Raw genomic sequence first — 53,357 nt, forward strand, 5'->3', positions numbered from 1 at the left:
GATGACACGGTGCTCCGCCCGCGGACCATTCACGCTCCACCAGATCAATCTGGCAAGAGGCGCTCGGATAGACAGGGATGACGGCGGAGAGGTCGAGGTCTACGATCAATCGCAACGCCGCGTCCGAAAGGGCGCGGCGCTTTTGTTTGAGGTCAGCCAAATCGAATGCGGTCGCGGCCGGCTTCCTTGGCTGCATAGAGCGCCTGGTCGGCCCGGCGGACAATGGTTTCCCAGTCGGCGTCCGCGCCGCCGGCAATGCCGAAGCTGGCGGTCAGGCGGATTGCATAGCCATCCGGGGATTCCAGCTCGAGGGCCTTGATCGCCTTGCGCAGCTTGCGGGCAACACAGGCGGCTTGCGCCTTGGTCTGGCCGACAAGAAGCACGGCGAACTCCTCGCCGCCATAGCGGGCGACATGATCCTGGCTGCGCAAGGTGCGGCGCAGGACGGTGCCGATCTCCCGCAGCACATCATCGCCGACCGGGTGCCCGAAACAGTCGTTGATCGCCTTGAAGTGATCGATGTCGGCCAGGATCAGGTGCGGCACATCGGAACTGCGCGTGCCTTCGGCCAAACGATGGCCGATGTCGTCGATGGTCCGGCGATTGAGAAGGCCGGTCAGGCCATCGGTGGTGGCCAGAAGATGCAACTCCTCGGTCATGCGCCGGCGCTCGGTCAGCTTGTCGGCAACGATCGCCAGGGCGGAATGGACAAGGCGGATCTCGGCGACGTGGCGCCGCGGCCGCGTCGGCAGTGGCGGCTGATCAAACGCAAGGGCGATAATCGCCCGAGACGCATCCAGCAGCGGATTGAAGATGTAGTGCTGCATCGCCAGCACCAGGCCGGCAACCAGCAGGACAATCGTCAGCATCAGGGCCATCGATTGCACCATACCGCTCCAGGCTGCCTGCTCCTTGCGAAGATAGGTGAGACGGATGTCCTCCATCAGTCCCGCCCGCAGCTGCTGCAGCGGCCGCATCGAGGCGACATAGGCCCGGGTGAAGGTGATCGCGTCGATCACCGGACGCGTCTGTGTCGCGTCGAGCCCGAGTTGCTGATCACGCAAGGCAAGGCCATTGATGAAAAAGTCCTGTCGCGTCCGGTCGAGGAGCTGGCCGAGTTCCGAATCAGGGTCAAGAGACGCGGCAAGAGGCTCCATCAGCATCCATGTTGCCAAGAGCCGCCCGCGCACCTGCTGGCTTTCGATGACATGGCGACTGCGAATCGGCTCGCCGGTGACGAGCGGGGGAATGACAAAAGACCCAAGCCGGCCAGCCTGCTCGCGCAGGTCCGCCAGAATCATCCCCTTGAACAGCACATCGATGAGATCCGGCTCTGTCTCGAGCGCCACGGCCATCCGCCAGCGCAGGACCGCTTCGAAGTGATCATGCACCTTGAACATCGCATCAATCGCCGCCTGGATATCTTCATAGCGGCGGCTGAGACGGGGACGCTCGCCCGCCATGGCGACGAGCTGCCTGGCAATGGCGAGCTGATCGTAAACCTTTTCAATGAGATCCGGGGGCACATCCGGGCGGATATAGTCCAGCAGCGCGTCCGTTTCGGCTACAGCCGCTTCCCAATCGGTGCGATAGTCCGCCCGGGCACCGTCGGGCGCGGCCATGTAGGAATTCGCCGGGCCACGTTCCGCAGAGATGCGGGTCCCCGTCTCCAGATAGCGGGCAAAGTCTGCGATCACATCGGCATGGATCCGGGATTGCTTCAGCTCCACATACCAGGACCGTGTGGAGAGCCCGGCCAGGATCACCGTGCAGCTGATCGTCAGGACCGCAAGGCCCCACAAATAGACCTTCAATCCACTGGACGCAGGATGCGTGGGGAGGCGGTTGATCATGTGAAGCATACTGCCGCCGCGTGAGAAGAACGTGAAGCCGCAGTCTTACGTTTCCCCGCAGGAATTAACCATTGCGATTCCGGAGGGGGAGATGTGATGGGAGAACTTGACTGAAAGTGCAGAACTTGAAGAAAAATAGAAGAAAAAAATTGACATGCCACGCCAGATGAGGGGTGGCGAAAGCACGCTTTGCGCTTCTTGTCAGGGCATCATGGAGAACAGGCTTGCTCCGACCGGGTCTGTCTCCAGGGCCAGCGCAAGCTGACGTCCCTCGCGCCACAGCACGCGGGCTTCGGCGATGGTGACATCCAGATCATCATGCAGCAGCAGACGTGCCGGCAGGTTGGCATTGGTTGCCACGATCACGCCAATCCCGTTGTCGAGCGTATCATAGATGGTGCAGTCGGCCAGCGGCTTGCAAGCCAGATCGGTGAGCCGCCCGCCGCGCATGCGCGAGCGCAGGGCAGGGCGAAGCTGACGGGCGCGAAACGGCTGGGAAGCTGGGGGCGGTGGCATGGCGGGATCCCGGATGAGGTGTCGCCGGGAGCAAAGCTGAAGGGCACCGGCCGGAGGACTTGCGCCCGGAATTAAGCCGCCAAGCTTGCGCGAGGCTGGCGACCGAGCCAAAGCACCGGCGTCAGCCTTGAGCGTCCTCATGCTTGTAGATGAGGATATCGCCAGGCTGACATTCGAGAACTTCGCAAATCTTCTCAAGGGTCTCGAAACGCACGCCCTTGACCTTGCCAGACTTCAGCAGGGACACATTCTGCTCGGTAATGCCGATCTTCTCGGCAAGCTCCTTCGAACGCATTTTCCGGCGCGCGAGCATCACATCCAGCTCGATGATGATGGGCATGTCAGTTCCTTCAAACGAACTGCTGGTTTTCTTCGTACGCAAGCGCAGCCTCCCGCATGACCCAGCCAAACAACAAGGTGAGTGGTCCAAAGACAAGGAACAGGATCTGCCCGGCTTCGATAGCGAAAGATATCTGCTGCTGCCCGGCAGGAAGATCATAGGTCAGGATGAATGATCCTATCGGGTCGGCAATGAAATCAAGAACACCGAGCGCGAGAAGCCACCAGCCAGTCTCGACGATGAAGGAGAGGGTGCGGCTGGAAAAGAAATCCAGCCGGCCAAACTGGGCGAAAAGCTGGCGGAGCTTCCAGAGCAACATCACAACTGCTGCAATGCTGATAATCAGAAAGGTTGCCATCAACATGCGCTGTCCAAGGCTAATTGTCATAAGGCCTCTCGAGACCTCGCCAATGTCGATCGTATCTTCCGGATCGAGTTGCACGAAACTTGGCAGGATCAGCACGAAAATCACCAGGAGGCCGAACAGGATGCAGATCGCCGCCATGCCGGTCAAAAACCACTTCAGCCACACGGCCATGGTGCTGATGCGCTTCAGACGGCGGGCGCGCTCATCGTTCGACTCGGGAAACGTGGCGGTACTTGCGGGCTTCATCATTCGCTCTCTGACAGTCTTTTGCAGTCTCGTCACTACAGGTCAAGCCGGCCTTTCGCAAGCGCAAAATATCGTGCTTGACAAAAAAATAAAAACAAGGCTTTTTCGAATTATCGTTTCGCAATAATAAATTGATGCGGACGACTTTATCGAGATCCACGGAGACGACCCTCCCATGCATTCCCTTATCCGTTCCCGGGCAACATTCGCCGGCATCCTTGCCTCCCCGCTGGTGCTGCTCCTTGGTGTCTGGGGCAGCAGCGCCCTAGCCGCCGACCTCGCTCAGCCGCTGCCGGATTACGACAACTCCAGCGTCATCGAGACCCAGCGCAAGCGTAACCCGTTCGAGGGCGCCTATTTTGGTGTCGAGGCGGGCGTATCCGGCTCGGCCACCAAGACCGAGTTTGGTTCGACCAAAAAGACCAACTCGCGTGTTGACGCAGCTTTCGGCGCCTTTGCCGGCTACAACTGGCAAGTCTCGCGCGTAATTCTCGGCGTGGAAGGTTCCGCCACCTACCTCGGTGGCCAGCTCAAGTCGCAGGTCACCGGCCTCGGCCAGGTGAAATCGTCCTCGCCCTACAGCTTCGGCGTCAAGGGTCGCATCGGTCTGCCGATCGACAATTTCATGCCGTATCTGTCGGTTGGCCTTGCTGCCACCCAGCACAGCTATCAGGTGCAGGGCTTCAAGGCCAAGAAGAGCATGCATCTGGGCACTTCTGTCGGTGCCGGTCTTGAAGTGGCCCTGACCGACAACCTGCGCGCCCGTGCCGACTATACCCTCACCGCGATCGCGGCGGACAAGCACAAGTTCGGCACCAAGACGGTGAAGGACTTTTCCGCCAATCATCGCCTGATGTTGGGTGTGGCCTACGCCTTCTGACCCACCCCGAAAGGTCAGTGGCCACTCCCCGCAGGGCCGTCAGTGCCGTGACGGCCCGACCTGTCCCGTGTCCGGTTCACCCGCTATGCCCCATGCCCGAGCCGGACGCGGGACAGACCTTCTCGACGATTGGCCCTGCGTTAAAAGACGCGGGATGAGGATGGTGACATACCTTGACCTCACCGAAGCCATCCCGGCCAAGCGCAGCGCCGAGCCGGGACCGGAGAGACGAGGCGTCAATATTTCAATCCGTTAACCCCGGAAAGACCTTGGCTCTCCGGTCCCGGATCTCCGCTTCGCTGCGTCCGGGATGACCATAGAGGGCTTGTCAGCAATCTGGCCCCGCGTTGAAAGACGCGGGGCTTTTCGTTGTGCCAAATCTGGATCCGGCCTAGCCGAGCAGTGGCAGGCCGTTGAGATCGGAGAGGACGGCGGCAGGGGCGAGATCCGGATATTCATCGGGCAGGCCCGCGCGGTTCATCCAGACGGTGCGGAAGCCATAGGCCTTGGCGCCGGCGATATCCCAGCGGTTCGACGACTGGAACGAGATCGCCTCCGGATAGACACGGAAGTGGTTGGTCACCATCTCGTAGACGCGCGGATCGGTCTTGTAGGTGCGCAAGATGTCGACGGAGAAGATCTCGTCGAGCAGCTCGGTGATCCCGGCCGCCTTGGCCGCAGCTTCCAGCATCGACGGCGTGCCGTTGGACAGGATGGCGAGCCTTGCGCCGGACTGTTTCAGGGTGGTCAGCACCTCCGGCACTTCCGGATAGCAGTCCAGCGCCCAGTAGGCGTTTAGCAGATCGGCCCTGAGGCCGCGATCAGCATCGGGAAACAGCGCGAAAGCCGTGTCCAGCGCCTGCTCGGTGAGCTGCCAGAAATCGGCATAACGCTGCATCAAGGCGCGGACCCAGGAATACTCCAGTTGCTTCTGGCGCCAGACGAAGGAGAACTGCTGCGCATCCGGGCCCAGTTTCTCGGCGTGTTTGCGCACGGCGGCATGAACATCGAACAAGGTGCCGTATGCATCAAAGACATAGGCCGAATGGGCCATCGGGTGCTCCGTCAGGAAAGAGGCATGTTGCCGAAACTTTAGGCGGCAACAGATGACAACCCTCTGCGGCATGCGTCAAGCATATTGTGCAATGCACAAACAATTTTATGCGGAATGGGTGGTGGTTTGGCGCAACAAAATTACCGGCATCTATTCGATGCCGGGCGTTTGCGCCGCGCCGAAGGCTTCGGCCTAGCCCGGCAGCTTCAGGCTACCGTCCGAAGCCAGGGTCCAGAAGGGATTGAAGGCGAGTTCCAGGAGGTGGCCGTCAGGCGTGCGCACATAGGACGAGTAGCCGCCCCAGAACACCTTTTCCGGTGGAACGACCGGTGTGGCCCCGGCCGCCAGCGCCCGGGTATAGGCGTCATCCACTTCGGTCTCGCTGGCCCCGTTCCAGCCGAGCGTGAAGCCGGAATGGGCACCGGCCGGAATCTCCGCTCCGATGTCGCGGGCAAGGGCCGCGCGCGGATAGAGCCCAAGGGCAAGACCGGGCAGCTGGTAGAAGGCAACGCCCTCCTGGCTTTCGCTGGAGGCGGTCCAGCCGAGCCCTTCCTCGAAGAAACGGCGGCTGATGGCGAGATCCTCGACGGCGAGGGTGATCAGGGACAGGCGTTGCTGCATCGGACGAGCTTTCAGCATGGATGTTGAAAATGTTCCCGAATGTAGCCTGTTTAGCCGAACAAAAACAGAACAAATATCCTGTGGCGCACGAATTTCGCGTTTTTTGCCAAGGAGCCGGCAAAAGGTTGACCTTGGCCTGCGAAGGCGGTTTGGTCTGCGGCAATCAATCTGATCGGGAGAAACGCCGTGAGCGCCTTTAGCGAAACCTGGAACTATGTCGATGGCCGCTGGATCGAGGGCAATCCGCCGCTGATGGGCCCGCGCAGCCATGCCAGCTGGCTGGGATCCACCGTCTTTGACGGGGCGCGCTTCTTCGAGGGCGTGTTTCCCGACCTCGACCTGCATTGCCAGCGGGTCAATGATTCGGCGCTGGCCCTCGGCCTGAAGCCGACCATGCAGGTGGGCGAGATGGCCGAGCTGTCGAAGGAAGGCGCGGCCAAGTTCAAGCCCGGCAGTGCGGTCTATATCAAGCCGATGTACTGGGCCGAGGGCGATGGCCCGGGCGTGATTGCCGCCGATCCGGACAGCGCCCGCTTCTGCCTGTGCCTGTTCGAGGCGCCGCTGGCCCCGGCCGGCAGCGCATTTTCCATCACCCTGTCGCCCTTCCGCCGGCCGACGATGGAGACGATGCCCGTCAACGCCAAGGCCGGCTGCCTTTACCCGAACAACGCCCGCGCCATGGTCGAGGCCAAGTCACGCGGCTTCGACAATGCCGTGGTTCTGGACATGCTGGGCAATGTGGCCGAGCTGACCAGCGCCAATGTGTTCATGGTCAAGGATGGCGTTGTTCATACGCCGGTGCCGAATGGCACGTTCCTGAATGGCATCACCCGCCAGCGCGTGATCAAGCTGCTGCGCGACGCCGGGTACCAGGTTGTCGAGCGGACCATCGGCTATGGCGAGTTCCTGACCGCTGACGAGATCTTCTCCACCGGCAACTACTCCAAGGTGGTGCCTGTGAACCGGATCGAGACGCGGCAGATCGCGCCGGGTCCGGTCGCGGCCCGGGCGCGGGAGCTGTATTGGACCTTTGCCCACGCCTGAACATCAGTCGATCCTGTCCGGGCGCGTGGGCCACAGCATCAGCGCGCCCGACAGGATCAGGCAGGTGGCGGCAGCCAGTGAGGGCAGCAGGAAGCTGCCCGTCAGGTCAGCGCCAAATCCGGCAAAGCTCGGGCCGAGCATCTGGCCGAGGCCGAAACTGGCGGTCATGGCGGCGATCAGGCGGCGCGGATCGCCTTCGGTCAGGCGGCGCGCCTCGATGAAGCCGAGCGCCGTGATGCCGACGAAAGTGCCGCCAAGCAGGGCGGCGGCCGCGAGAATGCCAAGCGGGGAACTGCTGATCACCGACAGCACCACGCCGACCGCCTCCAGTGCGGCGGCCAGGGCAAAGGCATAGGCCGCGCCGATCCGGCCTGCCACCCAGTTCCAGATCAGGATCGACGGGGCAGCGGTCAGGCCGACCGTCAGCCAGACGAGCGCCTCGGCCGAGGCGAGTGCGGGGTCAGACCGGGCAATGACGGAGACGAAGGTGGCCGTGACGACATAGCCGAGCCCATAGAGGCCATAGGCGATGATGAGCCGGATGACGCTGGCCGACAGGCGAGCGGGACCCGCGACGGCAGTCTGCGGACGGTTTTCCGCTGACGGCGTGCTGCGCAGGAGACGGGTGACGGCGACGGCCAGGATGAAGGTGACGCCGCCGGAGGCAAGCCACAGCCCGCGCCAGTCGCTGCCGGCTGCCGCCAGACCCGCCACAAGCAGGGCCGACAGGGCAATGCCGAGCCCGACGCCGGCAAAATGCAGCGCCGACAAGCCCGGGCGGCCGAGCCGGGCGAGACGGTCCAGCACAAGCGCGGCGGCAAAGACGAAGGCGAAGGCGCTGGCAAGCCCGCTGACGAAACGCAGCCCGGCGAAGCTTGCAAGGTTTCCGGCGACAGACATAGCCAGGCTCGTGACAACGCTGACGCCAAGCGCGCCGACCAGCCAGGTCCGCTGCTGTCCGGGCAGGCCGGGCAGGGACGCCAACAGAGCGCCGATCAGGTAGCCGAGAAAATTTGCCGACGCGATCAATCCGCCTTCTGCCGGCGACAAGGGCACGCCCTCGGTCATGAAGGGCAGGATCGGCGTATAGACAAAGCGGCCGATGCCCATGGCCCCGGCAAGGGCCAGAAGCCCGCCAAAGGCCGTGGCAAGGGGGGTGATCTGGGGCGTAATCCGGGGCGGCAGAGGGCTGGGCAAGGCGGACGTTCCGCTGGTGACTGACGCCTGCACCCTAACGCCCCCCACGCGCCTGCCAAGCCGGGAAAAGGGCTGAGCCGGAATTCTGCGGTTTCAATCAAGTAACCGGACTGGCAGGTCCCAGGACCAGCCGCCTTCTTACCTTGCCGCGCGCCAGCCGGCGGCGAGGGCTTCGGCTTCGGTGCAGAACCAGCGTTCGCCCTGGCGCGCATTGATGCGGGTGCGGGCGTAGGCGGGCGACCAGGGCATGTGGTAGATGCGGCCGGACTTGCTGATGTTGCCCTTGATGCGGCAGTCGCCGGGGGCCGGATCGCTGGTTGCGGCGGCCCATTTGCGGGCGCGGAAGTCCCAGGGTGCTTCGGCTGCGCCGGCGAAGAGGCCGGCCTTTTCGCTGCGCGCCTGGTCTTCCTCGCGAATGTAGCTCTGCGAGTAGCGGCGGAAGGCGAAGGCATGGCCCGAACGGACCATCTCGGCATTCACATTGACCCCGCCCGCATGGCAGGTGGCCAGAAGCCGGCCGTAGTCATCGCGGATCTCGCCGATGCAGGTGACCGGACCGGCGGCGAGCAGACGGGTGAGCGCCCGGGCGGCTTGCCGGCCACAGGGGTAGCTGTCGCCAGAGGGCAGAGCGCAGGTCTGGGCGAGTTCCGGTGCGTCGATGCCCTCAAGGCGCAGCTTCTCGCCGGCCAGTTCGATCGTGTCGCCGTCGATCACCCTGGCGGCGGATTTTCCGCCCCCTGTCGCTGCGGTCGCCGCCCCGCCAAGCGCCAGAGCAGTTGCGCCGGCAACAAGCAGAAGCGGGCGGCGGCTTTCCCGGAGCCTTTCCCCAAGCCTGTGACGAATCACCTTGAAAATCATGTTCATAGCTTGAGGGTGCCAGCCTTCCGTCGTCAGGAAAGCCCGGCCTTGCCTCACCTCGCCGTTTCATGTGGACAGTCGTCTGATTGGACGCATGAGGCCGGGAGCCGTGAAGGGCAGGCTTGACCGGGAGGTGTCCGGACTTGAGCGGCAGGTGGCAGACGCGCGCCTCAATAAACGAAGAAAAATATTTTTTTATTGCGCTGATGGCATTGCCCGGTGGCGGCAAGACGCCTATCTTGCGCAGCGACGCGGGAGGTAGATCTACGGATCCCCGCTGTGCTCTCCCCACAGGGGGCTCGGGCCAAGATCGGCCTGCGGTCTCCTGCTGATCATTCCTGAAGGAGAATTGCGATGTCTTTCGAACTTCCCGAGCTGCCCTATGCCTATGACGCCCTTGGCCCTTACATGTCCAAGGAGACGCTTGAGTATCACCACGACAAGCATCACCTGGCCTATGTCACCAACGGCAACAACCTGCTGAAGGACAGTGGTCTGGAAGGCAAGTCGCTGGAAGAGATCGTCAAGGAGAGCTTCGGCAAGAACGCCGGCCTCTTCAACAACGCCGGCCAGCACTACAACCACATCCACTTCTGGAAGTGGATGAAGCCGAATGGCGGCGGCACGTCGATCCCGGGCGCTCTGGCCAAGGCCATCGACAGCGACCTCGGCGGCTATGACAAGTTCCGCGCCGACTTCATCGCCGCCGGCACCACCCAGTTCGGCTCCGGCTGGGCCTGGGTTGCGGTCAAGGACGGCAAGCTGGTCATCATGAAGACCCCGAACGGCGAAAGCCCGCTGGTCCATGGCGCCGCCCCGATCCTCGGCGTCGACGTGTGGGAGCACTCCTACTACATCGACTACCGCAACGCCCGCCCGAAGTACCTGGAGGCCTTCGTCGACAGCCTGGTCAACTGGGACTATGTGCTGGAAATGTACGAAGCCGCAGCCAAGTAAGCGGGTTCAGACGTGTGATTTTGGAAGGCCCGGCGGCGACGCCGGGCTTTTTTGTTTTTTAGGTCGTCATTCCGGACGAGGGGAGCGGGACCGACAGCAATTGCGGTTTGCGCCGGATTGGTTGTGTCGCGCTGTCGCTCCCCTCGCCTTCCGCCCGTCATTCCGGACAAGGTGAGCGCAAGCGAACCGCAGATCCGGAATCCAGACATCAGCCGCGCGTAGCGCGACGAGACAGATCCGGCGGTCACATTCAGGCGGTGAAATGGTTTTGCGCGTCGCTTTCGCTCGCACAGATGTGCTGGATTCCGGATCTGCGGTTCGCTGTGCTCACCTTGTCCGGAATGACGGGGGGGTGATGGTTGTCTGACTAGAGCAACATATCGGCCGAAAGATCTTGCCACTCGGGATTGGACGCTTCGATAAGCTCGACCTTCCAAGCGCGGTTCCAAGTTTTCAGCTGCTTTTCGCGCGCAATGGCTTCGTCGATCCGCTCATGCGCTTCTGCATATACAAGTAGGTAAACGCGGTATCGAGAGGCAAAGCCGGGCGTATAACCCTGCCGATGCTGATGAATGCGTTGTGGCAGAGACGTCGTCACGCCGATGTAAAGCGTTCCGTTCCGACCCGATGCCAGAATGTAGACATACGCACTCATGATGCAATTTATGCATGCGTTTCTTATGAAATGCACGTGAATTCGAGCATTCATGGACATCGTCTCCCTCCGTCATTCCGGGCGAGGGGAGCGGGAGCGACCCGAAGATCCGGAATCCAGCGCCTCTGTGCGAGCGCAAGCGAGCGCCCAAGCGGCGGAACCTGCGGCTTGCGCCGGATCAGTTTTGTCGCGCTGTCGCGCGGCTGATGTCTGGATTCCGGATCTGCGGTTCGCTGTGCTCACCTTGTCCGGAATGACGGGGGAGGGCAACCGCTGACAGGCTGGCGAAAACAGGGTACGCAAGGGGATGACCATCCGGCTGCGACCGCATCATTTCCTGTGCATGCTCACCTTTGTCGGCGAGGGCTACAGCCGTCGCTTTGTGGTGAACTATGGCCGTATTATTGACCGGATCCGCGCCGGGGAACGGATCGTGCTGGTGGAGGGGCCGGATGACATCTGCGCGCCGCTGCTTAGCACCGAGGATCCGCATTGCCACAACGACAGCGTGAAGCTGAGGGATGCGCAGGCCCTGGCGGATGTGGCGGCGCTGATGGGGTTGAGGCTGGAGACCGGCGTGGAACTGGCGCTGGACGGAGCACTGATTGCCCGGCTGCAGGCGGGATTTGCGACAGGCGCGATCCGCAAGGCCTGCGGCGGGTGCCAGTGGTCCGGCCTGTGTGATCAGGTGGCAGGCAACGGATTTGCCGGAACGCGGGTCAGGGGCGGCTGAAATAGCCGGAAACGGAAAGCCAGAACATGGGGCGGTTCCAGCTTTCCGTTCCGGATCAAGGCGATGATGGAATTGCATCGCGCCTTGAAGCTGTTGGGCAGGTTCAGGCCGCCTTGCAGGTCTTGATGCCGAGAATTGTGTAGGCCGGGCACCAGCCGATGGCGGCGGTGAGCAGCGGCACGACACCGATGTAGCCGACCCACTTCCAGGCGATGTCCGCCGGGCCGAAGAAGGCGAAGGCCAGAAGGGCCAGACCAACGATAACCCGCAGCAGCCGGTCGATGCTTCCCATGTTGACGCTCATGTTTCGTCCCCTGTTGCAATCCTGACAGCGCAGATCGCGCTGAATGACCTCACTCTAGCGAGGGCAGGGAAAGGGGTCTGTGACTAGGTCACACTGAGGTGCACTGTCGGGGCGGTCGGGCGGATCAAAGCGTTATTCCGCCGCGAGGCGGGCAAGAGCTGCCCGGTCGAGGATGCGGATCTGGCCGCGATCCTTGGCAAGGATGCCGTCGTCGGCGAGGCGGCCAAGGTGGCGGGCGATGACCTCGCGGGCAGAGCCGAGGTCGCTGGCGATATCCGCCTGGGTGGCGTCGAGCTTGCCCTCTGCATCGGCCCGCGCCAGCAGCAGGCGGGCAAGGCGTGGCTCGATCCGGTGGAAGATGGCGTCTTCCATGGTCTTGAGAATGGTGCCGATGCGCTGGCCGAAGCCGGAGAAGACGAGGCGGCGGAACTCCGGCTCGCTCTCCACCAGATGGAATACGGTGGAGGCCGGCAGCACCAGGGCGGTCACATCGGTCTCGGTCAGGCCGGTGGCGGCATAGGGCTCCTCACCGAAGAGGCATGAGGTGGTGAGCAGGCAGCTTTCGCCAGGCTCCACCCGGTAGAGCAGGATCTCGCGACCGGTGTCGGCCGTCATCATGACGCGGACGGAGCCGGTTTCGACGAGGATCCAGCCGGGGCAGACCTGTCCGGGAGAGAACACGGTCGTACCGCGCGGCAGGGCGACCATGCGGGCGTTCCGCACCAGCAGATCCGCCGCAACTGGTGACAGTCGCGTCAGGCCGAGGCGGGTGGCAATGTCGGGGCCGGGGGGCGGGGTTTGGGTCTGGGCTGGATCGATCATGCGAAGCTTCCCTTAAGTCTGCCGCAAATGTGGCATGCCGGCGGGAGTGAAGCCAGACCGGGATAAGGTCGCGGCGCGAATGGCGGGTCCGGCCGGACGCAGGCTGGCACCTGAGGCTTGCGCCGCGGCTGCGTCTCATCCTTTTTGCGTGTCACAGAGGCGATGGCCCTTTGGAACAGGACCGCTTATCCTGACGCCCCGCCTTTGATATGTCTTTCCGGAGTGCCCCGTTGCCCCAGGCCGCCTTTACCGATGAACAGATGCGCCCCGATGGCGCCTATGCCTGGTTCCGGCTGTCGATTGCCATCCTGCTGTCGACGCTCGGCGGCGTCGGCATGTGGTCGGTGGTCGTGGTGCTGCCGGCAGTGCAGGCGGAATTCGGCGTCGACCGGGCCGAGGCGTCGCTGCCCTACACGCTGGCGATGGTCGGCTTCGCGCTGGGCAATTATCTCGTCGGCCGCTGGGTCGACCGTGTCGGCATTATCCTGCCGGTGATCGGTTCGGCGCTGGCGCTGTCTGCGGGCTATGCGCTGGCGGCGGTGGCTCCGACGCTGCTGCTTTTTGCCCTGGCGCAAGGGTTCCTGATCGGCTTCGGCACGGCGGCGACCTTCGGTCCGCTGCTGGCGGATGTGTCGCACTGGTTCCAGCGCCGGCGCGGCATTGCCATCGCCTGTGCCGCCAGCGGCAACTATCTCGCCGGCGCGCTGTGGCCGACGATCATCAAATGGGGGCTGGCCGTCGGCGACTGGCGCAGCACCTATCTGACGATCGCGCTGATCCTGATCGTCACCATGGTGCCACTGACGCTGTTGCTGCGCAGCCGGGTACGCGGCGGGCCCATCGGCACGCTGACCGATGGAGCCGGTGTCGTGAAGAGCCCCGGAACGCGAGATCTCGGCCTGTCGCCCGGCGCGTTACAGGGCCTGCTGGTTGTCGCGGGGCTGGCGTGCTGCATCGCCATGTCGATGCCGCAGGTGCATATCGTCGCCTATTGCGTCGACCTTGGCTATGGCATCGCGCCGGGCGCGGACATGCTGGCGCTGATGATGGTCGGCGGCGTTGTCAGCCGGCTGATTTCCGGAGTGATCGCCGACCGGCTCGGCGGCCTGATCGCGCTCCTGATCGGCTCGGTCGGGCAGGGGCTGGCGCTGGCGCTGTACATTCCCTTCGACGGGCTGACCTCGCTCTATCTGGTGTCGCTGATCTTCGGCCTGTCGCAGGGCGGCATCATTCCAAGCTATGCGGTGATCGTGCGCGAGTACCTGCCGGCCAGGGAAGCCGGCCAGCGCATCGGCTTCGTCATCATGGCAACGATCTTCGGCATGGCCATAGGCGGCTGGATGTCCGGCTGGATCTATGACCTGACCGGCTCCTACGCCGCTGCCTTCCTCAATGGTCTGGCCTGGAATCTCGTCAACGCAGCCGTCGTGGTCTTCCTGCTGCTGCGCGACAGAAGCACCCGGCGCGTTGCGATGGGCTGAGGGCGCTCGACTGAAACAGAATTGGCAGATGCTCAACCCGCCTTCAGCGCGGCGACTGCGAACAGGGCGAGGGAGAGCAGGAGGAAGACGCCGGAGAGGCGGGCAGACACGCGGGCCTTGTCGAACAGGGCGTCGCGCATGGCAACTGCGATCATCGCCCTCGCCACCGCCTTCTGCGGCCGCCGGTCCGGGGCAAGCAGGAGCCAGACTTCCGTGTCCTCGACCCGGGCGCGGTGGTGATAGGTGAGGCCGTACCAGGCCATGAACAGGCCGGTGACGCCAGCTCCCAGGGCCCCAAACAGGAAGCTGTAATGGGGATGCGACAGCGTGCCCATCATCACCATGAGCACCGCAAGCCCGCAAAAGCCCCAGGCCCGGGTCACGCATTCCTCGGCAAGTCGGGTGATCTCGTCCACGGCGCGTCTCCCGCCCTGAGCTGTCTCCGGACTACAGTCGCAGAAACGCTGCGGCAGTCAATTTCCCTCTGGGGGACCTGGCTGCAGATCACGCAGGCGTGTTGGCCAATCGGCGGTGAGCTGTGTTGCTTTTGCGCCCCTTGCCAAGCCTCTCGAAACAACCTACCTCGGCTGAATGACACACACCGTCCTTCCTCCGCGCGCGGAAGCGCGCACCGTCACCCTGACCACCCACGGCATCACCCGCCAGGACGATTACGCCTGGCTGCGGGCTGACAACTGGCAGGAGGTCATGCGGGATCCATCCGTCCTGGCGGACGACATCCGGGCCTATCTGGAGGCCGAGAACGCCTATCTCGAGGCGGAAATGGCGCCGACCAAGGCGCTGCAGGACACGCTGTTTGCCGAGATGAAGGGGCGCATCAAGGAAGACGACAGCTCCGTGCCGATGCCGGACGGAGCGTTTGAATACGGCTTGCGCTATGTCACCGGCGGCCAGCATCCGATCCTTACCCGCAGCCCGCGCGGTGGTGGCGAGGAGCAGATCCTCGTCGACGGCGACAAGGAAGCGGCAGGCAAGGCCTATTTCAAGCTGGCCGGGGCGACCCATTCCGACGATCACAGCCGTCTGGCCTGGGCCTATGACGACAAGGGCTCGGAATTCTACACCCTCAAGCTGCGCGACATGGCGACCGGCGTGGACATGGCCACGGTGATCGAGGACACCGCCGGCGGCGGCGAGTTCTCGGCTTGCGGGCGCTATCTGTTCTACATCCGGGTTGATGCCAATCACCGTCCGTCGAAGCTGTTCCGCCACGAGATCGGTACCGATCCGGCGACGGACGTGCTGGTCTATGAGGAGGCCGATGCCGGCTTTTTCATGGGCGTTGGCAAGACCCAGTCGGGCAGCCACATCGTCATCGACATCCATGACCATGAGACCTCCGAAGTCCATGTCATCCCCGCCGACGCACCGACCAGTGCCCCGCAATTGATCGCGGCGCGTGAGACGGCGATTGAGTATTCCGTCGATGAAAGCGGCGGCCAGTTCTATATCCTGAACAATGCGGATGATGCCGAAGACTTCAAGATCGTCACCGCGCCAGTGAGCGATCCCGGCCGGGCGAACTGGCGCGATCTGGTGCCGCACAAGGGCGGCCGGCTGATCCTGTCGGTCACCGCCTACAAGGAGTTCATCGTTCGCCTGGAGCGGGAGGATGGCCTGCCGCGTATCGTCGTGCGCCGGCTGGTGGATTCTGTCGAACATGCGATTGCCTTCGACGAGGAGGCCTATTCGCTCGGCCTGTCGGACGGCTACGAGTTCGACACGAGCGTGATCCGCTTCACCTATTCCTCGATGACGACGCCGTCGCGCACCTATGACTATGATGTCGAGACGCGCCAGCGCACGCTGCGCAAGGAACAGGTGGTGCCGTCGGGCCATAACCCGGCCGACTATGTTACCCGCCGCCTGCAGGCCCGCGCGGCCGATGGCGAGCTGGTGCCCGTGTCGGTGCTCTACCGCAAGGATACGCCGCTGGACGGCTCCGCGCCCTGCCTGCTTTATGGCTACGGCTCCTATGGCATCTCGATCCCGGCGAGCTTCAACACCAACTGCCTCAGCCTCGTCGACCGGGGCTTCGTCTATGCGATCGCGCATATCCGTGGCGGCAAGGAAAAGGGCTATGCCTGGTATGCGAAGGGGCGGCGCGAGTTCAAGCGCAACACCTTCACCGATTTCCTCGCCGCAGCCGACCATCTCGTCGGCGAAGGCTTTACCGCGCATGCGCGCATCGTTGCGCAAGGTGGTTCGGCCGGCGGCATGCTGATGGGTGCGGTGGCCAACCTGGGCGGTGAGAAGTTCGGCGGTATCATCGCCGAGGTGCCCTTCGTCGACGTGCTGAACACCATGCTCGACGACACGCTGCCGCTGACGCCGCCGGAATGGCCGGAATGGGGCAACCCGATCGCCAGCCGCGAGGCCTATGACTATATCGCCAGCTACTCGCCCTATGACAATGTCACGGCGAAGGCCTATCCGGCGATCCTGGCCGTTGGCGGCCTCACCGATCCGCGCGTGACCTACTGGGAACCGGCCAAGTGGGTGGCGCGACTGAGGGCTGTGAAGAGCGGCGACAGCCTCCTGATGCTGAAGACCAACATGGAAGCCGGACATGGCGGCGCCTCCGGCCGGTTTGACCGGCTGAAGGAAGTGGCGCTGGTGCAAGCCTTTGCGCTCAAGGTGGTGGGGCAGGTGTGACGGCGTGATCAGGAGCGCATGCTCGCGCCTTGATCACTCGTCTGTGACTTCCGCTTTATCGGCAAATCCTCCTTCAATGGCGACGCGGATGGTGACGCGCCGTTTTGCCTTGAGGGAGAGATTGATGAAGAAATTTGTTCTGGCCGCCGCTGCGGTCCTGTTTGTTTTGCCTGCGGTGCAGGCGGCGGATGATCCGGTTGCCGCGCGCAAGGCGATCATGCAGTCGGTGGCCGCCAGTGCCGGCCTGTCGGGCGGTTTGATGAAGGGCGACATTGCCTATAGCCCGGCCGCCGGCAAGGCGGCGATTGCCTCGCTGAATGCAGCAGCCTTGTCCTATGGCTCGTTCTTCCCAGAGGGAAGCGACATGGCGGCGAACACCACCGCAAGCCCGAAGATCTGGGAAGATGCGGCCGGCTTTGCTGAGGCACTTGCCAAATTCTCGGCCGTGACCGGAGCCGCTGCCCAGGCCTCCGGAAAGGATGGCCCTGCGGATGTCGATGCCTTCAAGGCGGCGATGGGGCCGGTCCTGGCGAGCTGCAAGAGCTGTCACGAGGCCTATCGGGTCCAGAGGTAACCCTATCGGAGAGCGCGGGGATGCGACGCAAGATCCTGACAGGTGTCCTGGTGGCTGGCGCAGCCGTGGCTGCCGCTGGCTGGGTGCTGACTGCCCCGCGCTCTGTTCCTGCTGCCATGCTGGCTGCCTTGCCGGATGGCGACCCTGAGCGCGGTGCCATGGTGTTTCACGCCGGAGGTTGCGCCTCCTGCCATGCGGCGCCGGGGGCGAAAGGCGAGGACAAGCTGAAGCTGGCGGGCGGGCTGAAATTGGCGACGCCCTTTGGCACCTTCGTCGCGCCGAACATATCGAGTGATGCGAACGACGGCATCGGCGGCTGGACCAAGGCCGACTTCGCCAATGCCATGCTGGCCGGCGTGTCGCCGGACGGCGGGCATTACTACCCGGCCTTTCCCTATACATCCTATGTCCGGATGACGCCGGGCGACGTGATGGATCTGCAAGCCTACATGCAGCAGCTGCCGGCAGTGGCCGGAAAGGCTCCGGCGCATGACCTGGGCTTTCCGTTCAACATCCGGCGCGGATTGGGGCTGTGGAAGCTGGCCAATCTGGATCCTGCACCGGTGGTGCCGGCTGCTGCGGGGGATGCGCAGCTCGAGCGCGGACGCTATCTGGTCGAGGGGCCGGGCCATTGCGGCGAATGCCACACCCCGCGCGATGCCCTCGGCGGCCTGGACCGCAGCCGCTGGATGGCGGGCGCGCCAGCACCGACCGGCGAGGGCCGCATTCCGAATATCACGGGCGGGGACGGCGGCATCGGCAGCTGGAGCGCGGCCGACATTGCCTATTACCTTGAGACCGGCTTCACGCCTGAGTTCGATTCTGTTGGCGGTGAGATGGTCGCCGTCCAGGAAAACATGGCGCAGCTGCCGGCCAGCGACCGGGAGGCGATTGCGGCCTATCTGAAGGCAGTGCCAGCGCTGGCGGACGGGCGCTGAGGGCCTCCCGGATTTTACTCCGGGAGGATCGGAGCGTCAGGCCTTGAGGGTCGCGGCGACGGCCTCGGCGAGCGTGACGGTCGGGCGGCCAATGATGCGGGAGAGGGTCTTGCCGTCATCGAAGAGTTCACCGCGCGCGGTGGCGGTGTCGGCATCGGCGAGAGCACCGGCAAAGCCGTCCGGCAGACCGACCTGGACCAGCAGCCCCTTGAAGGCCTCTTCGGTCATGTTCGTATAGGCGACCGGCTTGCCAGACTGGCGGGCGATCTCGGCGGCAAGGTCTGCCTTGGTGAAGGACGTGTCGCCGGCAAGCTCGAGGATGGTACCGGAGGCGGCACCCTTGCGCAGGATTTCGGCGGCAGCTGCGGCGTAGTCGGCACGGGCGGCGGCGGAAATGCGGCCCTCGCCCGAGGCACCGAAGACGGCGCCATGCTCGATGGCGGCCGGGACCGAGCCCATGAAATTCTCCAGATACCAGCCATTGCGCAGGAGAACATAGGGAACGCCGGAGGCGGCGAGGTCCTGTTCGGTGATCTTGTGCTCGGCGGCGAGGATCATGCCGGACTGCGGCGTGCGCAGGATCGAGGTGTAGACCAGCAGTTCGACGCCGGCGGACTTGGCGGCATCGATGACGGCCTTGTGCTGGGGCGCGCGGCTGCCGACTTCAGACGATGAGACCAGCAGCAACTTGCTGACGCCCTTGAGGGCAGGGGCCAGTGTCTCGGGACGGCTGTAGTCGAACACGGCAACCTCAGCACCGCGGGCGGCAAGGTCGGCGACCTTGTCCGGGCTGCGCACCAGAAGGCGCAGCGAGGCGGCCGGTTCGGTCGCGAGCAGGTCTTCGGCAACGAGGCGGCCAAGCTGGCCACTGGCTCCGGTGAAGGCAATCATGTTCAGGTCTCCTATCGGGTTGGATCGGATTCGGGGATGCGATGGACCTGATATGCGCCTCAAACTTTCTTTTGGAAAGTACGCACTAATTTGTTAGTATGAGTTTTGTTGAAACGAGGATGCTGGCAATGGACGGCACGGACCTAGTTGACCGCAAAAGCGGTGAGACGGATGGAGAAACCAGCCCGCAGCCGGAAGCCTTGTCCGATGTGCTGCGGCGCGGTCTGGTGTTCAGCGAAGCCTGCCCGTCGCGCGAGATCCTGAAGCATCTGACCAGCCGCTGGGGCGTCCTGGTCCTGCTGGCGCTTCTGGAAGGCATGCACCGCTACAGCAGCCTGCGCCGCAAGATCGGCGGGGTCAGCGAAAAGATGCTGGCGCAAACCCTGCAGCAACTGGAGGCGGACGGGTTCCTCACCCGGACGTCCCTGCCTGTGGTGCCGCCGCATGTGGAGTACCAGCTGACGGAGCTGGGCCGGGAGGCGGCTGAACGGGTGCGCGTGCTGGCAGACTGGATCGAGATCAACATGCCACGGATCCTTGAGGGACAGCAGAAAAAGAGCGACTGATGGGTCTCGCGCGAACTGATTCCCTGCGTCCAACTCCCAATCTAACCGACCGGCGGTGGCGGCTGATGCTTGGGTCGCGGCCAAAAACACCAGCCGAACCGCGGCTCCGCTGCCGATAGACCTGGCTATACGTAAAAATACGCTCCAATTTGACGCAGGCACCTTGCGATTGCGGGCGGGAAGAACCAATTCAAACGAAAATTTTAACTTCCTCCTCATAGCCTTCGGGTCGGAGCCGTCCGGTCCGGACGTCACGATCTGACAAGACCAGCCGAAGAGTGAGCATGACGCCCGCCGCACCCGACATGACCATCCTCGCCGTGCTTGCGCCCTTTGCGGCTGCGGCGATTGCGCCTTTCGCCGTCAGGATCCTGAAACACAACGCCGCCTGGCCGCTGGCGCTGGTGCCCTTCCTGATCTTCGCCCATTTCGCCGGCTTCGTGTCCGGTGTGTCGCAGGGCCAGACCTTCACGGTCGCCCGCGAATGGGTGCCGGCCTATGGCGTCACCCTGTCATTCTACATCGACGGCCTGTCGACCTTGTTCGCGCTGCTGATTTCCGGCATTGGCACGTTCATCATTCTCTACGCGGGCGGCTACCTGAAGGGGCATCCGCAGCAGGGGCGGTTCCTGTCGTTCCTGTTCCTGTTCATGGGCGCGATGCTGGGGCTCGTCACGGCTGACAACCTCATCACGCTGTTCATCTTCTGGGAACTCACCTCGATCACCTCGTTCCTGCTGATCGGCTTTGACCATCTGCGCGCGGCCTCGCGCCGGGCGGCGCTGCAGGCGCTGCTGGTGACGGGCGGCGGTGGCCTTGCGCTGCTGGCCGGCTTCCTGCTGATCATCCAGATCACCGGCGAGATCGAGATGTCGAAGGTGCTGGCGAGCGGCGATGTGCTGCGCGGCAGCGCGCTGTATCTGCCGGTGCTGCTGCTGGTCCTGGGCGGTGCCTTCACCAAGTCGGCCCAGTTCCCGTTCCATTTCTGGCTTCCCAATGCGATGGAAGCACCAACGCCGGTGTCCGCGTTCCTGCACTCGGCAACCATGGTCAAGGCGGGCGTCTACCTGCTGATGCGCGTGCATCCGGTTCTGGGAGGCACCGAACTCTGGATGACGATCCTGCCGGTGTTTGGCGCAATCACCCTACTGGTCGGAACCATCCTGGCCGTGCGCCAGACCGATCTGAAGTTGATGCTGGCCTATACGACCGTCGCCTCGCTCGGACTTCTGGTCATGCTGACCGGCACCAGCAACGAGAAGGCACTGGAAGGGGCGGTGCTCTATCTCTTCGCCCATTCGCTGTTCAAGGGCGCGTTGTTCATGGTCGCCGGCACCATCGACCATGAGGCAGGGACCCGTGACGTCACCAAGCTTGGCGGCTTGCGCAAGGCGATGCCGATCACCTTTGCTGCGGCAGCGCTCGCAGGCCTCTCGATGGCCGGCCTGCCGCCCTTTATCGGCTTCATCGCCAAGGAAGTGCTCTATTATGGCACCTGGGGCCTGCCGCAGGGGGCGATGCTGCTGACGGCGGTCGCCGTCATCGGCAATTCCCTGATGCTGGTGATTGCAGCTGCCGTCGCGATCAAGCCCTTCTTCGGGCCCGAGGTCCACACGCCCAAGCACGCCCACGAAGGGCCGGTCCTGTTGTGGGCCGGTCCGGTGGTGCTGTCGCTGACCGGCCTTGCTGCCGCCCTGATGGCGCATGCGACGGGTGACCTGTTCATCGGTCCGATGTTGTCCTCGCTGAAGGGCGCGCCGACAGCGGTCGAACTGCATCTCATCCCGGCCTACATCTCGGCGCCGCTGATCCTGTCGATCATCACCGTCGCGCTTGGCATCGTGCTGTTCCTGCAGCTCGACCGGCTGCGCGGGATCATTGCCTCGATCCTGGCGGCCATCGGCTGGGGTCCGGATCGCGGCTTTGACCAGGTGGTGGCTGCCATCGTGAGGGTGTCAACTGTCGTGACGCGGCTGCTGCAGGGCGGCCAGATGCAGACCTACATGGTGCTGACCTTTGCCGTTACCGGCGTGGCCCTGCTGCTGCCGCCGTATCTCACCGGCAGTTTCCCGGCGATGCCGGAGTGGCCTGAGTTCCGCTTCTACGAGTGGGCCGTTATTGCCATTGCCGTGCTGGGTCTGGGCGCGGTGCTGGTGGCCAAGACCCGGTTGACGGCGATTGTCTCGCTCGGCATCCAGGGCTTTGCCGTGGCAACGCTGTTCATGCTGTTCGGCGCGCCGGACCTCTCCTTCACCCAGTTCATGATCGAAACCCTGTCGGTGGTGGTGCTGGCGCTGGTGATGACCCGGCTCAACCTGTCGCCGCGCGACCATCGTCCGCTGGGCGCCAAGCTGGTCACGGGGCTGGTGGCCCTATCCGTTGGTGCCGGTCTTGCCCTGACCCTGATGGCGATCACGCAGACGCCGTTCGACGGACGGCTGTCCGAGTTCTTCACTGAATACAGCCGCGCCATCGCCCATGGCCGCAACATCGTCAACGTCATCATCGTCGACTTCCGCGGCTTTGATACGCTGGGCGAGATCGCCGTGGTGGTGCTGACGGGCCTGGCCGTGCTCGGCCTGGTGCGGATCCAGACGAAGCCGGACAGCGGCAACGCTGCCAACAAGGCCAACAAGATGGCGGCGAAAGCCGCTCGCAAACCGGTGGAGGCCCGCTGATGCGCTCGGTCATCTTCCGCACCTTTGCCCCGTTCATTACGGCGCTGATGGTGCTGTTCTCGATTTTCGTGCTGCTGCGCGGCCACAATGAGCCTGGCGGCGGCTTCATCGGCGGCCTCGTGGGCGCATCGGCGCTGGCGATCTACGGGATCTCGGCCGGTGTCGGGCCGGCCCGACGGGCGCTCAAAGCCCATCCGATGAGCATTGCCGCCTTTGGATTGCTGCTGGCGGCCCTATCCGGCGTCCTGTCGCTGTTCACGGGCCAGGCTTTCATGACCAGCCAGTGGGCGGCCATCGAGGTGTTCGGCGTAACCGTCGACCTGTCGACCCCGATGTTCTTCGATATCGGCGTCTATCTGGTGGTGGTCGGTGCCATCGGCTCGATTGCACTGGCGCTTGAGGAAAGGGAGAGCGACTGATGGAAGCTGGCTTCTCCGTCCTGATCGGATTGTTCTTTGCCGTCGGTGTCTATCTGATGCTGTCGCGCCACATCGTGCATATCCTCATCGGCATCACGATCCTCGGCAATGCGGTCAACATGCTGATTTTCACCGCAGGCCGCCTGATGCGCGAAGTGCCGCCGGTGATCCCGATGGACCTCTATGTGCCGGCCGGTCCAACCGCCAATCCGCTGCCGCAGGCGCTGGTGCTGACGGCAATCGTGATTTCCTTCTCCTTCTTCGCGTTCCTGCTGGTGCTGGCCTTCCGCACCTATCAGGAACTGGGCACCGATGACGTCAACGAAATGCGCGTCGCCGAGCCCAAGGGCGAAGCTCTGCCGCCGCAAGGGTACTGATCCATGGCCGGTCCTTCCATTTCCGTCGACCTTTCAGCTGCCATGCAGACAGCGCCGGTTCAGCTTGCCGACTGGCTGGTGGTCGCTCCGTCGATCCTGACCATCGTTGGCGGCATGCTGTGCCTGATGAGCCGCAAGAATACGGCGCTGGCGCCGAAGCTGGGGCTGTTTTTCCTCGGCCTGCTTGTCATCAACAACGTGCTGCTTCTGGCCGAGGTGCTGAAGCGGGGCGTCATCACCATGGTGATGGGCAACTGGCTGCCGCCCTTCGGCATTGCCTTCACTGTTGACGCTCTGGGCGCGACCCTGGCGCTGGTGGCGGCGATTGTTGCCTTTGCAGCCGGGCTCTATGCCTCGATCACGATCGACAGTTCCGGCAAGCGCTACGGCTTCTATCCGTTCCTGCTGCTGATGATGACCGGGGTGAACGGTGCATTCCTCACTGGCGACGTGTTCAACCTTTACGTCTGGTTCGAGGTGCTGCTTATCTCGTCCTATGGCCTGCTGGTGCTCGGCAACGACCGGATCCAGCTCGACGGCACGGTGAAATACGGCATTCTCAACCTGATCGGCACCAACCTGTTCCTGATCGCCACCGGGCTGCTCTATGGCCAGCTTGGCACGCTGAACATGGCCGATATCACCATGAAGGTGCAGGAAAGCGGCGTCAGCGGTCCGCTGATGACCATTGCGGTGCTGTATTTCCTGGCCTTTGCCATGAAGGCGGCAGCGTTCCCGGTGAATTTCTGGCTGCCCTCGTCCTATCACACGCCGCGCATCGTCGTGGCGGCGGTGTTTGCAGGATTGCTGACCAAGGTTGGCATCTATGCACTGCTGCGCACACTCGTCATGCTGATGCCGGCGGCGCGCACCGAACTGGCGGAAGTGATTGCCTGGGTCGCGGCGCTGACGATGCTGACCGGGGTGATCGGCGCGCTGGCGCAGTCCGATGTTCGCCGGTTGCTCGGGTATCTGGTCATTTCCGGTATCGGCTCGATGCTGGCCGGCATTGCGATGGGCTCGGTGCTGGCGCTGTCCGGTACGGTGTTCTACACCGTCCACTCGATCCTGGTGATGACGGCGCTCTACATGGCTGCCGGCCTGATGGCGGCAATGGCCGGAAGCTATGACCTGCGCCGGCTTGGCGGCCTCTATGGTGCAAGCCCGGTGCTGGCCGGGGTGTTCCTGGTGCTGGCGCTCGCCGTGGCGGGCCTGCCGCCATTCTCCGGCTTCTGGCCCAAGGTGATGCTGGTCGACGCTGCTCTGACGCTCGGCTGGAACTGGCTGGCCGCTTCGATCCTCGTGACCGGCTTTCTGACCTCGCTGGCCGTGGGCCGCGTCTGGATCTATGCCTTCTGGCGTGGTGGTCCTGAGGGCACCGTCGATGGCGGATCGGTGAGCTTGCCGGGTGGTGGGGTGCTGGTTGCCGGGGCTGGCGGAAGGTCGACCGCCGCTGTCTGGGTGCCGATTGGCATCCTGACCACGCTGATCGTGCTGTTCGGCCTGCAGCCGGAGTGGATGATGGAAGTGTCCTCGCGCGGTGCCTCCGGTCTGGTTGATCCGGTCGGATACCTGAGGTCGGTGTTCGGAGGCGGCGCATGACCGGTCTGTTCCTCGTCAATATCCTGCTGGCGCTGTCCTGGGCGGCTGTCAGCGGGTCCTTCTCGGTGGTAAACCTTGCCTTCGGCTTTGTCCTGGGGACAGGGGTGCTCTTCATGATCCGCGAGCAGGTTGGCGGTTCAAGTTACTTCCAGCGGACCGGTCGGGTCGTCGGACTGATCCTGTTGTTCCTGAAAGAACTGGCCTTGTCGGCCTGGCGCGTCGCCCTGCTGGTCAGCCGGCCGAAGATGGACGTCAGTCCGGGGCTCATCGCCTTTCCGCTGACCGTCGAGCGGGACTTCGAAATTGCCCTGCTGGCGAACCTTATCACGTTGACGCCGGGGACGCTGTCGGTGGACGTGTCCGAGGATCGCAAGACCCTTTATGTGCATTGTATCGATCTGCCGGATCCCGAGGCCACGATCGCCGATATCCGCAATGGCTTCGAGCGCAAGATCATGGAGGCATTCCGTTGAGCCCCTTCGAGACTTTTGCGTCCGGCTTCCTGGACGTGGCGATCCAGATATCGCTCGCCCTGTTGTGCCTGGCGTTCCTGCTGACGGTGGTGCGCACGGTCATCGGACCAACGCTGCCGGATCGGGTGCTGGCGCTCGACATGCTGGTGGGCACCGTGATCGGCTTTATCGCGGTGATCGGTGTTGCGACCAACTTCTATCTCTACATCGACATTGCCATCACGCTGGGTCTTGTTGGCTTCCTGGCGACGGTTGCCCTTGCCCGCTTCATCAAGAACCGCGGCACAGCTGGCGACCAGACGATTGCCGAAGAAGTAAAGGCCGCAGTCGCCCGCAACAGGAGAGTGAAATGACCGCCCTGGTTGATATCCTCGTCGGCCTGACGCTGATCATCGGTGCCCTGTTTGCGGTGCTGGCAGCTGTCGGCGTGCTGAGATTGCCGGATGTTTACTCGCGGATGCATGCGGCCTCGAAAGCCGGGACCGTCGGCTCGAGCCTGTTGCTGATCGCGCTGGCCCTTGATGCTGGCCAGCTCGACGTCACAACCCGCGCCATCGCCGGCGTTCTGTTCTTCCTTCTGACGGCGCCGATCTCTGCGCATCTGCTGGCAAAAGCGGCTTTTTCTGCAGGCTATCCAACCTGTGCCAGCTCGCGCCAGGACTGGGTGAGGGAACTGCAGGGCAAGAGCAGCAAGCGCAAGACCTGACTGTCGCCAGCCCGCAAAGACAGACGTTGCCATCCGGGGTGCGCTGCGCCCCGGATTTTTTGTGGCGCCCGTTCCCGGCATTGCCCCGTTGCATCGGCGGCTTGTGCGAGGGCAGGAGGGGCAGGCTGCGCCTTTTCACCCGGAAAGACCGCCTGTCTTCCCAGATCCGGGCTTGCATTCGAAGTCCGGATGGGCAATGAGGCAATTGATTACGTCTGGTCTATGTTTGAGTCGCCTGTGCTGATGGTCCTTTGATTGCGCTTCTGGGCAATTTACTCAATTGCATCTCCACAAATTCGACAAAATTAGAACAGACAGACAGTGATGACAGGCAATTCGCGATAACGAATTACTTTTTCGATGTTGTTCAGGGCTTGTCGACTGCGAAGCGCGCCTGTATAAACGCAAGAACGTTGTCCAAGCAGTAGAATCAAATTTTAGCAGTTGAGAGCTGCAAGCAAGACTTCAGCATCTTACCAGCGGTAAGCGAAGTCAGAAGCTTCGATCCGACTTGCGAAATCGCCACAAGATATATGGAACGGGTGAGACATGACTGACAATCCGGTAGACGCCAACCTGATCGACCTGACCGCGGAAATCGTTTCTGCATACGTGAGCAACAACACGGTGGCTGCGACGGATCTGCCGGTTCTGATCAATGATATCTATAATGCGCTGCAGCGCACCTCGGGCACCCAGGCCGAGCCGGAGCCGGAGCCGCTGAAGCCGGCCGTTCCGGTCAAGAAGTCGGTCATGCCGGACTACATCATCTGTCTCGAAGACGGGAAGAAGTTCAAGTCGCTGAAGCGTCACCTGCGCACGCACTACGACATGACCCCGGAAGAGTACCGCGAGAAGTGGGACCTGCCGACCGATTACCCGATGGTTGCCCCGAACTACGCCGCTGCCCGCTCGGAACTGGCGAAGAAGATGGGTCTTGGCCAGCAGCGCAAGCGCGTCAAGTAAGGTCTGTTGCCGGCGAGGCTCGCCGGTGCGGCTTTCCACTCCGAATGCTCCCGTGTCAGCACGGGTCAGGACCGCCCCCGAAAACGGGGCGGTCTTTTTTGTTTGCCGTGGCAGACCCGTCGCCTGAACCGAACCGGACTTGCGGCGCAATGCTTTTGCCAGCGGGGCTCCTGCCGGGGGCAGCCCGGCTCCGGAAGGCCGCCGGAAGGGTGGCTTCCAGGGCCAGGAGGCGAGGCAGGCTTGCGGTCCAGTGGCCGCAGCCGTGACGCGCCCGCTCCTGCCGCACCATTTGCAGAAGACGCCAGACCGCCGCGCGTGGCAGCGTGGCCCCCGGCCGCCAGTCCGAAGGCAGCAGCGCGTCCCGACCGAGCAGGCGGACAAGGCGATGCCGGGACAAGTCCAGTCCAGCGGCTTTGGTCAACCTGGTTCTGTGAATTTGCATCCCGTTGTTCCCACGGCTTCCGCCTGTTCCGACCGGCGCGATCGGCTCAGTGTGCCTGAGGTCTGACCCACGGGGATAACTTGCCAGTACACGCCTGACTCTCTCTCTGGTTGATAGGAAACTTATCCCCCACCCCAAATTGCTCTCTTAGAATGTAGGAAAATAAGCCTACAAATCGAAAGCAAAAGAGGGGAGATCTGATGGAACATCATGTCTACAGTGAAATTCTCGAAGTATTCGGGACGGGTAGGTGCCGAGTTTCAAGGATCAGGGCGAATGAGAAGATCTCAAGAGGCATGAGATCCGCTGAAAACCTGGTGTCGGAATTCTTTGACATTCGCGTGGAAGACTTGATGCGGGAATCAAGGGGGCGGAAAAACGTTGCCTGTGCGCGCCAGGTCATGATGTACCTGGCGCATGTCACGTTCGGGCTGACGCTCGGCGAGGTGGGGCGCCTCTACAACCGCGACCGATCCACGGTCGGATATGCCTGCCGTAAAATGGAGGATCTCAGGGACAACCCGTGTCACGACCGGATGCTGGAACAGTTCGAGCGCGCCATCCACGACATGGCGGCACAAGATCGGATTGCCGCCGAGGAGCCCGACAGCTGCGGGTTGATGTCTGAAGGCGATGTCCGATGACCGCCCGCGGACTGTTGCGCCGACTGGCCCGGGGCGCACTGACACGGGCGGAGACTGCCAGCCTTTGCGGCACGGAAAACGGCGATGGGCGCAAGCTGGTGGCGGAACTGCTGGCTGCCGGGCTGGTTCGGCAGGAGGCCGGAACTATTCACCTCAGCGAAGAGGGCCGGATGCACTTGCGACGAATGCTCTCTGGCGGCGATGACAGCTTCCGTGGACAGCATCAGGAGCGGGCATCACAACCGGTGCCGCATAAGGGGAGGCCGGCACATGAGGACAAGGCAGGCCACGTGCTTGTTGACCTTGGCGAGAGCCCGCTTGCCTGGCTTGCCAGCCGCAGGGACGCCAGGGGACAGGCCCTGTTGAACCCGGGTCAGGTCGAGGCTGGCGAGCGGCTGCGGCAGGATTTTACTTTCGCCGGCATGATGCCGCAGCTGGCCGGGGGCTGGCGAACGGAGCGGATCAGCGGCGGTGCCAGCGCCGGCGCAGGAATTGACCTCAATGATCAGGTGATCGCCGCGCGCCAGCGCGTGGAGACGGCGCTGGCAGCAGTCGGGCCAGGATTGTCTCCCGTGCTTGTCGATGTCTGTTGCCTACTGAAAGGGCTGGAGACGGTCGAGCGGGAGCGCGGCTGGCCCGCCCGTTCGGCGAAAGTGGTTCTGGGCCTTGGCTTGACCTGCCTCGACGAGCACTACCGGCTTGGCCGGGGCCGGATCAGGCCGCCAGGGCCGTCGCCGCGTCGGAGCGGATCCGTTCGACCATCGACTTGAGGCCATTTGACCGCTGCGGGGTCAAGTGGTCCTGCAGGCCGATGCGGGCAAAAAGGGCGTCGACATCCGTTGCCAGGATCTCCTGCGCCGTCTTTCCGGAGAAGATCGCCAGCACGATGGCCACCAGGCCCTGGACGATGAGGGCGTCGCTGTCGCCCTGGTAGGTCAGCACCGGCTCGCCGGCGGCTGTGCGGGACACGTCGGTCACCAGCCAGACCTGCGACACGCAGCCGCGCACCTTGTAGGCGTCCGTGCGGCATTCGGCCGGGAAGGGCGGCAGGGCGCGGCCAAGGTCGATGACGTATTTGTAGCGGTCTTCCCAGTCATCGAGGAATTCGAAGCCATCGAGAATGTCGGCAAGGGAAGTGGTCATGGAAAAGGCGCCCGGACGGAACTGAATGTCACGGAGATATAGCCCCATGCCCCGCAAGTGCAAGCCGTCGGAGGACCTGAGACCGGTCAAGAGAGACACCAGTGCGCAGCGGACAAAAAAAGACGCCGCAAGTGGAAAGGGCAGCTGCCCACTTGCGGCGTCGCGGAAAAGACCGCGGAGTGTTTCCGTCTCCCGAACCGGTCGCCAAGAGGGCGGGGCCAGTCCGGTCATGCGGGGCGCAAACCACCGCGTACGAGAAGCTTTAACGCAGTCGCACGCGGTCAGCAGTGGTCAGACACGAGAGCCTGACCGGGGATTGGGCCGTGGCACCGGCCCAAAGGAGACCTCCGGAGTGGAGGGTGCGGTGACGGGAGCAGCGCTTGCAGCTCCCGGAACTGTTTCCGGCGCCGGCAGATGCCAGGCCGGAGCGGGATCGGCGGCGACCATCGGACCGTTGCCGCCGACCGAACCGGTGAAGACGGGCATCTCGGCACTCACGCTTGTCTGCGGAGCCGCCGGGTCCGACCCTTCAACCGACTTGTCGAGAAATTCATAGACGATGCGCGCCCCATCGCGAGCCTGGGCCCCGATGGCCACCAAGGCCTGGCCACCTGTCTCACAGGCCTGGGGATTGCGATTGCAGAAGCCGGTGAGGTCGGACACCGTCGCCTGAGCCGCCAGCACGGCGGACAAAGGATCGACGTCGATCCCGGTGGTGGTCTTCTGGCCGGTGCCGAAGGGGATCAGCACAAGGACCAGTGTGAGCCAGAAGGCTGTCCTGATCAGAAAAAACATGACGCTACCCTGTCGAGTTCCTGAGATCCGCCGTGCTCCATGCCAGGGCCAGCGGTTTTCTTATGCCGTCACATTAGCAGCGACGTCCAAAGGGCAGGTTCAGATCCCCCCCGCGTTTTTCATCAAATACGCAGATGACTTGAGGAAAATGCAGAGCAAAATTGATTCAAATTTGAGCAAGTCCAGTGCAAGTCCCTGGGCCAGAACCGCTTTTTCGGGAAAGAGATTTGCACGATGTGAACCGGCTTTCAGCGTTCCTTAAGCGGTCTGCGCAAAACTGTCCGTGGAACAGAATCCGGCTTCCGTTGGATCCTAGCCAGTCAGAGTGAGTGTGTTGCGTAGCGTGTCCAGAGTTCTACAGGTGTTTGGCCATACAATCAGCCGCTTCATCGAGGGCCTGGTGCACCCGTCGGCCGCCTCGGATCGGCTGCGTGCGCCGCGCCATGCCACTTTCATCACTGCCAGTCTTGGAGCAGGATCAGCGGCACTGATCCTGCTGCCGCTGCACCTGGCGCTGGCCGGTCCGGCGTCACTGCCGCTGACCCTGGCTCTGGCCTGGGCGCTGGCGCAGTGGCCACTGGTGCTGTTCCTGTCGCGCACCGGATATCTGACCCTGGCGCAGGCTGCTTCCGCCGCGCTGTTCGCCCTTTTCATCGGCGCGATCTGCGCTCTGACCGGTGGTGTCGCCTCCTTTGCTCTGCTGTGGTTGCTGCTGGCCCCTGTCGAGGCCGCCCTGTCGGGCGACCGGCGTGCGGTACTCTGGGTGACGGCGCTGTGCGTGGTCGAGGCCGCGCTGCTGACGGCCATGGCCCCTGGCGCGCCCGTTCTTGCCCTGGCGATTGACCCGCGTGCGGCACTGGCCGTGTCCGCCGGCGGGGGACTTGCCTACGCGGCCATGCTCGCCTTGCGGTTTGCTCTTGACCAGCGGCGCAGCGATGCGCTGGCCGTGGACCGGGAACATGACCTGCGTCTCGTCTGCGATACACTGGGCGATCTCGTCCTGCGCCTGGGCGAAGGCGGGGATGTGGAAACGCTGACCGGCCCGGCCGACGTCGTTTCGGGCGTGCCGGCGCGCCAATTGCAGCGCAAGGGCTTGTTCCAGCGCCTGCATGTGGCTGATCGGCCGGCCTATCTGAAGACGGTCTCCGATGCTGAACGCGGGCTGGAACCGCCGCGCCTCGACGTGCGCCTGCGCACAGGCGCAACGCAGCCTGGCGAGGCTGGCCTTGCCGACTATCGCTGGATTGACCTGACGTGCCGCCGGCTGCCGGATGGTGCTGTGGTTGCCGTCCTGCGCGATGCAACACAGCGCAAGGCCGAGGACGAGCGGGCCCTGAACGCCCAAAATGCCGCAGAGGCGCAGAGCGTGGCCAAGACGCGGATGCTGGCGGCCGTCAGCCATGAAATGCGGACACCGCTCAATGCCATCATCGGGTTCTCAGACCTGCTGCGCGCCAGTCCGGCGATGCTGGCCGACGAGCAGCGCAAGCGGGAATATGTCGAGCTGATCCACGAATCAGGCACGCATCTGCTGGAGGTCGTGGAAGGGTTGCTGGACGTATCGCGGCTTGAGAGCGGCAGGATGGACCTCAGCATCGAGCCCTTTGACCTGCGCGCCTGCCTTGAAAGTTGCCGCCATATGCTGTCGGGCGAGGCCGCAGCAAGGCGCATCAGCATCCGCATGGACCTGTGCGACGGCATCCAGGCTTTTCCGGCTGACCGGCGCGCCTGCCGCCAGATCGTGCTCAACCTGCTGTCCAATGCCGTAAAGTACAGCGCCGAGGGCGGCGAGGTGGTGCTTGGCGCCAGGCTCAATGACGACGCGGTGGACCTGTATGTCTGTGACAGCGGCCTTGGCATGGATGACGAGGCGCTTGCCCGTATCGGCGAGCCGTATTTCCGCGCTGCACCGCTGGCAGCTGCGGGAACCGGGCTCGGATTGTCCATGGTGAAAGCCCTGACCGAACTGCATGGCGGCACGCTGCAGATCGAGAGCCGCAAGGGCTTCGGGACCCGGGTCTGCGTGCGCCTTCCACTGGCAGGCCACGGGAAGCCAGATCTTGCAGAGGTTGACGCCCCTCTGAAAACCGTCGCCTGACACGGGAGCAGACATGGCCCGCCGGAAAGACGACTTCGATGAGCTTGAGGAACGCGAAGGCCTGATTGCCCGGGCCGGACAGGCGGCGCTGGACAATCCGTTGGCAGCGGGCGGTTCCGTTGTCATGGCGCTGACCGGATGCCTGATCATCGCCAATGCGATCAGCCTGCAGCCGCAACGCCATCCAGCACCGCTGTTCGTGTCGCGGGACCAGAAGGTCGATGTACAGGCGGGCGAAGAGCGCAGTGTCATTGCCCAGCCCATCTCGACGCTTATCCTCGATATCCAGACCGAACTGCGCCGCCTCGGTCTTTATGAGGGTCTGCTGGACGGGTTGATCGGTCCGGCAACCGAGCGCTCGATCCGCCGTTACGAGATCCTGACGGGCCAGCCGGAGACCGGGCACCCGACCAGCGCGCTGCTGGCGCGCCTGCTCATGGAGACGGACGACATGGCCGCTGCCGCACAGGCCATGACCGGCGGCGGCGCTCCACAGTCTGTCTCTTCGGTGATTGTCCCGGTACCCCGACCCTCACCCTTTGCCCGACCGGCACGAGCACCTGACGTGCAAGCGCCGCAAGTGGTTCCCGCAGCGCCCCCCTTCACCCCAGCGCCGCAGGTGACGGCAGAGGCGACGCCCGTGCCGCCGGGCACGGTCGGCGACCTGTCCGGATCGCTCGACATGGAAGCGCGCCGGTTGGGCCGGGTGCAAGCTCTCCTAGCGGAACTTGGCTATGGGCCCTTGCGCGCCGATGGGGTGATGAGCCAGAACACGGTCAACGCGATTCAGCGGTTCGAACTGGACCGGGGGATGGCGATCACAGGGCAGGTGTCACCCGCCCTGATCCGTCAGCTCGAAGATTTCACCGGTATTCCTTTCGAAGGCTGAGGACGGCCGGCGAGAGGCTCGTTCATTCACCGGCGGCCTGACGGGTGCCCGCTTCGTTGCCTCGTGACGGGGTGATCCGTTTCCGGACGGTCAAGCATGTGCGATTGACCGTCAGTTGCTCCAGGGAGCCGGCCCTTGCCGAGACTGACCAGCCGATTTTACGTGAGCGCGCTCATCCGCCGGGTGACCGGGGAGGGGGCATTTGCCGCAATCTCCCGCAAAGGAGCGGAGGAAGCAGGCGCGATCTTCGTGCTGGTGGATCGTCTGGATGGAACTGTCGACCTCTTTGGCCCCGCGCCGCAGGCGATTTTCGAATCCACACCTGATGGCCGCCTGTTCGAGCCCCTGATCAAGGCAGGCAGCCGCGAGGAGGCAAATCAGCGGCTCGAGCGTGAAAAGCGGATGGATCCGGATTTCTGGGTGGTCGAGATCGACAGCCGCGATGGCACGGCGGCCTTGCCGCTGATCCCTGAAAGCTGAGGGAGACAGGCGAAGGGACGCCTGTCAGGACGAGGCCAGGCGCTTGTCCGAAAGGCCGTCCAGCGGCAGATGTGAGGCGTCGGATCCACGCAGGCCGGCAGCAAGCCCGGATTGTGCCCCCGGACGCAGACCGGCGACAGGAGCGGACGTGGATGCCGCCGCCCGCTGCTGGCCCGGTTCCGTTCCCGAATGCTGACGCCAGGTTGACACCAGCAACTGGGCAGCGGCCAGCGACAATGTTTCGTAAAGGCGAAGCGCAGCCCGCAAGCCCTCCAGTGACAGGTTGTTTCCCGTCAGGCGAACCAGGATCGAGGAGGCATCGGCTTCGGCCATGCCGAGGGCCTTCAGCGCAACCATCAGGCTTTCCCCGCTCATGTCACAGACGATTGCGAGGCAGAAGTCGCCGTCGAGGCCGAGCAACTGTGCCAACTCGGTTGCAAAGGCCTCGTGACCGGCGCCAAGGGCAACTTCAATGAGCCGCTTGAGCAATTGGGGCTTGAGTGTCGGTCGGGCCGGCCGGGCGAGCGGCTGGCGGGCCTTTTCGGCCAAGGCGCGAAGGCCGGCGGTGGCCAGGGCGCGCTGGCGGTTGACCGGATCCAGCGTCGGAAAGTTGGCCATCAGCAGGTCGCTGGGCAGGGCATTGCGCTCGGCCAGCAAGGGGCCAAGGCGATCCATCACCGCCGGGCGGCCGCACAGGATATCGAGGCAGGCATCCGGCAGGTTGCCATCCGGCAGGTCGGACAGGGCCAGCAACGTGTCGGGTTCGGCTTCGGCGGCCAGGATCACCAGCGTCGCCTCGTCCAGATCCTGGCGCCGCAGCAGGGCGCGTCGAAGGCTTTCCGGACCGCGCCGGGCAATCCGGGCAAGGACATCGGGCGCAATGGCAGCGCCATGCAGGATCACCGGATAGGCGACAAGGGCATCCTCGTCATCGGCAAAGCGCGTCAACACGTCCGCCGGCGCCTGGGGAGCGCGGGCAACCAGGCAGGCGACACGGCGGCGGTCGGCAAGCGAGGTGGCGTCGTAGAGATTGAGGGCAAGTTCGGCGAAAGCCCTGACTTCGGCCCGATCATGCCGTTCGCGCGCGCAAAAGAGCTCTGCCGCTGCCAGAAGCAGGCGGTCCTTGCGGATGATCTCAGGATCAAGCGCTGGCCTGTCCAGGCCTTTAACGAACGGGACTGGGGACATGGATACGCGTCAACACAGCCTGATGTACAAGACGGACCAACGGATCCGTCGCTTAAACTTAGACGTAAACCGTTAGCAGGCTGTTAACCCTGACGGGGCGTAACTCGAAGTTACCGACAGGCAAGACAGCTGTGGGGCGAACGGCCCGGGTGACATCGGGCCGCAGACATGGCGGAGACGAAGATGGGAACCTTGCTGGATTTCGCAGCGGCCCGCAGGCCGCTGAAACACCGAGCCGCTCCGGCGGGAGCAGACGAGACCCCGGTCACGGACCGTGTTGTCCTGTTTCCCGGTGTGCGCATCGAGCGCGTGGCGCTTGATCTCGACCCGAGAATCGGGACCATCGGAGCACCGGCCAAGAATGCGGCCCCCGAACACGACCAGGCGGCCCTGACTGACGCGTGAGCCGCCGCGCGAGAACCCGCGCGAGGATGGCTGCATGACGATGATTTCTGCCCGGCTGACGTGCCGACGGCTTTCTTCCCTTCTGCCTCCGCTGCTGGCGGTGGCCGCCGTGTTTTGTCTGGGGCCGCTCGGCTGTACCCGCCCGACCGGCGATTTCAACCGGGCCAAGCCCTCCGTCGTGCATGATGCCCTGATGCCGGAAGCGGGCAACATGGCCGCGCGTCTGCGCGAGGAGCCAGTCTCCGAATTCCTGCTGACCGACGACGAGAAACTGCTGCGTAATCTGGGCTGGGGGCTGATCCGTCCGCCGGCAACGCAAGACTGGATTGGCGGCACCAAGGTCGAGCTGGCACGCACGCGGCTGCTGCCCGAGAAGCAGGGATTGGTCCCCGTCACGCAGTATACGGTGTTTCTTGGATCGGAGCGGTTCCGGTCGAGCGAAGTACGCTTCGACCGGATCGCGGCGGATGCGCGCGGGGATGCGACCCTGGTGCCGCCATTTTGCGAGGTGGCGACACGGGTGGCGAAGGCGGATCTCGACCGGTTGCGGGCGCTGTCGAGCCGGGATCTGGTGACCGTCGACACCTATGCCGGTGCCAATGCACGGGTGTGGGAAAACCGGGCCTATACCGGGTGGGTGGCGCAGGCCCTGCGCTTCCGCATCCAGGCCTATCAGACCGCCGTCGATCATTTCGAGATCGAGACGCCGTCCGGCAGCCGGATCTGGGAAGTCAACCGGGCGATCAAGGAACTGGAGACGGTGGTGCGTTTGACCGAAAAAGGCTGTGAGCATTCGGACCGCTACCAGACGGCCATCGATGCGGAACGGTCCCGGATCTATTCCAGATGGGGTCTCGAACGGCCCGCCCCGCAGAAATAGGCCTCAACTCGACGTCGGCATGTCGGGCTTAAGAGTGTCGCAACGGGCAGCCTTGAGGCCCGAGCTGACAACATCGGTGCTGGGGCGATCCGAAACAAAGGCGCGCAAAAGGACGAAGCCGTCCGTCTGGTCTGTTTCGATGACAATAAGCTCATCGAGGTTTTCCGGCGGATTGGCGCGCAGGATCGAAAGTTGCGGCGTTGTCAGCACCAGCATGGCCAATTCGCCGCTGCCTGACGTGCGGTTGTTGAGGCTGTAGACGACCTCCCCCGAGCCATTGAACAGGGCCATGGACCAGAATGGCGAGTTGACCGCAGCGCTCAGGCTGACCGGTCCGTCGGCAAGCCGGAACCAGCACAGGGCATGGCCCATTTCCGGGTCCAGCATGGGCAGCGGCTCGGCACCGGGCGCGACTGCCGGCAGGACATGGAACTGCCGGTCCGAGCCGATCCGGGCCAACCGGGCGAATGCTTCGGCACGCACATGGCCGGGGACGGTCAGCACAACGAAGATGTGGACGATCCCGGCCAGAAGCAGGCTTGCTAGTCCGTAGAGCGCAAGGCGGACGAGAAGACGGCGACCGGTCATGGACAACTGACCTTCGTGATCTCGGGCATGGTAAGGCCGATGAGCGATGCTCCGGTGGTGATCGGCGCATCATAGAGGCGCAGGATGAAGCTGAGATCGTCACCCTGGCCAAGCGGCAGCCAATTGCCGGGGCGCGGAGCCCGGGAGGCGGAGACTTCAAAGCTGCCGTCGGAGGCCCGCAGGAGGCCTGAACTCGACAGGCTGACCCGGCCGGCAGCAGTGGGCATGAGGCGTCCGTCCCGATCTGCGGAGGTAAGGGTCCACAGGCGTGCCGTGGGGGTCTGGCCGGCGATCCGGTAGCTGCAAGCAGGGCTCAGCGGCTCGCCGGAGGAATCCGTCGAGGCGACAAAGGCGACGCCCTCGCCATTGGCCAGTGGAATGCGCCCGGTCCGGGCATAGATCGCCGCAGAATAGGGATCAGCCTCGGGCGTGCCGGCAAGGGGATGGGCGCCCCAGACACCGATGCGGATCGGCTTGAACAGGTCCTCGCTGGTCAACGCAAGATGGGCGGACCACAGTCCGAACACGACGGCGACGGCGATGGTGACGACAAGCGCGAGCGCCCGGGCAAGGCGCGAAACGGGCGTCGGCCTCAGGATATCCGGCGTCCTGGTCTTCTGCCAGTCGGTTTCTGGCCCGAGCGGAAAAGCCGACTTCATGGCTGGGCGACCTCCTCGCTGGCCGAAGCGGTCTGGCCCAGGGCATCAAGCGCCCGGCCAATCTGGCCGAGTACTTCGGCGGTGCGGGTGGACAGGATGCGTGGTTGGCTGGCGGCCGGCGCACCGTCGCTGCTGCGGGCAATCTGGGCCGGTTTCAGGCGCGTCGGATCGATGCCCGGCATCGGGACAAGCTCGATACCGGCATGGGCATAGGCCATCAGCTTCTGCCAGGCGAGGGCCGGCAAGGTGCCGCCAGTGACACGGTCGGTCGGGGAAAAATCATCATTGCCGAACCAGACGGCGCTGACGAAGTTGCCTGTGTAGCCGACAAACCAGGCATCGCGATAGGCCGAAGTTGTGCCGGTCTTGCCAGCGACGACGACGCCTTCGACGATGGCCCTCCGTCCTGTGCCGTTCTCGACCGCGTTGACCAGAATGTCGTTGATCTCACCGACCTTATCCGCTGGCAGGATACGCTCCGGTTCCGGCTCGTTGCGGTTGCGGTCATAGAGCTGGCGGCCAAAGGAGTTGCGAACCTCGAGGATGGCGTAGGGAGATGCCTTGAGGCCGCCATTGGCGAAGGCTGCATAGCTGGCGGTCATGTCGATCACGGACACATCCGAAGCCCCCAGGGGCAGGGACACCGTGTTCTGCAATTCGTGCGTGATGCCCATCCTGTAGGCCGTTTCAATGATCGCCGGCCGGCCGACGGCAATGGACAGGCGAACGGGAACCGTATTGATCGACCGGGTCAGGGCATCCTTGAGGGAAATCGGACCGGCATAGCCGCGTGAATAATTGCGAGGGCTCCAGTTGCCGATCGAAACGGGCGCGTCCGGCACAATACTGGCGAGCGAATAGCCGTTGAGGAAGGCCGTGATGTAGACGAAGGGCTTGAAGGACGAGCCGGGTTGGCGCAGGGCGGCGACGGCCCGATTGAACTGGCTCTTGCCATAGTCGCGGCCACCAACCATGGCCCGGACGGCGCCATCGGGAACCATGACGACCAGGGCAGCCTCGCGGGTGCGGCGCGCCTGACCGAATTCGGTCAGAACACTGTCCACGGATTGCTCCGCCTGACGCTGCAGGGCCGGGTCCAGCGTGGTGCGGACGGTGACGATGCGGTCGCGGGCAAGGGCGGGATTGCGGCGGGCGAGCTTCCTGACCTCATCGAAGGCCCAGTCGAGGAAGTAGTCGGGGGCCTGTTCCTGCGACCGGTCGACGGCCACGGCCGGATTGCGGCGGGCGCCGATCACCTGGCCCTCGGTCATGAAGCCGGACTGGACCATGTTGGTCAGGACTTCATTGGCCCGCGCTCGGGCGGCAGGCAGGTTGATGTGCGGGGCGTATTTGCTCGGAGCCTTGTAGAGGCCGGCGAGCATGGCTGCCTCGGCCAGGGACAACTCGCGCACGTTCTTGCGGAAATAGAACTCGGAGGCCGCCGTGACGCCGAACACGCCGCCGCCCATGTAGGCGCGGTCGAGATAAAGCTTCAGGATCTGGCGCTTGGTCAGATTTGCCTCCAGCCACAGCGCAAGAAAGGCCTCCTTGATCTTGCGCTCCAGGGTGCGCTCGTTGGACAGGAACAGGTTCTTGGCCAACTGCTGGGTCAGCGAGGAGCCGCCCTGCACCACGGTCCGGGCCCGCAGGTTCTCAACCATGGCTCGGGACGTACCGATAACATCGATGCCAAAGTGCTCGAAGAAACGGCGGTCTTCGGTGGCAAGTGTCGCCTTGACGAGCACGTCGGGGAGCTCTTCGAGCGGCACCGTGTCATTGAGCACGATGCCGCGCCGGCCGACTTCCTTGCCGAAGCGGTCGAGGAAGGTAACGGCGAAGTCCTCGGTCGTCATCCAGTCCGCATTGCGGGTGGCCTCGAAGGCCGGCTGGGCGAAAGTCAGAAGGACGAGCAGACCGAGAAGGCCGAAGGTAGCGCCGTCGGAGCCGACTTCGGCTGCCGCGCGGCCAAAGCCACGAACCTCGAACCGCCGCAGGAAGCGGTCGTAGGCGCGAAGGCCTTCGGCAAACGACCGCCCGGCCCGCCATAGGGCCGTATCGACCCAGGCATCAGCCGACAGGAGGCGGGACGTCAGCGAGCGATAGGTGTTGCGACGCGGACGGGCGCTGTCTTGCGCTGACGCAGCAACCCTGTCCGCCTGCTCCGGCGGGTGATCCGGGCCGCGATCATCCTGATGGTCGGAGCTCACAGCGCTATCCGTTGCCTGTAGATGCTGTTAAAGGATCGACGCCTATCCTTGTCGCCACTAGGGAACCCGAAACGGGCTACGAAATCAATGCCGGACACCAAGATTCCCCCGATGGCTGCCGATCTGCCGGTTCCCTACTGGCGCGAAAAGGCGCTTGAGGACATGACGACCACGGAGTGGGAAGCCCTGTGCGACGGCTGCGCCCGCTGCTGCCTCAACAAGCTTGAAGACTGGGACACAGGCCAGATCGTCTGGACCAACGTTGCCTGCCAGTTGCTCGATGATGCCAGCTGCCGCTGCAGCGACTATCCGAACCGCACGGTGAACGTGCCCGATTGCATCCAGCTGACGCCGGAAGAGGTGCGGACCTTGACCTGGCTGCCGGCGACCTGTGCCTATCGGCTGGTGCGCGAGGGCAAGGATCTCTACTGGTGGCATCCGCTTGTGTCAGGAGATCCGGACACGGTGCATCAGGCTGGCGTGTCGGTGCGCGGGCGGACAGTGTCGGAAGCCGGTATCGAGATCGAAGACTATGAGGATTACGTGGTCAACTGGCCAATGCAGATTCCGCGCAAGGCCAAGCGTCGCCCGGAGAAATAGAAGTTACCCAGCAAACAAGCCCAGCCTTTGCGAGATCGGTGAGGTGTCCCTGCAGCTTTTGACGCTACGCCGGGAAATCAAGGCCGGTGAAAGGTAAACGGAAAATGTTGCCTGATTTTTCAGCTGATCTGTTTGGGTATCTGCAGTCGCATTAACGGAATTTTGTCTCGCGGGTTGGAGCATGGGGTCAGCTCAATCGGGGACTGGCCATGAAATTCTGGCAATCCATCAAGTTCAAGACGATCACGCCTGTGGTGGTCATCGTCGCTGGTGCCTTTGCGGCATTTTCTTACCTGACTTCATCGGAACTGATCTCGTCTGTCGAGAACGCATTCCAGTCCGAGATCGAGATCAGTACCGAGATGTCCAACCAGGCGCTGGGCAACGCCATCTGGGACTTCAACCAGGACCTGGCCAAGACGGTGCTGCAGCCACTGACCGACAACAGCCGGTTCTCCTTCGCGGTGGTGCGCGAGGAAAACGGCACCATCTTTGCCACGGTCGCCAAGGAAGCGGTGGAAGGCAAGGATCTGCTGGCCCGAATTCCTGATGAGGCGCAGGCACCCAGCGATGACAAGGCAACGCGGTTTTTCGAGACCGAGACCCACATGATCGGTGTGAAGCCGATCCTGCGCGATGAGGCGGGAACAGTGAGCCGCATCGGCAGTGTTTTCATCGGCTTCGATCTCGGCTTGCTGAAGGCTGCCGAACGGGAAGCCCAGCTGACGGCGCTGGTGATGGCGCTCATTGCCATCGGAGTGGTGTCCGGGGCGCTGATGTATCTGATCAGCCGGATCACACGGCCGATCGACCAGCTGTCGCGCACCATGCTCAGCCTTGCCGACGGGGATCTGGAAGTGACCGTGCCGGGAACGGCGCGCGTTGATGAACTCGGCCAGATGGCCAAGACGGTGGAAGTGTTCCGCGACAACGGCCAGAAGCAGCGGCAGCTTGAGGCTGACCAGCGCGCCGGCTTCGACAAGGAGCGCGAGCGCCAGGCGGCGCTGGAGGCGATGATTGCCGGGTTCCGCGACCAGTCACGGCAGCTGTTGCAGCCGGTCGAGGAATCCACCCACAACATGTCGCAGATCTCCAACCTGTTGCTCGACATGTCGAAGGACACCACAGGCCGCACCGCCTCCGTGGCGGCTGCGACCGAGCAGGCCTATGCCAGTGTCCAGACGGTCGCTTCGGCCTCCGAGGAACTGTCGGCATCCATCGGCGAAATCTCGCGCCAGATCGCCGACACCAGCGCCGTGGTTTCGGCGGCAAACACCAAGGCGGCATCGGCCAACGAGCAGGTGGCCGGGCTTGCCGCCTCTGCCCAGAAGATCGGGGCGGTGCTGCAACTGATCCAGGACATTGCAGAACAGACCAACCTGCTGGCGCTGAATGCCACCATCGAGGCGGCACGTGCCGGGGATGCAGGACGCGGCTTTGCGGTCGTGGCGGCTGAGGTGAAGGAACTGGCGACCCAGACATCGAAGGCAACCGAAGAAATCGCGGCCCAGATCACGGCCATCCAGGATGCCTCGGCCGGCTCCGTTGCGGCGATTGACGAGATTGCCAAGACCATGGTGCAAGTGAACGAATACACCGCCTCCATCACCCGTGCCCTCGAACAGCAGGGCGCCGCGACCGGTGAAATCAGCCACTCCGTCCAGGAAGTGGCCTCTGGAACGCGGGAAATCACCGTCAACATGACGAGCGTCAAGCATGCGGTCGACGAAACCTCCGCCTCGGCTGCGGATGTGGCGAAGTCCTCGAATGACGTGGCGCTGAAGACCCGCCAGTTGGCAGAAAGCATCGACGACTTCCTCAGCCGCGTCAGCGCGGCCTGACATCGAAGTTTTCTGTCGCGCAAAGCTCAGTCCCCACGGCGCTACCGTGGGGGCTTTTTCGTGTCAGGTCAGATGTTCCTGGCCGAAACGGGCAAGGGCCTCTATCTCGGCCGGCCGCAATTCATGGCCGCCGTCGTGCCAGAGGGGCTCTACGGCCGCGCCCTGCGCAGTAAACCAGGTCTCCAGACGGCTTGTCAGGGGCGCCGGGCAGATCGGATCGCGGCGGCCTGCCGTGATCAGGACAGGCAGCCCTGCGAGAGCCGGGTTTGCGACTGGCTCGAACGGGATCAGCGGGTGCAGCAGGGCGATGGCGTCGAACAGATCCGGACGCTGGAAAGCGACGCTGGCCAGGATGTTGGCCCCGTTCGAATAGCCGAAAGCGAGCACCTTGCGGGGGGCGAGTTCCGTCTTCCAGGCGGACAGGAAGCTGGTCATCTTGTCTGTTCTGGCCGCGAGGTCGGTCATGTCATAGACGCCTTCGCCGGTGCGGCGGAAGAAGCGCAGGGCGCCATGTTCCGACACATCGCCGCGCGGTGATAACACGGTTGCGGCCGGAAACAGGCTGTCAGCGAGGCTGGCGAACTGGTGTTCGTCGCCGCCGGTGCCATGCAGGGCGACGACCAGCGGGGCTGCGCCCGGCCCTGGGGCCGGACGCAGGTGGTGGATATAGCTGTCTTGCGCCATGGATCAGCCCTCCAGCTTGGGCAGGTGGGTTTCCAGATAGGGGCGCAGGTGCGCGTGCTGGCTCGGCAGCTTGAGCGCTTCGCCCAGATGGGCTGTGTCCTCATCCCGGTCGAAACCTGGTTCGTTGGTGGCAATCTCGAACAGGATGCCGCCGGGCGTGCGGAAGTAGATCGCGTAGAAGTAATCCCGGTCGATCACCGGCGTGACCTGGAAGCCGGTGTCCATCAGGGCCTTGCGGACCTCGAGCTGGGCTGCCCGGTTCTCGACCGCGAAGGCGACGTGGTGCACCGAGCCGGCGCCTGAGACGCCGTGGGCGATGTTCGGCATGACCTCGACATCGATGACATGCGCGCCATTGCCGCCGTCGATCTGGTAGCGGGTAAAGCCCTCGCCGCTTTCCAGCTGCTGGTAGCCCATGAAGCGCAGCAGTTCGCCCGTTGCCCCGCCATCCCGCAAACGTAGTGTCGTGGAATGGAAGCCGCGGATCGCGACATCGGCGGGAACGTCGGTACCAGTCCAGGGCGCGCGGGTGTCGCCGGGGGCTTCGAGGAGGGCAAAGCCGTCGCCGTCGGGACCGGCAAAGTGCAGGCGCTTCTGACCGAGCAGTGTGTCTTCCAGAAGGCCATCAACCCGGGCAGCTGTCAGCCGCTCCGTCCAGTAGCCGATGGCACCTTCAGGAACCGCGAAAACGGTGGTGCCAACCTCACCGGTGCCGGGACGTCCGCTTCGCGAGCCAGGGAAGGGGAAATAGGTCATGACCGAGCCGGGGGTGCCGGCTTCGTCGCCATAGTAGAGATGGTAGACGTCGGGCGCGTCGAAATTGACCGTCTTCTTGACGCGGCGCAGCCCGAGGGTCCGGGTGAAGAAGGCATTGTTGGCGGCAGCGTCACCGGCGATGGAGGTGACGTGATGCAGGCCGCGGATCTGGTTCAGCATGGGATGGTCTCCCGATCTGGCGGCCCCGGTGTGGAGCCGCACTGTTTGATGGGCTGAACTTAAGGCGCGGGCCCGGATCCGAAAATGCCGCGAATGCTCGACTTGAAGTTCACCGAGATTGAACAATCGACGACCTAAGGCATTATCAGCCTCACAGGAGGAGACGATCCGATCGGGTTGATCAAGGCCGGGTGAAGGTCAGGTCGACGGTCCCGACGGTGATGCCATATTTGACCACATCGGCGGTGTTACGCACCGTGCGGGCATCGACCGGGGTCAGCCGGTCATTGAACCGCAAGGCGATGGAGCCATCCTCCAGTGGGACTTCCGCGGCGTAGCTGAAGACCAGACTGTCTCCGTCGGGGGTCACATGCGTCGGCGCGAGGACGTCCGAGCGGGTGCCGATATAGCGGCGGTCACCGACTTTCTGGAAGAACCAGGTCTTGGTGTCCTTCTCGCCGTCCGCATAGACGAAATCCTCGCGCAGGCGCAGCGTGAAGGTCTTCGGGTTCCACTTACCCTCGAGATAGACCTTGAACTCGCGCCGGACGCCGGCAATGCGGCTCTCAAACACACCTTCGGCAACCGTGCGGCCCTTGAAGAAGTCTTCCAGCACCAGGGGCTGCGCCGCGCGGGCCGGCAGCATCATTAGAAGCAGCGCGGCAGCGGCAAGAGCGAAGAGGAAAGGCGGAAGCAGAAGGCCGGACGGGCGGCGCGCTTTCAAGGACATGGGACCTCGCGATGAACACGGACTGGAGTTTTTGTTACGGCGAATACCGTGCGCTGGATCTGTCGGAGCCTGGACGCCGACCTGCGGGCATGATGTCGGCACCTCTGAAGTATAGGAAAAAATTCCTTGACAGCCGGACGCTGATCGGGTAGGGTCTTGTCATGGTCGAAGAGGTGCGGCTGGCGCTGCGGGGCCTGCTTCGGCAGCATCACCCCGCCCGCCGTGGCCGGGGATAAGTTTCTGACCTGACCCGTTCAAAATGCAGCCGGATACGCCGCCCCGTGTGGGTGAACATCAGCTTCGGTTGTTGCAAGGGCCTGTCATTCAAATCAGAGGGAGCGTGCCGCCATGCAGGAAACTGCCGGGAACGACCCAGTGTGCCCTCCGGATGTTGCGCAGCCGGATGCCTTGGGTCAGGAGGCAGGTCAGGCACCGGCCAGACGTCGGCGCCGCCGCGCGACGCCGGTTGCCGATATGGCCAGCGACCCGGCGCAGGTCTGGCGCGAGGCGCGGCGGCTCTATGAGGAGACGGACCTGTCGCAGGCGATGATCGCGGCGCGGCTGAAGGTGACCACGAAGCGGCTTGCCTACCGCATCCGGCAAGAGGGCTGGATGCGGCGGGGCGAGGCGCTGGAGGGCTTTGCTGATGCGGAACCGGATGAGCAGGCGCGGATGATCGCTAGGCTCTACCGGGCCTTCGAGACCCAGGTGGCGCGGCTGGAAGACCGGCTGGGCCGGCTGATGGCGGGCGAGACCGGGGAGGGGGGCAAGCTCTCCGACATGGATCAGGGCGCAAGGACGCTGGCAAGCCTGGCCCGCACGCTCGACACGCTCATGGACCTGCAGAAGAGCCGCAGCGAGGAGACGGATGACGAACCTGACCCCGACAGCCTGCGCGCGGAACTTGCGCGCCGCCTTGCTGGCCTTTGGGCAGGCGGGGCGGATGGAGGAGGCGCTGGACCGGCTGAGCCGGAGCGAGATGGCGTTCCTCTTGAAGGACTGGCCGACCTTCGCCCATGAGCATCAGTTGCCCCCCGGCGGCGACTGGGCGGTGTGGCTGATGATGGGCGGACGCGGCGCGGGCAAGACCCGGGCTGGAGCCGAATGGATCCGCGCCCGCGCTCTCGGCCACCGCTGGACCGGCGAGGCGGCACCGGCCGGGCGCATCGCGCTGGTCGGCGAGACCTATCAGGATGTGCGCGAGGTGATGATCGAGGGGGTGTCGGGCATCCTGTCGGTGCATCCCAAGGCCGAGCGGCCGCAGTGGAACCCAAGCCGCCGCCGCATGGAATGGCGCAATGGCGCGGTGGCGCAAGCCTTCTCGTCTGAAGACCCGGAGGCCCTGCGCGGGCCGCAGTTCGACATCGCCTGGGCCGACGAGCTGGCCAAGTGGCGCAATGGCGAGGAGACCTTCGACATGTTGCAGTTTGGCCTGAGACTGGGCGAGCGGCCGCGCCAGCTGGTGACGACCACGCCGCGCGCGGTGCCGCTGCTCAAGCGCCTCATCGACATGCCCGGCACCACGCTGACCCGGGCGGCGACCCGGGCCAATGCGCTGTTCCTGGCTCCGGGCTTCCTGGAGCGGGTGGTGGCGCGCTACGCCGGAACGCGGCTGGGGCGGCAGGAACTGGACGGCGAGCTGATCGAGGACCGGCCCGATGCGTTATGGCAGCGGGAGCAACTGGAGGCCTGCCGGGTGGCAAGTGCGCCGGAGAGCCTGGTTCGGATCGTCATTGCCATCGATCCGCCGGCGACGGCAACGAAACGCTCCGATGCCTGCGGCCTGGTGGTGGCGGGCGTCAGCGAGGACGGGATTGCCTATGTGCTCGCCGATCACAGTCTGGCGCGGGCGCGGCCGGCCGACTGGGCCGGGCGGGCGGTGGCGCTGTGGCGGCACTATCAGGCGGACTGTCTGGTCGCCGAGGTCAACCAGGGCGGCGACATGGTGCGCGAGGTGATTGCCGCTGCTGATCCGGCGGTGCCGGTGAAGAGCGTGCGAGCGAGCCGGGGCAAGTATGCCCGCGCCGAACCGATCGCGCTGATCTATGAGCAGGGCCGGGTGCGCCATGTCGGGCCGATGCCGGCGCTGGAAGACGAGATGGCGGATTTCGGACCGGGCGGGCTGACCTCGGGCCGCTCACCCGACCGGCTGGACGCGCTGGTCTGGGCTTTGAGCGAGCTGCTGTTGTCCGAACGGGGGACGCCGCGGTTGAGGCGGTTGTGAGGGAGGCGGGGACGACCAGAAGCCCCATGGGCGGAGCGGCTGCTTGTCCTCCTTTGCCCCTTTCTTCGGCTGCTCGGTTCCACAAGGTCAGAGCTGTCGCATGTGAAGTCAGACGGCTTTCGAGGCCTCGAAGCCCCCCTCCCCCTCGTGGGGAGGGGTAAGGGGTGGGGGGAACGGGGGTCCATCAGGTCACAAAGAGCCTGAAGTAAACTTGGCCAGAAACGCAAGCTGCCTGAATTTGAGTCCGCTCCCCCCACCCCCAAACCCCTCCCCACGAGGGGGAGGGGAGCGGAGAGGCTCTGCCAGGGTCAAGTTGTTTCGAACACAGCCCCTCACATCGAGAATGTTTCGGACTTCATAGGCGATAGCTCTGACCTTGAGAATGAGAGGAGCAGAGGACGGGGCTATGGACGTTCCTGCGCCCAGGCTGCCATGTGACTCAAGCTCTGAGGCCGTGGATTCAATCTCTTAACTGATGCGGAAAAAGGATTCAGGATCATGGGGTTGGCACGGTTTCTGGACTCAGTTTTCAAACCGCGCGGGGTAGCGCAGGATGAGGAAAAGGCCTCGCGCACGGCACCGTTGATCGCCTTTGCCAGCGGCGGGCGGCCCGTGTGGAGCCCGCGCGACTATGCTGCGCTGGCGCGGGAAGGCTACCTGCGCAACCCGGTGGTCTACCGGGCGGTGCGCATGGTCAGCGAGGCGGCGGCGAGCGTGCCGCTGAGCCTCTTCGCCGAGGCGGAGGAACTGTCCGAGCACCCGCTGCTGCGCCTGCTGGCGCGGCCGAACCGGGGCCAGAGCGGGCCGGATTTTCTGGAGACCCTGTTCGGTCACCTGCTGGTGGCGGGCAATGCCTATGTCGAGCGGATCTATGTGAGCGAGGACGCCGATGCCCTGCCGGCGGAACTGCATGTGCTGCGGCCCGACCGGGTGAAGGTGGTGCCGGGGACATCCGGCTGGCCGGAGGCGTTCGAGTATCAGGTGGGCGGCAAGTCGCTCCGGCTGAGCGGCCTTGGCGATGTGCCGCAGGTGCGGCAGCTGACGCTGTTTCACCCGCTGTCGGACCATTATGGCTGCGCGCCGATCGAGGCGGCACAGGTGAGCCTCGATATCCACAACGCGGCTGCCGGCTGGAACAAGGCGCTGCTCGACAACGCGGCGCGGCCCTCGGGCGCGCTGGTCTATGGCGCGGGCGAGGGGGCCAATCTGTCGCTGGACCAGTTCGAGCGGCTGAAGGCGGAACTGGAAGAGGGCTATCAGGGCGCGCGCAACGCCGGCCGGCCGCTGTTGCTGGAAGGCGGGCTGGACTGGCGGCCGATGGGCCTGACGCCCAAGGACATGGATTTCATCGAGGCCAAGCGCGAGGCCGCGCGCGAGATCGCGCTGGCCTTCGGCGTGCCGCCGATGCTGATCGGCATTCCGGGCGACAACACCTTTGCCAATTACCAGGAAGCCAACCGGGCCTTCTGGCGCCAGACCGTGCTGCCCCTGGTGCGGCGGACGGCGCTGAGCCTGTCGAACTGGCTGGCCCCTGCCTATGGTTTGCCGCTGCGGCTGGAACCGGACGCCGATGCCATCGAGGCGCTGTCTCCCGAGCGCGAGGCCCTGTGGCGGCGTGTGGGGGCGGCGGACTTCCTCAGCAAGGAGGAGAAGCGGGCGGCGGTGGGCTATGGCCGTCGCGACACGGCGGAGCAGGCGGATGACTGACGCTGTTCTGACCGCCGTGGTGCAGCGCGGCGACCTCGCCCATCTGGCCTTGCTGCTGTGGGCCGGATCGGCTTCGGCGCTGGCCGGGCTGCTGCTGAAGGAACTGTCCGCCTGCAACCGGCGCTTCAGCCAGTTCGTGGACGAGATCGAGCGCTTGAATCAGATTTTCAACGACCACGACGGTGACTGAAGACCTGCTTCCAACCGATTCCGAAGATTCAGCAATTTGTGCCTCGTGAAAAATCTCAATGAAGTGATCACTTCGTCTGCTCCGTGAAGCGGGCGAGCCAGACCCAAAACCTCGACAAGGAGAGCCAAGTCATGACGGACACAGGCCTTTTGGCTCGTGGCGGAGCGATGACGCCTGCCCGCAGCCTGACCTTGAACCTCAGCCGCCGCACCGAGCCGCAGGCCCGACCCGCGCGGGTGTTTGCTGCCTTTGCCGCGACGTTGCAGCGCCTTCGGCAGACATCTGGCTTCCGGGATGCGGCGCGATGAGCCGCTTTGCCGGGTACGCCAGCGTGTTCCATCAGCCCGATGGCGCAGGCGACGTGGTGCTGCCGGGAGCCTTTGCCCGCTCGCTCGCCCGGCGCGGGACGGCGGCCATGCGGATGCTGTGGCAGCACGACCGGATGCAGCCCATCGGCATCTGGGAGAAGGCGCGGGAGGACGCGCACGGCCTTTACGTGACCGGACGGCTGCTGACTGGCGTGGCTGCGGCGCGCGAGGCGGCGGAGCTGATCAGCGCCGGGGCGCTGGACGGCCTCTCCATCGGCTTTCGCGCCCTGGCGGCCGTGAAGGGTGAGGGCGGTGTGCGCCGGCACCTCACCGAAATCGACCTTTGGGAAGTGTCGCTGGTGACCTTTCCCGAACACCCGGCAGCGCGGCTGACGCCTCTGCCGGCAGAGACCGCGGCGCGATGAGCCGCCGCCCGAGATCAAGACCTTGCCAAATGCGGAGACAGCGATGACCGAGATGATGCTTGAGACCAAGGCCTATGGACTGGAGCCGCGCCAGGCGCTGGACGACCTGCAGTCGGCCTTTGCCGCCTACCGCGATGCCAATGACACGCGGCTGGCCGAACTGGAGACGCGCGGCAGCACCGACGTGGTGACGCTGGACAAGCTGAACCGGCTGGATGTGGCCCTCGACAAGACGCAGCGCCGGCTGGACGAACTGACCCTCAAGGCCCGGCGGCCGGAACTCTCCGGCGAGATGCCGCGCAGCGGCGCCGGGCTGGAGCACAAGGCGGCGTTTGATGCCTACATGCGCGAGGGCCGCGACGACGGGCTGAAGGCGCTGGAGATGAAGGCGCTGTCGATTGGTTCCAACCCGGACGGCGGCTTCCTAGTGCCGGCGGAGACGGAAAGCGGCATCCTCATGCGGCTGGCCAATGTGTCGCCGATCCGCGCCATTGCCGGCAACCGGCAGGTGTCGGGCAGCGTGTTCAAGAAGCCCTATTCCCTGACCGGGCCGCAGGCCGGCTGGGTGGGCGAGACCGCCGCACGGCCGCAGACGAGCAGCCAGACACTGGCGGAGCTGACCTTCCCGACCATGGAACTCTATGCCATGCCCTCGGCCACCTCGGCGCTGCTGGACGATGCCGCTGTGGACGTGGACGCCTGGATCGCAGAAGAGATCGAGATGGTCTTTGCCGAGCAGGAGGGCACGGCCTTCGTCAATGGCGACGGCGTCAACAAGCCGACCGGCTTCCTGTCGGTGCCGCGTGTCACCGACGCCTCCTGGGCCTGGGGCTCGCTCGGCACGCTGAACACGGGCGTTGCCGGCAACTTCGCCGCGACCAATCCGGGCGACAAGCTGATCGATCTCATCTATTCGCTGCGCGCCGGATACCGCCAGAACGCCCGCTTCGTCATGAACCGCCGCACCCAGGCGGCGGTGCGCAAGATGAAGGACGCCGACGGCAACTACATCTGGCAGCCGCCGGCGAGCGCCGGGGCCCCGGCGACGCTGATCAACTTCCCCGTCACCGAGGCCGAGGCGATGCCCGACATTGCCGCCAATGCGCCAGCGATTGCCTTCGGCGATTTCCAGCGCGGCTATCTGGTGGTCGACCGTCAGGGCGTGCGCATCCTGCGCGACCCCTATTCGGCCAAGCCCTACGTGCTGTTCTACACGACCAAGCGTGTCGGCGGCGGCGTGCAGGACTTCGCGGCGATCAAGCTGCTGGTGTTTGCGGTGTAAGGGGGAGGGGAGCCTCCAATCCTGTTCTAGTTCGAGCCAATACCCCCCACCCCCAACCCCTCCCCACGAGGGGGAGGGGGGCTCGAGCGTCTAGCGGATCGAACAACTGCACCAACGTCTGCCGAGGTCTCTCAGTTCCCCTCCCCCTGGTGGGGATGGGGGCAGAAGCGCCTACCTGATCGAATAACTCCACCAACGTTTGCCGGGGCCTCTCGGCCCCCCTCCCCCGCGGGGGGGGGGGGGGGGGGGGAGCGGAGTGAAATCCAGGGTACGTGCTTTCCTGACCAAGCGGACTTCAGACGCTTTGTTATCTGGCGACCTCCCGTGCCCCCCCCCCCCCCCCCCCGCGGGGGAGGGGGGCGGAGAGGCCTCAAAAGCCGTCTGGCTACATATGTGACAGCCTTGCCTTAAGGGGGAGACGGGCGCCGAGGCCGTTTCGATGACCGGCGCTCAATTGTTCCTAAGAAAAAATTCCTGACAAGAGGTGGCCATGACACATTGGCTGACGAGCGCGCCGGCGGTGGAGCCGGTGACGCTGGCGGAGCTTCGGGCCCAGCTGAGGCTGGTGCAGACCGAGGAAGACGGATTGCTCGCCGGCCTGATCAAGGCCGCGCGCGAGCATGTGGAACAGGTGACGCGGCGGGCGCTGATCACGCAGGGCTGGCGCATCGCGCTGGACGGCTGGCCGGCGGGACGCATCCTGCGGCTGCCGCTGGCCCCGGTGCTGTCGGTGACGGCAGTGACGGTCTATGGCGCGGATGGCATGCCGGTGACGCTGGCTTCCGCCGCCTGGACGCTGCGCCGTGGCACGGACCCGGCACGGCTGGTGATTGCGCCGGGTATGGGGCCAGAGCCGGTGAACGGGCTCGAGATCGACTTCTCGGCTGGCTATGGGGCTTCCACCGCCGATGTGCCGGAGCCGCTGAGGCAGGCGGTGCGCATGCTGGCCGCGCATTGGTACGAGCACAGGGAAGCCGGGACGGAGCTTGCCATGGCGAGCCTGCCGTTTGGCCTCGACCGGCTGCTGATGCCCTTCCGGATGCCGCTGCTGTGAGTGGGGCTGGGGCTTTTCGGCTTGCCGTCCGCCTGTGGCGGCCGGAGCTGAGTGTTGCGGCGAACGGGCAGGCCACGGCGGGGTTTACCGACATCGGTGTTGATTTCGCGCAGCTGGCCGGCCTGTCGCAGGGCGAGGCCGTCGCGGCCGGCCGGCTCAGTGGCACGGCCACCCACCGCATGACCCTGCGCTTTCGTGCTGATGTGAGCGGCGGCTGGAATGTGACGACGGAGGCCCGCAGCTTCCGGGTGCTGGCCGCAAGGGACCGCGAGGGCGGCCGGCGGCAGGTGGAGTTGATGCTTGAGGAGGAACCGGCATGAGCCATGGATTGAACCTGCGCAGCGCGGTCCTGACCAGGCTGTCGGCAACGCCGGCGCTGCTGACACTGCTGGGCGGTGCCAGGCTCTATGACGGGCCGCCGCGCGGTCAGGCATTGCCGTATCTGACGCTGGAGGCGCTGACGAGCCGGCTGCTGGGCGGAACGATCAGCGACGGCGAGGAGCACGAGCTTGAGCTTGCCGTCTATTCGCGCGGGGCGAGCCGCGACGAGGCGATGGCAGCCTTGGTGCTGGCCGTGACCACGCTGGAGACAACCACGGTGGCCATCACGGGCGCCAAGATGATCTCGGTGCGGCGCATCGAGGTGACAAGCCGGCGCATGACCGACGGCCGGACCTGGCGGGCGGGTGCGAGGGTCCGCTGTGTGACGGAGCCTTAGTTTTTTCCTCCCCTTCGTCGCTCCTGCGCAGGCAGGAGCCCAGTAGCCCCGGCTTTTGTTGGGAAGCTCGGCGCGTGGTTTCGATCATGGAACTGGCCGGGGTGTCGCCCATGCGCTGCATCTGGCCGCCTCGGTTACTGGGCTCCTGCCTTCGCAGGAGCGACGAAGGAGGGACACAGGCAAGCGAGAGTATCGCCGGACGTATACCAACGCTCGTCGCTCCTGCGCAGGCAGTAGCCCAGTAGCCCCGGTTTCGGTTGGTGAGCTCGGCGCGTGTTTTCGAACGCGGGACTGGCTGGGTTGTCGCCCGTGCGCTGCATTCGGCCGCCTTGGTTACTGGGCTCCTGCCTTCGCAGGAGCGACGAAGGAGGGACACAGGCAAGCGAGAGTATCGCCGGACGTATTCCAACGCTCGTCGCTCCTGCGCAGGCAGGAGCCTAGTAGCCCCTGTTTCGGTTGGTGAACTTGGCGTGTGGTTTCTATTGCCGAACCGCTCGAGGTTTTGCCCGTGCGCTGCATCTGGCCGCCTTGGTTACTGGGCTCCTGCCTGCGGAGGAGCGACGAGGGAGGGGGCGAGACGATTGATGAATGACCACACCTAACAGACAGGGAGACAGGCCATGGCGGCGCAGCGGGGACGTGATCTGCTTTTAAAACTGGACCAGACCGGCAGCGGTTCCTTCATCACCGTGGCGGGCTTGCGGGCGCGGCGGATCGCGCTGAGTGCCCCGGCGGTCGACATCACCAGCGCCGACAGCGCCGGGCGCTGGCGGGAACTGCTGGACGGGGCGGGAACGCGGGCGGCCAGTATTTCCGGCTCGGGGATCTTTCGCGATCTCACCAGTGATGCGCAGGCGCGCAGTCTGTTCTTTTCCGGCGAAATCCGACGCTGGCAGGTGACGATCCCGAGCTTCGGCACCCTGGACGGGCCGTTCCAGATCACGGCGCTGGAATATGCCGGACAGCATGACGGCGAGGTGACCTACGAGATGGCGCTGGAATCCGCCGGCGAACTGACCTTTACCGCAATCTGAGAAGGGAAACGGCGATGGTGAACCGCCTGCGCGGAGAGATTTCGGCGATGCTGGATGGCCGGGAATGGACGCTGGTGCTGACACTGGGCGCGCTGGCCGAACTGGAGGCAGCCTATGCGGTGGAGGATCTGAACGGGCTCGTCGAGCGGTTCGGATCTGGCCGGCTGTCAGCGCGCGATCTGGTCAAGGTGCTGGGTGCCGGCCTGCGCGGGGCGGGCCATGTAGTGAGCGATGATCAGGTGGCGTCGATGCGGGCGCCGGGCGGGGCACCGGGCTATGCCGCGATTGCGGCGGACCTGCTCAGGGTGACCTTTGGCACCGGTGAGGCGGGCGAGGAGGACGCTGGCGCGCGCCCTTGAGCGGGGCAAGGCCGGGATCGGCGGAGCCGTTTCCCTGGGACCTTGCCCTTTTT

The 53,357-nt window shown here is 64.4% G+C and carries 61 protein-coding genes (1 of these 61 running past the window's edge); 39 read left to right on the forward strand and 22 right to left on the reverse strand.

The features are described 5' to 3' along the window. Positions 1-152: 152 nt before the first annotated feature. The 4 genes from ACTIFE_RS12955 to ACTIFE_RS12970 all read right to left on the reverse strand — a co-directional run bounded on the left by ACTIFE_RS12955 (position 153) and on the right by ACTIFE_RS12970 (position 3,325). The gene (locus ACTIFE_RS12955; RefSeq protein WP_439529574.1) at positions 153-1,853 is read right to left on the reverse strand and encodes a GGDEF domain-containing protein; all 1,701 of its coding nucleotides are present in this window, start codon (positions 1,851-1,853) and stop codon (positions 153-155) included. Between the two features lie 201 nt (positions 1,854-2,054). After that, complete coding sequence (locus tag ACTIFE_RS12960) at positions 2,055-2,369, reverse strand: hypothetical protein (RefSeq protein ID WP_439529575.1); 315 nt, start codon at positions 2,367-2,369, stop codon at positions 2,055-2,057. Positions 2,370-2,490: 121 nt separating this feature from the next. Continuing rightward, on the reverse strand, positions 2,491-2,709 hold the full coding sequence (locus tag ACTIFE_RS12965; protein WP_439529576.1) for a helix-turn-helix domain-containing protein: 219 nt from the start codon (positions 2,707-2,709) through the stop codon (positions 2,491-2,493). 10 nt (positions 2,710-2,719) lie between these two features. Further along, a complete protein-coding gene (locus ACTIFE_RS12970; RefSeq protein WP_439529577.1) occupies positions 2,720-3,325 on the reverse strand; it encodes a DUF2975 domain-containing protein in 606 nt (201 codons plus the stop codon). 172 nt (positions 3,326-3,497) lie between these two features. Here ACTIFE_RS12970 and ACTIFE_RS12975 point away from each other — a divergent pair, with 172 nt between their 5' ends. Beyond that, entirely contained in the window at positions 3,498-4,202 is a 705-nt protein-coding gene (locus tag ACTIFE_RS12975; protein ID WP_439529578.1) for an outer membrane protein, read from the forward strand. 391 nt (positions 4,203-4,593) lie between these two features. On the opposite strand, the gene ACTIFE_RS12980 is transcribed toward ACTIFE_RS12975, so the two are convergent. Beyond that, complete coding sequence (locus ACTIFE_RS12980) at positions 4,594-5,256, reverse strand: haloacid dehalogenase type II (protein WP_439529579.1); 663 nt, start codon at positions 5,254-5,256, stop codon at positions 4,594-4,596. Between the two features lie 192 nt (positions 5,257-5,448). After that, positions 5,449-5,895, reverse strand: coding sequence for a VOC family protein (locus tag ACTIFE_RS12985; protein WP_439529580.1), 447 nt, complete (start codon positions 5,893-5,895; stop codon positions 5,449-5,451). A gap of 168 nt (positions 5,896-6,063) precedes the next feature. Between ACTIFE_RS12985 and ACTIFE_RS12990 the strand changes: the two genes are divergently transcribed. Beyond that, entirely contained in the window at positions 6,064-6,921 is an 858-nt protein-coding gene (locus tag ACTIFE_RS12990; RefSeq protein WP_439529581.1) for a branched-chain amino acid aminotransferase, read from the forward strand. A gap of 3 nt (positions 6,922-6,924) precedes the next feature. Here the strand turns inward: ACTIFE_RS12990 and ACTIFE_RS12995 are convergent, their stop codons facing one another. Beyond that, a complete protein-coding gene (locus ACTIFE_RS12995; protein ID WP_439529582.1) occupies positions 6,925-8,118 on the reverse strand; it encodes a YbfB/YjiJ family MFS transporter in 1,194 nt (397 codons plus the stop codon). 138 nt (positions 8,119-8,256) lie between these two features. Next, positions 8,257-8,976: a thermonuclease family protein gene (locus tag ACTIFE_RS13000; protein ID WP_439529583.1), complete on the reverse strand. Its 720-nt coding sequence runs from the start codon at positions 8,974-8,976 to the stop codon at positions 8,257-8,259. 354 nt (positions 8,977-9,330) lie between these two features. Between ACTIFE_RS13000 and ACTIFE_RS13005 the strand changes: the two genes are divergently transcribed. Continuing rightward, positions 9,331-9,933, forward strand: a complete 603-nt coding sequence (locus ACTIFE_RS13005) for a superoxide dismutase (RefSeq protein ID WP_439529584.1) — start codon at positions 9,331-9,333, stop codon at positions 9,931-9,933. Positions 9,934-10,300: 367 nt separating this feature from the next. Here the strand turns inward: ACTIFE_RS13005 and ACTIFE_RS13010 are convergent, their stop codons facing one another. Continuing rightward, positions 10,301-10,588 carry a GIY-YIG nuclease family protein gene (locus ACTIFE_RS13010; protein ID WP_439529681.1) on the reverse strand — a complete coding sequence of 96 codons (288 nt, stop codon included), beginning with the start codon at positions 10,586-10,588 and terminating at the stop codon, positions 10,301-10,303. 307 nt (positions 10,589-10,895) lie between these two features. Here ACTIFE_RS13010 and ACTIFE_RS13015 point away from each other — a divergent pair, with 307 nt between their 5' ends. After that, positions 10,896-11,321, forward strand: a complete 426-nt coding sequence (locus tag ACTIFE_RS13015) for a DUF1284 domain-containing protein (protein WP_439529585.1) — start codon at positions 10,896-10,898, stop codon at positions 11,319-11,321. Between the two features lie 103 nt (positions 11,322-11,424). On the opposite strand, the gene ACTIFE_RS13020 is transcribed toward ACTIFE_RS13015, so the two are convergent. Then, positions 11,425-11,625: a YgaP family membrane protein gene (locus ACTIFE_RS13020; protein ID WP_439529586.1), complete on the reverse strand. Its 201-nt coding sequence runs from the start codon at positions 11,623-11,625 to the stop codon at positions 11,425-11,427. Between the two features lie 132 nt (positions 11,626-11,757). Further along, complete coding sequence (locus ACTIFE_RS13025; RefSeq protein WP_439529587.1) at positions 11,758-12,447, reverse strand: Crp/Fnr family transcriptional regulator; 690 nt, start codon at positions 12,445-12,447, stop codon at positions 11,758-11,760. A gap of 260 nt (positions 12,448-12,707) precedes the next feature. Between ACTIFE_RS13025 and ACTIFE_RS13030 the strand changes: the two genes are divergently transcribed. Next, on the forward strand, positions 12,708-13,928 hold the full coding sequence (locus ACTIFE_RS13030; RefSeq protein ID WP_439529682.1) for an MFS transporter: 1,221 nt from the start codon (positions 12,708-12,710) through the stop codon (positions 13,926-13,928). 32 nt (positions 13,929-13,960) lie between these two features. On the opposite strand, the gene ACTIFE_RS13035 is transcribed toward ACTIFE_RS13030, so the two are convergent. Further along, positions 13,961-14,344: a hypothetical protein gene (locus tag ACTIFE_RS13035; RefSeq protein ID WP_439529588.1), complete on the reverse strand. Its 384-nt coding sequence runs from the start codon at positions 14,342-14,344 to the stop codon at positions 13,961-13,963. A gap of 175 nt (positions 14,345-14,519) precedes the next feature. Here ACTIFE_RS13035 and ACTIFE_RS13040 point away from each other — a divergent pair, with 175 nt between their 5' ends. From ACTIFE_RS13040 to ACTIFE_RS13050, 3 genes are all read left to right on the forward strand, one after another. After that, positions 14,520-16,604: a S9 family peptidase gene (locus tag ACTIFE_RS13040; protein ID WP_439529589.1), complete on the forward strand. Its 2,085-nt coding sequence runs from the start codon at positions 14,520-14,522 to the stop codon at positions 16,602-16,604. Positions 16,605-16,728: 124 nt separating this feature from the next. Continuing rightward, positions 16,729-17,178 carry a c-type cytochrome gene (locus ACTIFE_RS13045; protein WP_439529590.1) on the forward strand — a complete coding sequence of 150 codons (450 nt, stop codon included), beginning with the start codon at positions 16,729-16,731 and terminating at the stop codon, positions 17,176-17,178. A 20-nt stretch (positions 17,179-17,198) separates the two neighbouring features. After that, on the forward strand, positions 17,199-18,116 hold the full coding sequence (locus ACTIFE_RS13050) for a c-type cytochrome (protein ID WP_439529591.1): 918 nt from the start codon (positions 17,199-17,201) through the stop codon (positions 18,114-18,116). 36 nt (positions 18,117-18,152) lie between these two features. Here ACTIFE_RS13050 and ACTIFE_RS13055 read toward each other — a convergent pair whose 3' ends face one another. Beyond that, positions 18,153-19,007, reverse strand: a complete 855-nt coding sequence (locus tag ACTIFE_RS13055) for an SDR family oxidoreductase (protein ID WP_439529592.1) — start codon at positions 19,005-19,007, stop codon at positions 18,153-18,155. A gap of 128 nt (positions 19,008-19,135) precedes the next feature. On the opposite strand from ACTIFE_RS13055, the gene ACTIFE_RS13060 reads away from it, so the two are divergent. The 11 genes from ACTIFE_RS13060 (at position 19,136) to ACTIFE_RS13110 (ending at position 28,650) form a co-directional block, all read left to right on the forward strand. Further along, a complete protein-coding gene (locus ACTIFE_RS13060) occupies positions 19,136-19,573 on the forward strand; it encodes a winged helix-turn-helix transcriptional regulator (protein WP_439529593.1) in 438 nt (145 codons plus the stop codon). 284 nt (positions 19,574-19,857) lie between these two features. Then, positions 19,858-22,251, forward strand: a complete 2,394-nt coding sequence (locus ACTIFE_RS13065; RefSeq protein WP_439529594.1) for a putative monovalent cation/H+ antiporter subunit A — start codon at positions 19,858-19,860, stop codon at positions 22,249-22,251. Further along, positions 22,251-22,670: a Na+/H+ antiporter subunit B gene (locus ACTIFE_RS13070; protein ID WP_439529595.1), complete on the forward strand. Its 420-nt coding sequence runs from the start codon at positions 22,251-22,253 to the stop codon at positions 22,668-22,670. The genes ACTIFE_RS13065 and ACTIFE_RS13070 overlap by 1 nt, the downstream gene beginning before the upstream one ends. After that, positions 22,670-23,047 (forward strand): Na+/H+ antiporter subunit C, encoded by a 378-nt coding sequence (locus ACTIFE_RS13075; protein ID WP_439529596.1) that lies wholly within the window; start codon positions 22,670-22,672, stop codon positions 23,045-23,047. The genes ACTIFE_RS13070 and ACTIFE_RS13075 overlap by 1 nt, the downstream gene beginning before the upstream one ends. Before the next feature lie 3 nt (positions 23,048-23,050). After that, complete coding sequence (locus ACTIFE_RS13080) at positions 23,051-24,649, forward strand: Na+/H+ antiporter subunit D (RefSeq protein WP_439529597.1); 1,599 nt, start codon at positions 23,051-23,053, stop codon at positions 24,647-24,649. Next, complete coding sequence (locus ACTIFE_RS13085) at positions 24,646-25,122, forward strand: Na+/H+ antiporter subunit E (protein ID WP_439529598.1); 477 nt, start codon at positions 24,646-24,648, stop codon at positions 25,120-25,122. The genes ACTIFE_RS13080 and ACTIFE_RS13085 overlap by 4 nt, the downstream gene beginning before the upstream one ends. Next, positions 25,119-25,475 (forward strand): cation:proton antiporter, encoded by a 357-nt coding sequence (locus tag ACTIFE_RS13090; RefSeq protein ID WP_439529599.1) that lies wholly within the window; start codon positions 25,119-25,121, stop codon positions 25,473-25,475. Before ACTIFE_RS13085 ends, ACTIFE_RS13090 begins: the two co-directional genes overlap by 4 nt. Beyond that, positions 25,472-25,828 (forward strand): monovalent cation/H(+) antiporter subunit G, encoded by a 357-nt coding sequence (mnhG, locus tag ACTIFE_RS13095; protein WP_439529600.1) that lies wholly within the window; start codon positions 25,472-25,474, stop codon positions 25,826-25,828. The genes ACTIFE_RS13090 and mnhG overlap by 4 nt, the downstream gene beginning before the upstream one ends. A 549-nt stretch (positions 25,829-26,377) precedes the next feature. Continuing rightward, positions 26,378-26,794: a MucR family transcriptional regulator gene (locus ACTIFE_RS13100; RefSeq protein ID WP_439529601.1), complete on the forward strand. Its 417-nt coding sequence runs from the start codon at positions 26,378-26,380 to the stop codon at positions 26,792-26,794. 642 nt (positions 26,795-27,436) lie between these two features. Continuing rightward, a complete protein-coding gene (locus ACTIFE_RS13105) occupies positions 27,437-27,880 on the forward strand; it encodes a helix-turn-helix domain-containing protein (RefSeq protein WP_439529602.1) in 444 nt (147 codons plus the stop codon). After that, on the forward strand, positions 27,877-28,650 hold the full coding sequence (locus ACTIFE_RS13110) for a DUF6456 domain-containing protein (RefSeq protein ID WP_439529603.1): 774 nt from the start codon (positions 27,877-27,879) through the stop codon (positions 28,648-28,650). Before ACTIFE_RS13105 ends, ACTIFE_RS13110 begins: the two co-directional genes overlap by 4 nt. Here ACTIFE_RS13110 and ACTIFE_RS13115 read toward each other — a convergent pair. Further along, positions 28,595-29,023 (reverse strand): SufE family protein, encoded by a 429-nt coding sequence (locus tag ACTIFE_RS13115; RefSeq protein WP_439529604.1) that lies wholly within the window; start codon positions 29,021-29,023, stop codon positions 28,595-28,597. The genes ACTIFE_RS13110 and ACTIFE_RS13115 overlap by 56 nt on opposite strands. A gap of 291 nt (positions 29,024-29,314) precedes the next feature. Beyond that, on the reverse strand, positions 29,315-29,818 hold the full coding sequence (locus tag ACTIFE_RS13120) for a DUF5330 domain-containing protein (RefSeq protein WP_439529605.1): 504 nt from the start codon (positions 29,816-29,818) through the stop codon (positions 29,315-29,317). Between the two features lie 361 nt (positions 29,819-30,179). Between ACTIFE_RS13120 and ACTIFE_RS13125 the strand changes: the two genes are divergently transcribed. From ACTIFE_RS13125 to ACTIFE_RS13135, 3 genes are all read left to right on the forward strand, one after another. Further along, complete coding sequence (locus ACTIFE_RS13125; RefSeq protein ID WP_439529606.1) at positions 30,180-31,916, forward strand: sensor histidine kinase; 1,737 nt, start codon at positions 30,180-30,182, stop codon at positions 31,914-31,916. A 13-nt stretch (positions 31,917-31,929) separates the two neighbouring features. Then, complete coding sequence (locus ACTIFE_RS13130; protein ID WP_439529607.1) at positions 31,930-32,805, forward strand: peptidoglycan-binding domain-containing protein; 876 nt, start codon at positions 31,930-31,932, stop codon at positions 32,803-32,805. Positions 32,806-32,940: 135 nt separating this feature from the next. After that, positions 32,941-33,285, forward strand: coding sequence for a DUF1491 family protein (locus ACTIFE_RS13135; RefSeq protein WP_439529608.1), 345 nt, complete (start codon positions 32,941-32,943; stop codon positions 33,283-33,285). Between the two features lie 24 nt (positions 33,286-33,309). On the opposite strand, the gene ACTIFE_RS13140 is transcribed toward ACTIFE_RS13135, so the two are convergent. Further along, positions 33,310-34,473, reverse strand: coding sequence for a DUF2336 domain-containing protein (locus tag ACTIFE_RS13140; RefSeq protein ID WP_439529609.1), 1,164 nt, complete (start codon positions 34,471-34,473; stop codon positions 33,310-33,312). Positions 34,474-34,656: 183 nt separating this feature from the next. Here ACTIFE_RS13140 and ACTIFE_RS13145 point away from each other — a divergent pair, with 183 nt between their 5' ends. Both ACTIFE_RS13145 and ACTIFE_RS13150 read left to right on the forward strand, forming a co-directional pair. After that, complete coding sequence (locus ACTIFE_RS13145; protein ID WP_439529610.1) at positions 34,657-34,878, forward strand: hypothetical protein; 222 nt, start codon at positions 34,657-34,659, stop codon at positions 34,876-34,878. A gap of 34 nt (positions 34,879-34,912) precedes the next feature. After that, positions 34,913-35,758, forward strand: coding sequence for a hypothetical protein (locus ACTIFE_RS13150; protein ID WP_439529611.1), 846 nt, complete (start codon positions 34,913-34,915; stop codon positions 35,756-35,758). A 3-nt stretch (positions 35,759-35,761) separates the two neighbouring features. Here the strand turns inward: ACTIFE_RS13150 and ACTIFE_RS13155 are convergent, their stop codons facing one another. Genes ACTIFE_RS13155 through ACTIFE_RS13165 form a run of 3 tightly spaced genes read right to left on the reverse strand, consistent with a single transcriptional unit; the run spans position 35,762 to position 39,212 of the window. Beyond that, positions 35,762-36,346 carry a DUF1254 domain-containing protein gene (locus tag ACTIFE_RS13155; protein ID WP_439529612.1) on the reverse strand — a complete coding sequence of 195 codons (585 nt, stop codon included), beginning with the start codon at positions 36,344-36,346 and terminating at the stop codon, positions 35,762-35,764. After that, positions 36,343-37,005, reverse strand: coding sequence for a DUF1214 domain-containing protein (locus ACTIFE_RS13160; RefSeq protein WP_439529613.1), 663 nt, complete (start codon positions 37,003-37,005; stop codon positions 36,343-36,345). Before ACTIFE_RS13160 ends, ACTIFE_RS13155 begins: the two co-directional genes overlap by 4 nt. Continuing rightward, the gene (locus tag ACTIFE_RS13165; protein WP_439529614.1) at positions 37,002-39,212 is read right to left on the reverse strand and encodes a transglycosylase domain-containing protein; all 2,211 of its coding nucleotides are present in this window, start codon (positions 39,210-39,212) and stop codon (positions 37,002-37,004) included. Before ACTIFE_RS13165 ends, ACTIFE_RS13160 begins: the two co-directional genes overlap by 4 nt. Positions 39,213-39,323: 111 nt before the next feature. Between ACTIFE_RS13165 and ACTIFE_RS13170 the strand changes: the two genes are divergently transcribed. Further along, positions 39,324-39,812: a YcgN family cysteine cluster protein gene (locus ACTIFE_RS13170; RefSeq protein WP_439529615.1), complete on the forward strand. Its 489-nt coding sequence runs from the start codon at positions 39,324-39,326 to the stop codon at positions 39,810-39,812. Positions 39,813-40,021: 209 nt separating this feature from the next. Beyond that, positions 40,022-41,653 carry a methyl-accepting chemotaxis protein gene (locus tag ACTIFE_RS13175; RefSeq protein ID WP_439529616.1) on the forward strand — a complete coding sequence of 544 codons (1,632 nt, stop codon included), beginning with the start codon at positions 40,022-40,024 and terminating at the stop codon, positions 41,651-41,653. 63 nt (positions 41,654-41,716) lie between these two features. Here the strand turns inward: ACTIFE_RS13175 and ACTIFE_RS13180 are convergent, their stop codons facing one another. The 3 genes from ACTIFE_RS13180 to ACTIFE_RS13190 form a co-directional block, all read right to left on the reverse strand. Further along, a complete protein-coding gene (locus tag ACTIFE_RS13180; protein ID WP_439529617.1) occupies positions 41,717-42,337 on the reverse strand; it encodes an alpha/beta hydrolase in 621 nt (206 codons plus the stop codon). A 3-nt stretch (positions 42,338-42,340) separates the two neighbouring features. Then, positions 42,341-43,273, reverse strand: a complete 933-nt coding sequence (locus ACTIFE_RS13185; RefSeq protein WP_439529618.1) for a VOC family protein — start codon at positions 43,271-43,273, stop codon at positions 42,341-42,343. Positions 43,274-43,454: 181 nt separating this feature from the next. Further along, the gene (locus tag ACTIFE_RS13190) at positions 43,455-44,003 is read right to left on the reverse strand and encodes a DUF3833 family protein (RefSeq protein ID WP_439529619.1); all 549 of its coding nucleotides are present in this window, start codon (positions 44,001-44,003) and stop codon (positions 43,455-43,457) included. A gap of 474 nt (positions 44,004-44,477) precedes the next feature. Here ACTIFE_RS13190 and ACTIFE_RS13195 point away from each other — a divergent pair, with 474 nt between their 5' ends. From ACTIFE_RS13195 to ACTIFE_RS13255, 13 genes are all read left to right on the forward strand, one after another. After that, positions 44,478-45,023, forward strand: coding sequence for a hypothetical protein (locus tag ACTIFE_RS13195; protein ID WP_439529620.1), 546 nt, complete (start codon positions 44,478-44,480; stop codon positions 45,021-45,023). Beyond that, positions 44,983-46,227 (forward strand): DNA-packaging protein, encoded by a 1,245-nt coding sequence (locus tag ACTIFE_RS13200; protein WP_439529621.1) that lies wholly within the window; start codon positions 44,983-44,985, stop codon positions 46,225-46,227. Before ACTIFE_RS13195 ends, ACTIFE_RS13200 begins: the two co-directional genes overlap by 41 nt. A gap of 498 nt (positions 46,228-46,725) precedes the next feature. Further along, positions 46,726-47,934, forward strand: a complete 1,209-nt coding sequence (locus tag ACTIFE_RS13205) for a phage portal protein (protein ID WP_439529622.1) — start codon at positions 46,726-46,728, stop codon at positions 47,932-47,934. Then, complete coding sequence (locus ACTIFE_RS13210) at positions 47,927-48,124, forward strand: hypothetical protein (protein WP_439529623.1); 198 nt, start codon at positions 47,927-47,929, stop codon at positions 48,122-48,124. The genes ACTIFE_RS13205 and ACTIFE_RS13210 overlap by 8 nt, the downstream gene beginning before the upstream one ends. A gap of 131 nt (positions 48,125-48,255) precedes the next feature. Next, positions 48,256-48,432, forward strand: a complete 177-nt coding sequence (locus ACTIFE_RS13215) for a hypothetical protein (protein WP_439529624.1) — start codon at positions 48,256-48,258, stop codon at positions 48,430-48,432. After that, the gene (locus ACTIFE_RS13220; protein WP_439529625.1) at positions 48,429-48,857 is read left to right on the forward strand and encodes an HK97 family phage prohead protease; all 429 of its coding nucleotides are present in this window, start codon (positions 48,429-48,431) and stop codon (positions 48,855-48,857) included. Before ACTIFE_RS13215 ends, ACTIFE_RS13220 begins: the two co-directional genes overlap by 4 nt. A gap of 43 nt (positions 48,858-48,900) precedes the next feature. Continuing rightward, positions 48,901-50,139 carry a phage major capsid protein gene (locus tag ACTIFE_RS13225; RefSeq protein ID WP_439529626.1) on the forward strand — a complete coding sequence of 413 codons (1,239 nt, stop codon included), beginning with the start codon at positions 48,901-48,903 and terminating at the stop codon, positions 50,137-50,139. Between the two features lie 490 nt (positions 50,140-50,629). Then, positions 50,630-51,193, forward strand: coding sequence for a head-tail connector protein (locus ACTIFE_RS13230; RefSeq protein WP_439529627.1), 564 nt, complete (start codon positions 50,630-50,632; stop codon positions 51,191-51,193). Then, positions 51,190-51,513 (forward strand): phage head closure protein, encoded by a 324-nt coding sequence (locus ACTIFE_RS13235; protein ID WP_439529628.1) that lies wholly within the window; start codon positions 51,190-51,192, stop codon positions 51,511-51,513. The genes ACTIFE_RS13230 and ACTIFE_RS13235 overlap by 4 nt, the downstream gene beginning before the upstream one ends. Continuing rightward, positions 51,510-51,911 (forward strand): DUF3168 domain-containing protein, encoded by a 402-nt coding sequence (locus ACTIFE_RS13240; RefSeq protein ID WP_439529629.1) that lies wholly within the window; start codon positions 51,510-51,512, stop codon positions 51,909-51,911. The genes ACTIFE_RS13235 and ACTIFE_RS13240 overlap by 4 nt, the downstream gene beginning before the upstream one ends. A 620-nt stretch (positions 51,912-52,531) precedes the next feature. Then, positions 52,532-52,945 carry a phage major tail protein, TP901-1 family gene (locus tag ACTIFE_RS13245; RefSeq protein ID WP_439529630.1) on the forward strand — a complete coding sequence of 138 codons (414 nt, stop codon included), beginning with the start codon at positions 52,532-52,534 and terminating at the stop codon, positions 52,943-52,945. A 14-nt stretch (positions 52,946-52,959) separates the two neighbouring features. Further along, on the forward strand, positions 52,960-53,304 hold the full coding sequence (locus ACTIFE_RS13250; RefSeq protein ID WP_439529631.1) for a gene transfer agent family protein: 345 nt from the start codon (positions 52,960-52,962) through the stop codon (positions 53,302-53,304). Then, positions 53,301-53,357, forward strand: the start of a protein-coding gene (locus ACTIFE_RS13255) for a phage tail assembly chaperone (protein WP_439529632.1). It continues 159 nt past the right edge of the window; only the first 57 of its 216 coding nucleotides appear in the window; its start codon is at positions 53,301-53,303; its stop codon lies beyond the right edge, outside the window. Before ACTIFE_RS13250 ends, ACTIFE_RS13255 begins: the two co-directional genes overlap by 4 nt.

Source organism: Pannonibacter sp., assembly GCF_051860505.1.
GTDB lineage: Bacteria > Pseudomonadota > Alphaproteobacteria > Rhizobiales > Stappiaceae > Pannonibacter.

Bases quoted from the DNA above. Each gene is read 5' to 3' on its own strand.
- ACTIFE_RS13145 (WP_439529610.1), top strand. From the start codon at position 34,657: ATGGGAACCTTGCTGGATTTCGCAGCGGCCCGCAGGCCGCTGAAACAC.
- ACTIFE_RS13060 (WP_439529593.1), top strand. From the start codon at position 19,136: ATGGACGGCACGGACCTAGTTGACCGCAAAAGCGGTGAGACGGATGGA.
- ACTIFE_RS13110 (WP_439529603.1), top strand. From the start codon at position 27,877: ATGACCGCCCGCGGACTGTTGCGCCGACTGGCCCGGGGCGCACTGACA.
- ACTIFE_RS13000 (WP_439529583.1), bottom strand. From the start codon at position 8,976: ATGATTTTCAAGGTGATTCGTCACAGGCTTGGGGAAAGGCTCCGGGAA.
- ACTIFE_RS13120 (WP_439529605.1), bottom strand. From the start codon at position 29,818: ATGTTTTTTCTGATCAGGACAGCCTTCTGGCTCACACTGGTCCTTGTG.
- ACTIFE_RS13075 (WP_439529596.1), top strand. From the start codon at position 22,670: ATGGAAGCTGGCTTCTCCGTCCTGATCGGATTGTTCTTTGCCGTCGGT.
- ACTIFE_RS13200 (WP_439529621.1), top strand. From the start codon at position 44,983: ATGGCGTTCCTCTTGAAGGACTGGCCGACCTTCGCCCATGAGCATCAG.
- ACTIFE_RS12975 (WP_439529578.1), top strand. From the start codon at position 3,498: ATGCATTCCCTTATCCGTTCCCGGGCAACATTCGCCGGCATCCTTGCC.
- ACTIFE_RS13195 (WP_439529620.1), top strand. From the start codon at position 44,478: ATGGCCAGCGACCCGGCGCAGGTCTGGCGCGAGGCGCGGCGGCTCTAT.
- ACTIFE_RS13025 (WP_439529587.1), bottom strand. From the start codon at position 12,447: ATGATCGATCCAGCCCAGACCCAAACCCCGCCCCCCGGCCCCGACATT.
- ACTIFE_RS13245 (WP_439529630.1), top strand. From the start codon at position 52,532: ATGGCGGCGCAGCGGGGACGTGATCTGCTTTTAAAACTGGACCAGACC.
- ACTIFE_RS12960 (WP_439529575.1), bottom strand. From the start codon at position 2,369: ATGCCACCGCCCCCAGCTTCCCAGCCGTTTCGCGCCCGTCAGCTTCGC.
- ACTIFE_RS12955 (WP_439529574.1), bottom strand. From the start codon at position 1,853: ATGATCAACCGCCTCCCCACGCATCCTGCGTCCAGTGGATTGAAGGTC.
- ACTIFE_RS13080 (WP_439529597.1), top strand. From the start codon at position 23,051: ATGGCCGGTCCTTCCATTTCCGTCGACCTTTCAGCTGCCATGCAGACA.
- ACTIFE_RS13015 (WP_439529585.1), top strand. From the start codon at position 10,896: ATGACCATCCGGCTGCGACCGCATCATTTCCTGTGCATGCTCACCTTT.
- ACTIFE_RS13225 (WP_439529626.1), top strand. From the start codon at position 48,901: ATGACCGAGATGATGCTTGAGACCAAGGCCTATGGACTGGAGCCGCGC.
- ACTIFE_RS13220 (WP_439529625.1), top strand. From the start codon at position 48,429: ATGAGCCGCTTTGCCGGGTACGCCAGCGTGTTCCATCAGCCCGATGGC.
- ACTIFE_RS13155 (WP_439529612.1), bottom strand. From the start codon at position 36,346: ATGACCGGTCGCCGTCTTCTCGTCCGCCTTGCGCTCTACGGACTAGCA.
- ACTIFE_RS13100 (WP_439529601.1), top strand. From the start codon at position 26,378: ATGACTGACAATCCGGTAGACGCCAACCTGATCGACCTGACCGCGGAA.
- ACTIFE_RS13175 (WP_439529616.1), top strand. From the start codon at position 40,022: ATGAAATTCTGGCAATCCATCAAGTTCAAGACGATCACGCCTGTGGTG.
- ACTIFE_RS13215 (WP_439529624.1), top strand. From the start codon at position 48,256: ATGACGGACACAGGCCTTTTGGCTCGTGGCGGAGCGATGACGCCTGCC.
- ACTIFE_RS13055 (WP_439529592.1), bottom strand. From the start codon at position 19,007: ATGATTGCCTTCACCGGAGCCAGTGGCCAGCTTGGCCGCCTCGTTGCC.
- ACTIFE_RS12985 (WP_439529580.1), bottom strand. From the start codon at position 5,895: ATGCTGAAAGCTCGTCCGATGCAGCAACGCCTGTCCCTGATCACCCTC.
- ACTIFE_RS13210 (WP_439529623.1), top strand. From the start codon at position 47,927: ATGACTGACGCTGTTCTGACCGCCGTGGTGCAGCGCGGCGACCTCGCC.
- ACTIFE_RS13020 (WP_439529586.1), bottom strand. From the start codon at position 11,625: ATGAGCGTCAACATGGGAAGCATCGACCGGCTGCTGCGGGTTATCGTT.
- ACTIFE_RS13230 (WP_439529627.1), top strand. From the start codon at position 50,630: ATGACACATTGGCTGACGAGCGCGCCGGCGGTGGAGCCGGTGACGCTG.
- ACTIFE_RS13085 (WP_439529598.1), top strand. From the start codon at position 24,646: ATGACCGGTCTGTTCCTCGTCAATATCCTGCTGGCGCTGTCCTGGGCG.
- ACTIFE_RS13250 (WP_439529631.1), top strand. From the start codon at position 52,960: ATGGTGAACCGCCTGCGCGGAGAGATTTCGGCGATGCTGGATGGCCGG.
- mnhG (WP_439529600.1), top strand. From the start codon at position 25,472: ATGACCGCCCTGGTTGATATCCTCGTCGGCCTGACGCTGATCATCGGT.
- ACTIFE_RS13170 (WP_439529615.1), top strand. From the start codon at position 39,324: ATGGCTGCCGATCTGCCGGTTCCCTACTGGCGCGAAAAGGCGCTTGAG.
- ACTIFE_RS13070 (WP_439529595.1), top strand. From the start codon at position 22,251: ATGCGCTCGGTCATCTTCCGCACCTTTGCCCCGTTCATTACGGCGCTG.
- ACTIFE_RS13010 (WP_439529681.1), bottom strand. From the start codon at position 10,588: ATGAGTGCGTATGTCTACATTCTGGCATCGGGTCGGAACGGAACGCTT.
- ACTIFE_RS13150 (WP_439529611.1), top strand. From the start codon at position 34,913: ATGACGATGATTTCTGCCCGGCTGACGTGCCGACGGCTTTCTTCCCTT.
- ACTIFE_RS13140 (WP_439529609.1), bottom strand. From the start codon at position 34,473: ATGTCCCCAGTCCCGTTCGTTAAAGGCCTGGACAGGCCAGCGCTTGAT.
- ACTIFE_RS13160 (WP_439529613.1), bottom strand. From the start codon at position 37,005: ATGAAGTCGGCTTTTCCGCTCGGGCCAGAAACCGACTGGCAGAAGACC.
- ACTIFE_RS13105 (WP_439529602.1), top strand. From the start codon at position 27,437: ATGGAACATCATGTCTACAGTGAAATTCTCGAAGTATTCGGGACGGGT.
- ACTIFE_RS12980 (WP_439529579.1), bottom strand. From the start codon at position 5,256: ATGGCCCATTCGGCCTATGTCTTTGATGCATACGGCACCTTGTTCGAT.
- ACTIFE_RS13005 (WP_439529584.1), top strand. From the start codon at position 9,331: ATGTCTTTCGAACTTCCCGAGCTGCCCTATGCCTATGACGCCCTTGGC.
- ACTIFE_RS13050 (WP_439529591.1), top strand. From the start codon at position 17,199: ATGCGACGCAAGATCCTGACAGGTGTCCTGGTGGCTGGCGCAGCCGTG.
- ACTIFE_RS13185 (WP_439529618.1), bottom strand. From the start codon at position 43,273: ATGCTGAACCAGATCCGCGGCCTGCATCACGTCACCTCCATCGCCGGT.
- ACTIFE_RS13205 (WP_439529622.1), top strand. From the start codon at position 46,726: ATGGGGTTGGCACGGTTTCTGGACTCAGTTTTCAAACCGCGCGGGGTA.
- ACTIFE_RS12965 (WP_439529576.1), bottom strand. From the start codon at position 2,709: ATGCCCATCATCATCGAGCTGGATGTGATGCTCGCGCGCCGGAAAATG.
- ACTIFE_RS13180 (WP_439529617.1), bottom strand. From the start codon at position 42,337: ATGGCGCAAGACAGCTATATCCACCACCTGCGTCCGGCCCCAGGGCCG.
- ACTIFE_RS13190 (WP_439529619.1), bottom strand. From the start codon at position 44,003: ATGTCCTTGAAAGCGCGCCGCCCGTCCGGCCTTCTGCTTCCGCCTTTC.
- ACTIFE_RS13240 (WP_439529629.1), top strand. From the start codon at position 51,510: ATGAGCCATGGATTGAACCTGCGCAGCGCGGTCCTGACCAGGCTGTCG.
- ACTIFE_RS13065 (WP_439529594.1), top strand. From the start codon at position 19,858: ATGACGCCCGCCGCACCCGACATGACCATCCTCGCCGTGCTTGCGCCC.
- ACTIFE_RS13130 (WP_439529607.1), top strand. From the start codon at position 31,930: ATGGCCCGCCGGAAAGACGACTTCGATGAGCTTGAGGAACGCGAAGGC.
- ACTIFE_RS13030 (WP_439529682.1), top strand. From the start codon at position 12,708: ATGCGCCCCGATGGCGCCTATGCCTGGTTCCGGCTGTCGATTGCCATC.
- ACTIFE_RS13115 (WP_439529604.1), bottom strand. From the start codon at position 29,023: ATGACCACTTCCCTTGCCGACATTCTCGATGGCTTCGAATTCCTCGAT.
- ACTIFE_RS12970 (WP_439529577.1), bottom strand. From the start codon at position 3,325: ATGATGAAGCCCGCAAGTACCGCCACGTTTCCCGAGTCGAACGATGAG.
- ACTIFE_RS13040 (WP_439529589.1), top strand. From the start codon at position 14,520: ATGACACACACCGTCCTTCCTCCGCGCGCGGAAGCGCGCACCGTCACC.
- ACTIFE_RS13045 (WP_439529590.1), top strand. From the start codon at position 16,729: ATGAAGAAATTTGTTCTGGCCGCCGCTGCGGTCCTGTTTGTTTTGCCT.